Origin of the sequence: Croceibacterium segetis, from assembly GCF_011320115.1 — a bacterium.
GTDB lineage: Bacteria > Pseudomonadota > Alphaproteobacteria > Sphingomonadales > Sphingomonadaceae > Croceibacterium_B > Croceibacterium_B segetis.
Genome location: NZ_JAANOZ010000004.1, coordinates 1 through 52,612 on the forward strand (window position 1 = coordinate 1; position 52,612 = coordinate 52,612).

At 64.9% G+C, this 52,612-nt stretch carries 64 protein-coding genes, 2 tRNA genes and 2 pseudogenes (1 of these 68 cut by a window edge); 40 read left to right on the forward strand and 28 right to left on the reverse strand.

Features of this window, described 5'->3' with window-relative positions:
- The first annotated feature begins 340 nt into the window (after positions 1-340).
- The 15 genes from G7B69_RS05460 to grxD all read left to right on the forward strand — a co-directional run bounded on the left by G7B69_RS05460 (position 341) and on the right by grxD (position 13,010).
- Entirely contained in the window at positions 341-1,897 is a 1,557-nt protein-coding gene (locus G7B69_RS05460; protein ID WP_166176940.1) for a TadE/TadG family type IV pilus assembly protein, read from the forward strand.
- The gene (locus tag G7B69_RS05465; protein ID WP_166176942.1) at positions 1,894-2,514 is read left to right on the forward strand and encodes a TadE/TadG family type IV pilus assembly protein; all 621 of its coding nucleotides are present in this window, start codon (positions 1,894-1,896) and stop codon (positions 2,512-2,514) included. The genes G7B69_RS05460 and G7B69_RS05465 overlap by 4 nt, the downstream gene beginning before the upstream one ends.
- Entirely contained in the window at positions 2,502-3,149 is a 648-nt protein-coding gene (locus tag G7B69_RS05470) for a TadE/TadG family type IV pilus assembly protein (RefSeq protein WP_166176944.1), read from the forward strand. Before G7B69_RS05465 ends, G7B69_RS05470 begins: the two co-directional genes overlap by 13 nt.
- 22 nt (positions 3,150-3,171) lie before the next feature.
- Positions 3,172-3,537, forward strand: coding sequence for a hypothetical protein (locus G7B69_RS05475; RefSeq protein WP_166176946.1), 366 nt, complete (start codon positions 3,172-3,174; stop codon positions 3,535-3,537).
- Between the two features lie 143 nt (positions 3,538-3,680).
- Entirely contained in the window at positions 3,681-6,974 is a 3,294-nt protein-coding gene (locus G7B69_RS05480; RefSeq protein WP_166177543.1) for a glycosyltransferase, read from the forward strand.
- Between the two features lie 162 nt (positions 6,975-7,136).
- Positions 7,137-7,637, forward strand: a complete 501-nt coding sequence (locus G7B69_RS05485) for a cupin domain-containing protein (protein ID WP_166176948.1) — start codon at positions 7,137-7,139, stop codon at positions 7,635-7,637.
- Entirely contained in the window at positions 7,634-8,623 is a 990-nt protein-coding gene (locus tag G7B69_RS05490; RefSeq protein ID WP_166176950.1) for a hydroxyquinol 1,2-dioxygenase, read from the forward strand. The genes G7B69_RS05485 and G7B69_RS05490 overlap by 4 nt, the downstream gene beginning before the upstream one ends.
- 29 nt (positions 8,624-8,652) lie before the next feature.
- Positions 8,653-9,249, forward strand: a complete 597-nt coding sequence (locus tag G7B69_RS05495) for a hypothetical protein (protein WP_166176952.1) — start codon at positions 8,653-8,655, stop codon at positions 9,247-9,249.
- A gap of 42 nt (positions 9,250-9,291) precedes the next feature.
- Positions 9,292-10,719: an aldehyde dehydrogenase family protein gene (locus tag G7B69_RS05500; protein ID WP_166176954.1), complete on the forward strand. Its 1,428-nt coding sequence runs from the start codon at positions 9,292-9,294 to the stop codon at positions 10,717-10,719.
- 16 nt (positions 10,720-10,735) lie between these two features.
- On the forward strand, positions 10,736-11,260 hold the full coding sequence (locus G7B69_RS05505; protein WP_166176956.1) for a DNA-deoxyinosine glycosylase: 525 nt from the start codon (positions 10,736-10,738) through the stop codon (positions 11,258-11,260).
- Positions 11,261-11,267: 7 nt separating this feature from the next.
- A complete protein-coding gene (locus G7B69_RS05510) occupies positions 11,268-11,429 on the forward strand; it encodes an LPXTG cell wall anchor domain-containing protein (RefSeq protein WP_166176958.1) in 162 nt (53 codons plus the stop codon).
- Positions 11,430-11,442: 13 nt separating this feature from the next.
- Entirely contained in the window at positions 11,443-12,045 is a 603-nt protein-coding gene (gene leuD / locus G7B69_RS05515; RefSeq protein ID WP_166176960.1) for a 3-isopropylmalate dehydratase small subunit, read from the forward strand.
- A 46-nt stretch (positions 12,046-12,091) separates the two neighbouring features.
- Entirely contained in the window at positions 12,092-12,415 is a 324-nt protein-coding gene (locus tag G7B69_RS05520) for a DUF1476 domain-containing protein (RefSeq protein WP_166176962.1), read from the forward strand.
- Positions 12,415-12,648 (forward strand): BolA family protein, encoded by a 234-nt coding sequence (locus tag G7B69_RS05525; protein WP_166176964.1) that lies wholly within the window; start codon positions 12,415-12,417, stop codon positions 12,646-12,648. Before G7B69_RS05520 ends, G7B69_RS05525 begins: the two co-directional genes overlap by 1 nt.
- Positions 12,649-12,683: 35 nt before the next feature.
- Positions 12,684-13,010: a Grx4 family monothiol glutaredoxin gene (gene grxD / locus G7B69_RS05530; RefSeq protein WP_166176966.1), complete on the forward strand. Its 327-nt coding sequence runs from the start codon at positions 12,684-12,686 to the stop codon at positions 13,008-13,010.
- 496 nt (positions 13,011-13,506) lie between these two features.
- Here the strand turns inward: grxD and G7B69_RS05535 are convergent.
- Positions 13,507-13,583 (reverse strand) — tRNA-Arg (locus G7B69_RS05535).
- A gap of 59 nt (positions 13,584-13,642) precedes the next feature.
- Here G7B69_RS05535 and G7B69_RS05540 point away from each other — a divergent pair.
- The gene (locus G7B69_RS05540) at positions 13,643-14,389 is read left to right on the forward strand and encodes a queuosine precursor transporter (protein WP_166176968.1); all 747 of its coding nucleotides are present in this window, start codon (positions 13,643-13,645) and stop codon (positions 14,387-14,389) included.
- A gap of 5 nt (positions 14,390-14,394) precedes the next feature.
- Here G7B69_RS05540 and G7B69_RS05545 read toward each other — a convergent pair whose 3' ends face one another.
- Both G7B69_RS05545 and G7B69_RS16920 read right to left on the reverse strand, forming a co-directional pair.
- The gene (locus G7B69_RS05545) at positions 14,395-14,607 is read right to left on the reverse strand and encodes a PspC domain-containing protein (RefSeq protein ID WP_166176970.1); all 213 of its coding nucleotides are present in this window, start codon (positions 14,605-14,607) and stop codon (positions 14,395-14,397) included.
- Positions 14,604-14,732, reverse strand: a complete 129-nt coding sequence (locus G7B69_RS16920; protein ID WP_279323142.1) for a hypothetical protein — start codon at positions 14,730-14,732, stop codon at positions 14,604-14,606. The genes G7B69_RS05545 and G7B69_RS16920 overlap by 4 nt, the downstream gene beginning before the upstream one ends.
- 224 nt (positions 14,733-14,956) lie before the next feature.
- Here G7B69_RS16920 and recF point away from each other — a divergent pair, with 224 nt between their 5' ends.
- Entirely contained in the window at positions 14,957-16,045 is a 1,089-nt protein-coding gene (recF, locus tag G7B69_RS05550) for a DNA replication/repair protein RecF (RefSeq protein WP_166176972.1), read from the forward strand.
- A gap of 1 nt (position 16,046) precedes the next feature.
- On the opposite strand, the gene G7B69_RS05555 is transcribed toward recF, so the two are convergent.
- The 3 genes from G7B69_RS05555 to G7B69_RS05565 all read right to left on the reverse strand — a co-directional run bounded on the left by G7B69_RS05555 (position 16,047) and on the right by G7B69_RS05565 (position 20,078).
- Complete coding sequence (locus G7B69_RS05555) at positions 16,047-18,770, reverse strand: TonB-dependent receptor (RefSeq protein WP_166176974.1); 2,724 nt, start codon at positions 18,768-18,770, stop codon at positions 16,047-16,049.
- Between the two features lie 346 nt (positions 18,771-19,116).
- Entirely contained in the window at positions 19,117-19,776 is a 660-nt protein-coding gene (locus G7B69_RS05560) for an SdpI family protein (protein WP_166176976.1), read from the reverse strand.
- Complete coding sequence (locus tag G7B69_RS05565) at positions 19,773-20,078, reverse strand: metalloregulator ArsR/SmtB family transcription factor (protein ID WP_423717835.1); 306 nt, start codon at positions 20,076-20,078, stop codon at positions 19,773-19,775. The genes G7B69_RS05560 and G7B69_RS05565 overlap by 4 nt, the downstream gene beginning before the upstream one ends.
- Positions 20,079-20,188: 110 nt before the next feature.
- Here G7B69_RS05565 and G7B69_RS05570 point away from each other — a divergent pair, with 110 nt between their 5' ends.
- The gene (locus tag G7B69_RS05570; protein WP_166176978.1) at positions 20,189-21,349 is read left to right on the forward strand and encodes a glycosyltransferase family 4 protein; all 1,161 of its coding nucleotides are present in this window, start codon (positions 20,189-20,191) and stop codon (positions 21,347-21,349) included.
- Here G7B69_RS05570 and G7B69_RS05575 read toward each other — a convergent pair.
- The 3 genes from G7B69_RS05575 to G7B69_RS05585 form a co-directional block, all read right to left on the reverse strand.
- On the reverse strand, positions 21,341-21,784 hold the full coding sequence (locus G7B69_RS05575; protein WP_166176980.1) for a hypothetical protein: 444 nt from the start codon (positions 21,782-21,784) through the stop codon (positions 21,341-21,343). The genes G7B69_RS05570 and G7B69_RS05575 overlap by 9 nt on opposite strands.
- Before the next feature lie 79 nt (positions 21,785-21,863).
- Positions 21,864-22,478: a PadR family transcriptional regulator gene (locus G7B69_RS05580; RefSeq protein WP_166176982.1), complete on the reverse strand. Its 615-nt coding sequence runs from the start codon at positions 22,476-22,478 to the stop codon at positions 21,864-21,866.
- Positions 22,479-22,609: 131 nt separating this feature from the next.
- Positions 22,610-24,472: a glycoside hydrolase family 2 protein gene (locus G7B69_RS05585; protein ID WP_243415040.1), complete on the reverse strand. Its 1,863-nt coding sequence runs from the start codon at positions 24,470-24,472 to the stop codon at positions 22,610-22,612.
- Between the two features lie 457 nt (positions 24,473-24,929).
- Here G7B69_RS05585 and G7B69_RS05590 point away from each other — a divergent pair, with 457 nt between their 5' ends.
- From G7B69_RS05590 to G7B69_RS05605, 4 genes and pseudogenes are all read left to right on the forward strand, one after another.
- A complete protein-coding gene (locus G7B69_RS05590) occupies positions 24,930-26,249 on the forward strand; it encodes a replication-associated recombination protein A (protein WP_166176984.1) in 1,320 nt (439 codons plus the stop codon).
- Positions 26,242-26,598 (forward strand): hypothetical protein, encoded by a 357-nt coding sequence (locus tag G7B69_RS05595; protein ID WP_166176986.1) that lies wholly within the window; start codon positions 26,242-26,244, stop codon positions 26,596-26,598. The genes G7B69_RS05590 and G7B69_RS05595 overlap by 8 nt, the downstream gene beginning before the upstream one ends.
- Positions 26,595-27,221, forward strand: a pseudogene (locus G7B69_RS05600) (hypothetical protein); the annotation flags it as partial. The gene G7B69_RS05595 and the pseudogene G7B69_RS05600, both read left to right, overlap by 4 nt.
- Before the next feature lie 66 nt (positions 27,222-27,287).
- The gene (locus tag G7B69_RS05605; protein ID WP_166176990.1) at positions 27,288-28,223 is read left to right on the forward strand and encodes an IS1595 family transposase; all 936 of its coding nucleotides are present in this window, start codon (positions 27,288-27,290) and stop codon (positions 28,221-28,223) included.
- A gap of 140 nt (positions 28,224-28,363) precedes the next feature.
- On the opposite strand, the gene G7B69_RS05610 is transcribed toward G7B69_RS05605, so the two are convergent.
- On the reverse strand, positions 28,364-29,170 hold the full coding sequence (locus G7B69_RS05610; RefSeq protein WP_166176992.1) for a DUF3800 domain-containing protein: 807 nt from the start codon (positions 29,168-29,170) through the stop codon (positions 28,364-28,366).
- Between G7B69_RS05610 and G7B69_RS16925 the strand changes: the two genes are divergently transcribed.
- From G7B69_RS16925 to G7B69_RS05635, 6 genes are all read left to right on the forward strand, one after another.
- Positions 29,169-29,303 (forward strand): hypothetical protein, encoded by a 135-nt coding sequence (locus G7B69_RS16925; RefSeq protein ID WP_279323143.1) that lies wholly within the window; start codon positions 29,169-29,171, stop codon positions 29,301-29,303. The genes G7B69_RS05610 and G7B69_RS16925 overlap by 2 nt on opposite strands.
- A complete protein-coding gene (locus G7B69_RS05615) occupies positions 29,300-29,449 on the forward strand; it encodes a hypothetical protein (RefSeq protein WP_166176994.1) in 150 nt (49 codons plus the stop codon). The genes G7B69_RS16925 and G7B69_RS05615 overlap by 4 nt, the downstream gene beginning before the upstream one ends.
- A 330-nt stretch (positions 29,450-29,779) precedes the next feature.
- Positions 29,780-29,989: a hypothetical protein gene (locus G7B69_RS05620; RefSeq protein ID WP_166176996.1), complete on the forward strand. Its 210-nt coding sequence runs from the start codon at positions 29,780-29,782 to the stop codon at positions 29,987-29,989.
- A gap of 34 nt (positions 29,990-30,023) precedes the next feature.
- Positions 30,024-31,721: a DUF885 domain-containing protein gene (locus tag G7B69_RS05625; protein WP_166176998.1), complete on the forward strand. Its 1,698-nt coding sequence runs from the start codon at positions 30,024-30,026 to the stop codon at positions 31,719-31,721.
- A 120-nt stretch (positions 31,722-31,841) separates the two neighbouring features.
- Positions 31,842-31,917 (forward strand) — tRNA-Thr (locus G7B69_RS05630).
- Between the two features lie 181 nt (positions 31,918-32,098).
- The gene (locus G7B69_RS05635; protein WP_166177000.1) at positions 32,099-32,611 is read left to right on the forward strand and encodes a hypothetical protein; all 513 of its coding nucleotides are present in this window, start codon (positions 32,099-32,101) and stop codon (positions 32,609-32,611) included.
- Here the strand turns inward: G7B69_RS05635 and G7B69_RS05640 are convergent.
- Positions 32,562-32,780 carry a hypothetical protein gene (locus tag G7B69_RS05640; RefSeq protein WP_166177002.1) on the reverse strand — a complete coding sequence of 73 codons (219 nt, stop codon included), beginning with the start codon at positions 32,778-32,780 and terminating at the stop codon, positions 32,562-32,564. The two genes, G7B69_RS05635 and G7B69_RS05640, sit on opposite strands and share 50 nt — an antisense overlap.
- A 928-nt stretch (positions 32,781-33,708) precedes the next feature.
- On the opposite strand from G7B69_RS05640, the gene G7B69_RS05645 reads away from it, so the two are divergent.
- On the forward strand, positions 33,709-33,936 hold the full coding sequence (locus G7B69_RS05645; RefSeq protein WP_166177004.1) for a hypothetical protein: 228 nt from the start codon (positions 33,709-33,711) through the stop codon (positions 33,934-33,936).
- 990 nt (positions 33,937-34,926) lie between these two features.
- Here the strand turns inward: G7B69_RS05645 and G7B69_RS05650 are convergent.
- The 5 genes from G7B69_RS05650 to G7B69_RS05670 all read right to left on the reverse strand — a co-directional run bounded on the left by G7B69_RS05650 (position 34,927) and on the right by G7B69_RS05670 (position 37,331).
- Positions 34,927-35,115: a hypothetical protein gene (locus tag G7B69_RS05650; protein ID WP_166177006.1), complete on the reverse strand. Its 189-nt coding sequence runs from the start codon at positions 35,113-35,115 to the stop codon at positions 34,927-34,929.
- Positions 35,115-35,408, reverse strand: a complete 294-nt coding sequence (locus G7B69_RS05655; protein ID WP_166177008.1) for a hypothetical protein — start codon at positions 35,406-35,408, stop codon at positions 35,115-35,117. The genes G7B69_RS05650 and G7B69_RS05655 overlap by 1 nt, the downstream gene beginning before the upstream one ends.
- Before the next feature lie 17 nt (positions 35,409-35,425).
- Positions 35,426-36,445: a phage major capsid protein gene (locus G7B69_RS05660; protein WP_166177010.1), complete on the reverse strand. Its 1,020-nt coding sequence runs from the start codon at positions 36,443-36,445 to the stop codon at positions 35,426-35,428.
- Between the two features lie 108 nt (positions 36,446-36,553).
- Complete coding sequence (locus tag G7B69_RS05665) at positions 36,554-36,811, reverse strand: hypothetical protein (RefSeq protein WP_166177012.1); 258 nt, start codon at positions 36,809-36,811, stop codon at positions 36,554-36,556.
- Between the two features lie 214 nt (positions 36,812-37,025).
- Positions 37,026-37,331: an HNH endonuclease gene (locus G7B69_RS05670; RefSeq protein ID WP_166177014.1), complete on the reverse strand. Its 306-nt coding sequence runs from the start codon at positions 37,329-37,331 to the stop codon at positions 37,026-37,028.
- Positions 37,332-37,534: 203 nt separating this feature from the next.
- Between G7B69_RS05670 and G7B69_RS05675 the strand changes: the two genes are divergently transcribed.
- Positions 37,535-37,825, forward strand: coding sequence for a hypothetical protein (locus G7B69_RS05675; protein ID WP_166177016.1), 291 nt, complete (start codon positions 37,535-37,537; stop codon positions 37,823-37,825).
- 110 nt (positions 37,826-37,935) lie between these two features.
- Positions 37,936-38,091: a hypothetical protein gene (locus G7B69_RS05680; RefSeq protein WP_166177018.1), complete on the forward strand. Its 156-nt coding sequence runs from the start codon at positions 37,936-37,938 to the stop codon at positions 38,089-38,091.
- A 164-nt stretch (positions 38,092-38,255) separates the two neighbouring features.
- On the opposite strand, the gene G7B69_RS05685 is transcribed toward G7B69_RS05680, so the two are convergent.
- The 12 genes and pseudogenes from G7B69_RS05685 to G7B69_RS05735 all read right to left on the reverse strand — a co-directional run bounded on the left by G7B69_RS05685 (position 38,256) and on the right by G7B69_RS05735 (position 45,304).
- The gene (locus G7B69_RS05685; protein WP_166177020.1) at positions 38,256-38,396 is read right to left on the reverse strand and encodes a hypothetical protein; all 141 of its coding nucleotides are present in this window, start codon (positions 38,394-38,396) and stop codon (positions 38,256-38,258) included.
- Complete coding sequence (locus tag G7B69_RS05690; RefSeq protein ID WP_166177022.1) at positions 38,393-39,088, reverse strand: hypothetical protein; 696 nt, start codon at positions 39,086-39,088, stop codon at positions 38,393-38,395. The genes G7B69_RS05685 and G7B69_RS05690 overlap by 4 nt, the downstream gene beginning before the upstream one ends.
- A gap of 111 nt (positions 39,089-39,199) precedes the next feature.
- Positions 39,200-39,604 (reverse strand): hypothetical protein, encoded by a 405-nt coding sequence (locus G7B69_RS05695; RefSeq protein WP_166177024.1) that lies wholly within the window; start codon positions 39,602-39,604, stop codon positions 39,200-39,202.
- A 188-nt stretch (positions 39,605-39,792) separates the two neighbouring features.
- The gene (locus tag G7B69_RS17025; protein WP_166177026.1) at positions 39,793-39,996 is read right to left on the reverse strand and encodes a helix-turn-helix transcriptional regulator; all 204 of its coding nucleotides are present in this window, start codon (positions 39,994-39,996) and stop codon (positions 39,793-39,795) included.
- Between the two features lie 64 nt (positions 39,997-40,060).
- Positions 40,061-40,549, reverse strand: a complete 489-nt coding sequence (locus G7B69_RS05705; RefSeq protein ID WP_166177028.1) for a hypothetical protein — start codon at positions 40,547-40,549, stop codon at positions 40,061-40,063.
- The gene (locus tag G7B69_RS16990; protein ID WP_341479168.1) at positions 40,542-41,147 is read right to left on the reverse strand and encodes a tyrosine-type recombinase/integrase; all 606 of its coding nucleotides are present in this window, start codon (positions 41,145-41,147) and stop codon (positions 40,542-40,544) included. Before G7B69_RS16990 ends, G7B69_RS05705 begins: the two co-directional genes overlap by 8 nt.
- Positions 41,148-41,489: 342 nt before the next feature.
- Positions 41,490-41,702 (reverse strand): annotated as a pseudogene (locus tag G7B69_RS16995) (integrase arm-type DNA-binding domain-containing protein); the annotation flags it as partial.
- Positions 41,703-41,970: 268 nt separating this feature from the next.
- A complete protein-coding gene (locus G7B69_RS05715) occupies positions 41,971-42,345 on the reverse strand; it encodes a hypothetical protein (protein WP_166177032.1) in 375 nt (124 codons plus the stop codon).
- Positions 42,342-42,731 (reverse strand): hypothetical protein, encoded by a 390-nt coding sequence (locus G7B69_RS05720; RefSeq protein ID WP_166177034.1) that lies wholly within the window; start codon positions 42,729-42,731, stop codon positions 42,342-42,344. The genes G7B69_RS05715 and G7B69_RS05720 overlap by 4 nt, the downstream gene beginning before the upstream one ends.
- Before the next feature lie 368 nt (positions 42,732-43,099).
- The gene (locus tag G7B69_RS05725; protein WP_166177036.1) at positions 43,100-44,401 is read right to left on the reverse strand and encodes a UDP-glucose dehydrogenase family protein; all 1,302 of its coding nucleotides are present in this window, start codon (positions 44,399-44,401) and stop codon (positions 43,100-43,102) included.
- Between the two features lie 33 nt (positions 44,402-44,434).
- Complete coding sequence (queF, locus tag G7B69_RS05730; protein ID WP_166177038.1) at positions 44,435-44,893, reverse strand: preQ(1) synthase; 459 nt, start codon at positions 44,891-44,893, stop codon at positions 44,435-44,437.
- Between the two features lie 69 nt (positions 44,894-44,962).
- A complete protein-coding gene (locus G7B69_RS05735) occupies positions 44,963-45,304 on the reverse strand; it encodes a hypothetical protein (RefSeq protein ID WP_166177040.1) in 342 nt (113 codons plus the stop codon).
- Here G7B69_RS05735 and G7B69_RS05740 point away from each other — a divergent pair.
- The 9 genes from G7B69_RS05740 to G7B69_RS05780 form a co-directional block, all read left to right on the forward strand.
- Positions 45,285-46,103, forward strand: a complete 819-nt coding sequence (locus G7B69_RS05740; RefSeq protein WP_166177042.1) for a hypothetical protein — start codon at positions 45,285-45,287, stop codon at positions 46,101-46,103. The genes G7B69_RS05735 and G7B69_RS05740 overlap by 20 nt on opposite strands.
- 18 nt (positions 46,104-46,121) lie before the next feature.
- Positions 46,122-46,967, forward strand: coding sequence for a 3-mercaptopyruvate sulfurtransferase (gene sseA / locus G7B69_RS05745; RefSeq protein ID WP_166177044.1), 846 nt, complete (start codon positions 46,122-46,124; stop codon positions 46,965-46,967).
- Positions 46,919-48,172 carry a cystathionine beta-lyase gene (gene metC, locus G7B69_RS05750; protein WP_166177046.1) on the forward strand — a complete coding sequence of 418 codons (1,254 nt, stop codon included), beginning with the start codon at positions 46,919-46,921 and terminating at the stop codon, positions 48,170-48,172. The genes sseA and metC overlap by 49 nt, the downstream gene beginning before the upstream one ends.
- 23 nt (positions 48,173-48,195) lie before the next feature.
- A complete protein-coding gene (locus G7B69_RS05755; protein WP_243415042.1) occupies positions 48,196-49,095 on the forward strand; it encodes a mechanosensitive ion channel family protein in 900 nt (299 codons plus the stop codon).
- Between the two features lie 69 nt (positions 49,096-49,164).
- A complete protein-coding gene (gene cobA, locus G7B69_RS05760) occupies positions 49,165-49,923 on the forward strand; it encodes a uroporphyrinogen-III C-methyltransferase (RefSeq protein ID WP_166177050.1) in 759 nt (252 codons plus the stop codon).
- A complete protein-coding gene (locus G7B69_RS05765) occupies positions 49,920-50,216 on the forward strand; it encodes a DUF2849 domain-containing protein (protein WP_166177052.1) in 297 nt (98 codons plus the stop codon). The genes cobA and G7B69_RS05765 overlap by 4 nt, the downstream gene beginning before the upstream one ends.
- Entirely contained in the window at positions 50,216-51,850 is a 1,635-nt protein-coding gene (locus G7B69_RS05770; RefSeq protein WP_166177054.1) for a nitrite/sulfite reductase, read from the forward strand. Before G7B69_RS05765 ends, G7B69_RS05770 begins: the two co-directional genes overlap by 1 nt.
- Positions 51,843-52,322, forward strand: coding sequence for a DUF934 domain-containing protein (locus G7B69_RS05775; RefSeq protein ID WP_166177056.1), 480 nt, complete (start codon positions 51,843-51,845; stop codon positions 52,320-52,322). Before G7B69_RS05770 ends, G7B69_RS05775 begins: the two co-directional genes overlap by 8 nt.
- Positions 52,315-52,612 carry the beginning of a phosphoadenylyl-sulfate reductase gene (locus tag G7B69_RS05780; protein WP_166177058.1) on the forward strand. Its footprint extends 482 nt past the window's final position, so the window shows 298 of its 780 coding nt (coding positions 1-298); its start codon is at positions 52,315-52,317; the stop codon falls past the right edge of the window. Before G7B69_RS05775 ends, G7B69_RS05780 begins: the two co-directional genes overlap by 8 nt.

Below are 52,612 nucleotides of genomic sequence, written 5' to 3' on the forward strand. Positions count from 1 at the left end.
GCCGCCCCGGCGGCGGACGTGATCGTGGCCCGCGCGGCGGCGGCGCTGGCGGCGGACGTGACCGCGACCGCGGCCCACGCCGCGACCGCGACGATCGCCCCGCACGCGAAGAGGGCGGCCGCGAGCCGGACCACATGCCGGCGTTCCTCAAGGACGACTGAGGCTTCGGCCTGGCGTTAAAGAAAAGGCCGCGGGGAGAGATCTCCGCGGCCTTTTTCGCGGCGTCCCACAACCGGTCATAAGCACCGCATTAACCTTGAACGATTTGGAAACTGGGGATTTTAACTCCCGCTTTACGACGATCTTCTAACCTAACTTTGGTTAGCTAGGGGACGCGACCGTGTTCAAATTGTTCGCATTTCTGCGAGCGCTGCGTCATGACGTTCGAGGTAACACGCTGGCGATCTGCGCAGCCGCAATCATTCCGCTGACAGCAGTCATCGGCTCCGCGCTCGACCTGAGCGATGCCTACATGACCCGCCAGCGCCTGCAGAACGCCTGCGACGCGGGCGTTCTGGCGGCACGCCAATACATGCAGGGCACCGACTTCAACTCCGACGTCGAGGGCGAGGCGGACAAGTTCTTCGACTTCAACTTCCCCGCCGGCACCTCGAACGTCTCAAATCTCGATTTCACGATCGAACAGGATAGCCAGAAGAACACCCAGCTCAACGGTGCCGCCAGCGCGCGCGTGCCCACCTCGTTGATGCGGATCTTCAGCTTCCAGAACATCCCGATCAAGGTCAGCTGCGACGCGACGCGCGACATGGGACACAACGATATCATGCTGGTGCTCGATGTGACCGGCTCAATGGCCGATGCACCAAGCACCGGCGGCGCGAGCAAGATCTCGCGCCTGCGCGAGGGCGCGATGGGGCTCTACAAGGCGCTCGAGAGCGACGACGGCTCGATCACCCGCTACGGTATCGTGCCCTATTCGCACACGGTGAACATCGCCCGCTCGCTGATGAACAAGGACATCCTCGACGAACAGCCTTTCGTCGATTGGACCAAGTCGTGCAGTGGCCGGAGCTGCGCCTACACCACCAAGCTGAAGACCATCAAAGCCTACCAGTCGAGCTGGAACATCGGCAGCGGAGGTGGCGCCAGCGGGGGCAACCGCGAGAAGTTCCGCACTAGCGGCGACGGCTGCATCGAGGAGCGGCCGTCGGTCGGAGAGGCGTTCTCTTTGACCGCGCCGTTCAAGATCGCCGACACCGTGACCCAAGCCGATGTCGATACCCGCGCGGGCAACGCCGGTAACCAGCCGGAGCTGCAATTCGGCCGCTACGATCCGCCCAAGCACACGAACGAGGGCTCGGCCACGAGTGGCGGCGTCAAGTTCTACAACGTCGCCGGCAACTGGGTGCAGAGCGGCTGCCCGTCCGAAGCGACCACGCTGCAGGAATACGCCGACGAGGACGCATTCCAGACGGCGATCGACAAGGCCACCGCCAGGGTGACCGGCGGTACATATCACGACATCGGCATGTTGTGGGGGCTTCGGTTCGTCTCGCGGACCGGCTTCTTCGCCGACGACAATCCAACCGAGCGCGACGGCATTCCGGTCAACCAGCACATCGTCTTCATGACCGACGGGAAACTCGACACCGGCGATACGCTCTACTCGGCCTACGGCATCCAGCGTTACGAAGGCCGCGTCCAGGGCTCGGGTTCGCTCGACAACAAGCATATCGCCCGCTTCCAGGCCGCCTGCAGTCTCGCAAAATCGATGGGCATCACGGTGTGGGTCATCGCCCTCGACGTGACCGACATCGACGACATCAAGGACTGCGCGACGAGCGCCGATCACTTCTACACCAGCGACGGGTCGGACCTCGAAGAGGTGTTTGAGAAGATCGGCCAGGGTATCGGCAACCTTAGGCTGACGAAATGAGCGCCGCCACCTTCATTCGCAGCCTGGCAGGCGACCGGCGCGGGGTCACCGCGGTCGAGTTCGCGATCGTCGCGCTGCCGTTGTCGATGCTGCTGATGGGCGGATTCGACCTCGGCCACCAGGCTTATATCCGCAGCGTGATGCAGGGCGCCCTGACGGACGCGGCGCGGCGTGCGTCGGTGCAAGACCCGGAACTCGCCGCTAGTGGCTCGACCACCGAGGAGCAGGTTACCAACTCGATCAAGGACCAACTCGCTGCGATCACGCCGGGTGCCACGATCACCGTCACGGAAAGCAATTTCTATGACTTCAGCGGGATCGGCAATCCCGAGAAGCTGATGACCGACGTCAACGCCAACGGCGAATACGACGCGGCCGACAATGATTGTTTTTCCGACCTCAACGAGAACGGCAAGTACGACAGCGACACCGGACGCGATGGCATCGGCGGCGCCAACGACGTCGCCTTCTACAAGGCCGATATCGACATGCCGCGCCTGCTCCCCGTGGCGCGGCTAATGGGTTTCTCGCCCAACTACAGGATGAGCGTTGCCACCGCCGTGCGAAATCAGCCCCACGGCACGCAGAAGACGCCGCCCGTGGTATGCGGAAGCTGAGCCCGGTGTCGCGCTCGCTCCTCTCTTCCATCCGCGACGACAAGCGCGGGGTCGCGTTCGTCGAATTCGCGCTGGCCGCACCTCTCCTGCTGTTCCTGATTCTCGGCGGGCTCGAGGTGGTGAACTACGCCCTGGCGCAGCTCAAGGTGAACCAGATCGCGATGACCGTGGCCGACAATGCCGGGCGCGTGACTACCGGCATCGACGAGGCCAACATCTACGAGGTTTTCGCCGGCGCCGGAGTTATCGGGCAATCGATGGATTTCGAGAAGCACGGCCGGATCGTGCTCTCTTCGCTCCAGGACAACGAGCAGAAGGGCAACAAGCACGGCCAGATGATCAACTGGCAGCGCTGCTGGGGCGATCTGGCGACAGCGTCCTCCTACGGCACCGAAGGAACAGGCCGCAACGACAACGCGCTCGAAAACGGGATGGGCGCCGCCGGCAACCGGATTACCTCTATTCCCGGCACGGCGGTGATGTTCGTCGAAGTGAGCTACGAATATCAGCCGCTCATTTCGAACACGATCGTACCGGTTTCGCGGACCATACGCCGCGAAAGCGCCTTCAACGTGCGCGGACGCCAGAACAACGACATCAGCAACACCCAGGGTCTCGGGCTGCTCGCCTGCTAGCCCGTTTGCGACGGAGACGACCATGAGCAGTCTTTCGCAGTACCGGACGTCGCTCGCGATCTTCTCGCTCGGCCTGCTGTGGATGGTTTCCGAGGTCGTCGGCGATGGCGAAAAGCCGGCACCGCTCGACACAGCGACAAGGTCGATTGTCCACCGATTGAAATCGGCGGACGAAAAGAGCGGCGGGCAGTCCGACGGGGACTATGAACTTGCAGTCGCCACGAGCGGTGCCGGCAGCGGCGGGGCAACCGAATTCGCCGGCGCGCCCGGCGGCTCATTGGTGTCCCATCCCGCTTCGGCTGTCGGGACGACCCAGCCTGCGTCGCCCCAACCGGATGCGGTGGAAGAGCAGCCGCCTGGCCCCGACGTCGGCCTCATACACAAATAACCGCAAGCCATGAGAGATGGGGGCCGTCGGGAGCGGTCCCCGCAGCGCCCTTCGTTCAAACTCCACCAACCCATTGTTCATCGCCCGTTCGGCGCGCCGGGAGCACGGCTCGCCGACGGAGGCCCTAGGTGAGTGAGCGCAGCGTGAATTCGCCGGTGTTCTTCGACGCGTCTGGCAGGCGGCGACGCATTGTCGGACGCATATCAGTGACCGTTCTTGCCGCCGTGCTGCTCGCGGCGATCGCCTTCGCTGCGACGATCGTCGACGTCCCGCGCGCGACCCCGCTGACGTTCGAGCGCGAACGCCTGCAGCCGGTGCCGTTGCGCGCGCAGATCTCCGCCTTCCGCCACAAGCTTCCGCCCGTACACGCCGGAGGTCGCGGCCCCACCCAGACAATCGCTTTTTATGTGCCGTGGGATGCCGAGAGCGCCGACTCCTTGCGCCGGCATTTCGACATGATCGACGTGCTCGTGGCGGCCGACGGGCGCATCGATCCGCGCAAGGGTTCTCTGATCTTCGATCGCGATCGCCAGTTGCGCGCGATCCTCGCCTCGCGCCCCCACCGGCCCAAGGTCTGGCTGATGGTGCAGAACATCTCGGCCGAGAAATGGCAGGTTGCGCCGACTATCGCACTGTTCCGCAATCGCCCGGCGAGCGAACGTTTGATCGACCAGACGATCGCGCAAGCGCAGGCGAGCGGCTGGCAGGGGATAGTGTTCGATATAGAGAACCTGCCCGACAAGGCGCTGCCGGCGTATGTCCACTTCCTCGCGCTCGCGCACCTTCGCTTCGCCAGGGCAAGGTTAAAGCTTGCCGCGACCGTGCCCGCCGGCGACCCCGGCTGGCCTCTGCGTGCAATCGGGACGGTCACCGATCGCACGGTCCTTATGGCTTACGACGAGCATTGGCAGGGCGGCCAGCCCGGCCCAATCGCTTCGCAGGACTGGTTCGCCCGGCAGGTCGCCGCGGCAAGACAGGCGGTGCCGGCGAAGAAGCTCGTCGTAGCTCTCGGCAACTATGCCTACGATTACCACGACGGCACGGCCGACGCGCTGACGATTCCTGAGGCCTGGCTCTCGGCACACGACAGCGGAACGCTTCCGACCTGGGATTCGGCGAGCGGCACCAGCGGCTTCGCGTTCGATGACAACGGTCACGGTCACGCCGTGTGGATGCTCGACGCGGCGACAAGCTGGAACGAGCTGCGCCAATTGGGCGGCGTTGCCGGTGTCGCCGTGTGGCGCCTCGGCAGCGAGGATCCCGGGCTCTGGCGCGTGCTCGGCGCGCGCGGCGCGCGCGGTGCAGCCGCCCGCCCCGATCTCGCCCGCATCCCTGGCTCGCGCGGCACCGACGTCGAAGGCAGCGGCGAGATCCTGAGCATCGCCGGCACGCCGCAGCCCGGAAAACGTACGATTGCCTTTGACCGGGGCGGTTCAATCGTCGGCGAGCGATATCAGAGCGTGCCGACGCCGTTCGTCGTCACTCGCACAGGGGCCCGGGACAAGGAAATCGCACTGACCTTCGACGACGGGCCTGACGAAACCTGGACGCCGCAAATCCTCGCCGAGCTCGAGCGGCTGCACGCTCCGGCGACATTCTTCGTCATCGGCGAGGACTCCGTCGCGCACCCCGACGTGCTGCGGCGGATCGTCGCCGACGGAGACGAGATCGGCAACCACAGCTACACCCACCCGAACATGGCCGAGGAGCCGCCGCTCGGTGTCAAGCTCGAGATAAACGCCACCCAGCGCTTGATCGAGGCCTACACCGGGCGCTCGACCCGGCTGTTCCGCGCACCCTACTTCGGCGACGCCGAGCCGACCACAGCCGACGAGCTAGGCCCCGCCCTGATCGCTCAGCAGCGCGGCTACACGATCGTCGGCCTGCACGTGGACGCCGAGGACTGGCGGCGGCCGGGCGCGCCGGCAATCATCGCCAACGTAATGCGCGCTGTGTCCCACGCGACTCCCGACCGATCCGCCAACATCGTCCTGCTACACGACGGCGGCGGCAACCGGGCGCAAACAGTGGCTGCGCTGCCGCAGATCATCATCGGGCTGCGTCAAGCGGGCTATCGCATCGTTTCGTTGTCGCAGCTGATCGGCGTACCCCGCGACACCCTGATGCCGCTCGTCTCCGGCCCAGACCTGCTGTCCGTCCGGCTTGACGTCAGCGTGTTCCTGCTCCTTGCCTCGTTCGACTACGTGATCCGGTTGCTCTTTTTCGTCGCCATCGCGCTGGGCATCGCTCGCGCCGTGCTGCTCACCGCCCTGGCCGTCGCCAACCGCCACAAGGCTCCGCCCGAGCAGCCCGCGACTCCTTCGGTCACGGTGATCGTGCCCGCCTTCAACGAGGAGCGGGTGATCGTCGACTCGGTCTCGCGGGTGCTCGCCAGCGATTATGCGAACTTCCAGGTGATCGTCGCCGACGACGGCTCGAAAGATGCGACAAGCGCGCTGGTGGCCGAGCATTTCGGCAACGACCCGCGCGTCCTCCTGCTCACGCTCCAGAACGGCGGCAAGGCAGCGGCGATCAATCGCGCACTGGCCCACGCCACCGGCGAAGTGATCATCGCTCTCGACGCCGACACCCAGTTCCTGCCCGATGCCATCGCCAAGCTGGTCCGTTGGTTCGCCGACCCGCAGCTTGGCGCGGTTGCCGGCAACGCGCGGGTCGGCAACCGGATCAACCTCGTCACCAGATGGCAGGCGATCGAGTACGTCACCGCGCAGAACGTCGAGCGCCGCGCGCTCGACCGGCTCGGCGCGATCACCGTGGTGCCGGGCGCGATCGGCGCCTGGCGCCGCACAGCACTCGACGATGTCGGAGGCTATCCGGAAGACACTCTCGCGGAAGACCAGGATCTGACCATCGCCATCCAGCGGCGCGGGTGGAAGGTGACTTACGACATCGAGGCGATCGCGCTTACCGAAGCGCCCGAGACATTCGGCGCGCTGGCCCGCCAGCGCTTCCGCTGGTCGTTCGGCACGCTCCAATGCCTGTGGAAGCACCGGGCTGCACTGCGCGAAGGGCGGCCGGTGGGCCTCGCCCGCATCGGCATGCCGCAGGCCTGGCTGTTCCAGATCCTGTTCAGCGCGCTCTCGCCCCTGATCGACCTCGCGCTGGTGATCAGCTTCATCGGCACGATTATCCGGGTCCAGGAGCACGGCTGGGCGCAGACACAGAGCGACGTCCTGCGCATGCTCACCTACTGGCTAGTGTTCGTGGCCGTCGACGTGACCGCCGGCTGGATCGCCTACCGGATGGACCCGGCGCGCCAGCGCTTCCCCGCCCTGCGCCTCATCTCCCAGCGGTTCGTCTACCGCCAGCTGATGTACGGCATCGTCATCCGGGCCATGTCCGCCGCGCTGCGCGGAAGGCTGGTCGGCTGGGGCAAGCTCGAGCGCAGCGGCAGCGTCAGCTCGGCGACGGCGTGAAGCGGACCTGACGCAGCCGCGGAACAGTCAGATGCAGGTCGCGAGGCGGCGATCCCCCGCAACCCTTTTTGTCTGCGTCAATCCGCCGGTTGCCGTGGAAGCCGGCAATGCTATCATCGTTCGTGACGAGGCCGGGAGAGCTGGCCCGCGGGAGAGACATCGATGGCTTACAAGACCCACGTCGGCTCGCTGGAGTCCTACAACAAGGGGCTGATCGAACTCGACGACGACTTGCGCAAATACGCCTTCTCGAACGTGTTCGATGTCGCCGGCAAGGCCGCGCCGTTCGAGCGGGTAGCCGTGGTGCAGAACCTCGAATACGTCGCCGAGGTCATGCGCGTCGAAGGCGACTCGCCATGGTACGCGGCGCCGCACGACGAATTCGCCATCGTCATGGACGGCGAGGTGACCTTCAATTTCGTCAAGCTGGCGGACGACCAGGTTCCTTCGCACGGAGGCGGGGCCGCGCAACTCGGCGCCGAGCCCAACGGCCCGCGCATGGGCCGCGTCGTCGCGCGCCGCGGACACCAGGTGCTGCTGCCGAAGGGCTCGGCCTATCAGTTGTGCGCGAGCAGGCCCGCGGTCGCGCTCGTTCAGACTGCCGATGGGCCCGTTACCGTTAAACGCTGGAACGAAATTTGCACTCTGGGAGAAGCCCAATGACCGTCCTCGACGCCAAGATCGAAATGACCGGCACCGATCCCGAGACGGGCTACTCAAGCTTCAGGCTCGGCAGCTTCGAGTTCCGCCGCGACGAGTATTTCGCCCACGTCACCTGGCCCAAGGGCAGCCACATCATGGAGATCGACCGCTTCCTGCGGGCGATGGTGCGGGACATCGGCTGGGGCTTCTTCTACGGCTGGATTTTCTTCGACGACGTGTTCGGCACCACCAACCACTACGGCACCGTCGACATCTTCGCCGGCAGCTATGACCGCGGATGCAAGGAAGCGGGCATCGACCTCCTCGAAACCTTCAGCGCGGAGGCGGTGTCCGAGGCTTTTACGACGATCAGCCAGGACTGGATCAGCGAGGGCTACGATCCGCTCAACGCCCCGCTCGAAACCGGCACCCCGATCGGGCCGAAGGGCAAGGAGCGCACCGATCCGCTGCTTCGCGCCTTCATCGCCGCCGACCGCATGCTCGGCCTCGAAGGCGACAAGCCGGTTCGGCGCGAGGAAGACGGCTTCCCGATCAACCGTGCCTTCGCCGATCTCGACTACGACAAGCCCGAGATCGAATGCGAGCCGGGCTTCGAGGGCCAGCTCCACGCGATCAACCTGTTCGACCACATCGCCCGCTCCAACGTCACTTGGAACCCGTCGATCAGCGCGGTCACCGGCGGCAACATCTGCTGCGTCACCAGCGAGGAGCACATGCTCCCGGTGATCCACGGCAACGACCGCAACGAGTGGTTCATCCAGCTGACCGACGAGATCCACTGGAACATCGCCGACAAGAACACCGGCGCCCCGCGCGGCCGCGTGGTCATGCGCGCCGGCGACGTCTGCGCGATGCCCGCCGACATCCGCCACCAGGGCTTCGCCCCCAAGCGGGCGATGCTGATGGTGATGGAGAACGGCACCCCGGGGCTGGAGAAGCGATACGCCAGCGGGGAATTGCCGCCGTATCCGGTGGATTTTGGGTGAGGGCGCGCCGGTAGGGTTCATGGTCTGACATGCCCTACTTCATCCGCGTTCTGAGTCCTGAGGCACGCCCTGTGCCGGCCCGCGAACTTGCGTCTGCCGTGGAGCATCTGAATTGCCATCTGACGGGCGACGTGAGCTCGCCAGAGTGGGCTGAACTCGAAGTGACCGATAAATCAGGTCGAACTCTTTTCGCGATCGAGCGAAGCGAGGTCCGTGAAGGAAGCCTCGCGCGCGATGAATTGCTGGAGTTTGAGGAAGAGGTTTCCGAGAGCGAGCCGGTCTCCGCAGCGAATTGGCTTTGCAGTTACTTGCCGACGGTGCGGACAATCTACGCGTTTCAAATCCTGGATGCGATCTACTCCGGCAACGGCTGGGAAGTGCTGGGAGCGGTCAGGAACACGATCTGGGCAGAGGCTGGCGGTGTTATCCAAGCGGACGGCGAAGGCTTTTCCAACGAAGACGGCTATCACATCCTTTGGCAGTTCTCCGACGATGTCACCGGCGACTGGTGGATGGCTGTACTTGACGATGGTGATTGGGTCGCCTTCCAAATGGATCTGGGCAATCCAGCCCACCGGTCGGCTTTCAAGGCTGGACGTATTCCCGATGGGGTGCAACTCGCCTGAGGCCTTTCCACCAACCTCAATCGCAATTCAAAAGGCTTGCTGATGCCCCTTATCGAGGACACCCGCTTCTGCATCGACGGCTCATGGGTGGACCGCCCGGACGCTCCGCGCATCGCCGTTACCAACCCGGCCACCGAAGAAGTGATCGGCCACATCGCCGCCGGCTCGGCTACCGATGTCGATCTCGCCGTTTCGGCGGCGCGGCGGGCGTTTGAGTCCTATTCGAAGTGGCCGGTGGCCGAGCGGCTGTCGCTGCTGGAGCGGGTCAGGGGCCTGCTCGAAGAACGCACCGAGCAGTTCGCGCAAGCGATCACCGCCGAGATGGGCGCGCCGATCGGGTTTGCGCGGGCGGGGCAGGTCTATTTCGGGGTCGAGCACGTCCGCGTGGCGATCGAGGTGCTGAGCGAGTTCGCGTTCGAGGAAGAGGTCGACGGCATCCACGTGCGGCGCGAGGCCGTCGGCGTCGTCGGCGCGATCACGCCGTGGAACTGGCCGCTGTACCAGATCACCGCCAAGGTCGCCCCGGCGCTCGCCGCCGGTTGCACGGTGGTGCTGAAGCCGAGCGAGCTGTCGCCGTTCTCGGCACTGCTGTTCGCGCAAGTGATGCACGATGCCGGCGCGCCTCCCGGCGTGTTCAACCTCGTCAACGGCACCGGCGATGTCGTCGGTAACGCGCTGTCGGGCCATCCCGGCGTCGACATGGTCAGTTTCACCGGCTCGACCCGCGCGGGTGTTCTGGTGGCGCAGAACGCCGCGAAAACGGTCAAGCGCGTGGTGCAGGAACTCGGCGGCAAGTCGCCCAACGTGTTCCTGCCCGACGCCGATTTCGCCACCGCGGTGCCCAAAGGCGTGCTTGGCATGATGCGCAACTGCGGCCAGTCGTGCGCCTCGCCGACGCGGATGGTGGTGCCGGCTGCGCGCTTGGCCGAGGTGGAGGCGCTGGCCACCGAGGCGGCCGAGGGGATCGTCGTCGGCGATCCGCTCGACGAAGGTTCTTTCCTCGGCCCTCTCGCCAACGGCGCGCAGTTCGCCAAGGTGCAGGAGCTGATCCAGGTGGGCATCGACGAAGGCGCCAAGCTGCTCACCGGCGGCCCGGGGCGTCCGAACGGCCTCAACCGCGGCTATTTCGCCCGGCCGACCGTGTTCTCCGAAGTCACGCCCGAAATGCGCATCGCGCAGGAGGAGATCTTCGGCCCGGTCCTCGTCATCCAGCCCTATCAGGACGAAGCAGACGCGGTACGCATCGCCAACGCTACCGTTTACGGCCTCTCCAGCCACGTCCAATCCGCCGACCAGGAGGCCGCCCGACGCGTGGCCCGGCAAATCCGCGCGGGGCAGGTGCACATCAATTATCCTGCGTGGTCCGGCTACGCGCCGTTCGGCGGCTACAAGATGAGCGGCAACGGGCGCGAATACGGCAGGTTCGCGCTCGAGGAGTACCTCGAGGTGAAGGCGATCCTGGGATATTGAGGCCGCCGCATCGGCCATGAGCCGCAAGTCGTCCTTCGCCCCCGTCGTTGCACCCGGCACGCGCCTGCTCATTCTCGGCAGCCTGCCGGGCGAGCGCTCGCTGGCCGAGCGCCGCTACTACGCGCATCCGCGGAACCAATTCTGGCGGCTGGTCGGCTCGGCGATTGGGCGCGATCTCGAGGCGCTCGAGTACGAAGCGCGGCTTGAGGCACTGCTCGCGGCGGGGATCGGGCTGTGGGACACCGTCGCCTCGGCCACGCGCACAGGCAGCCTCGATGCGGCGATCCGCGAGGCGGAGCACAATCCGCTCGCCGAGTTGGTCGCCACCCTGCCCGAGTTGCGCGCGTTGGCGTTCAACGGGGCGACTTCGGCGAAGATCGGCATGACCGCGCTCGCCGGGAGCCATCTCGCTCTGCTGCCGCTGCCTTCGTCGAGCCCGGCTTACGCTTCCATGCCGTTCGCCGAGAAACGCCGGCTGTGGGCGGCGATAGGCGAATTCCTCAGGCCCCCTCTTGCCTCGCGCGCGGGCCAGCCCCAATGAAAGCGCCATGACCAAACGCACCTCCACCACCGGCAAAGCGGTGATCGCCGGCGCCATCGGTTCGGCCGCGGTGGCCGCCGCGCTGCTCTACGCCAGTCGGCGCAAGAAGAAGCACAAGCCGACCCAGCCCGGCCCGATCCCGTCCGGCGAGCCCCCAGAAACCGATTGAGGCAGACCGATTGATGGAACCCGTCCGCCATGTCGAAGGCCGCGCTTATCCGTTCGGCCGCCAGAACGTCGACACCGACGTGATCATCCCCGCGAGCTGGCTCAAGACGGTCACTCGCGAGGGGCTCGGGCGTGGAGCGTTCGAGACGGTCCGCAAGGAACCCGGCAACGTATTCGACGACCCGCGCTGGGCCGGCGCACCGATCATTATTGCCGGCGACAACTTCGGCTGCGGCTCGAGCCGCGAGCACGCCGCCTGGGCGCTGCTCGACATGGGCGTCAAGGCGGTGATCGCGCCGAGCTTCTCCGACATCTTCGCCGGCAACGCGTTCAAGAACGGCATCCTCACAGTGGCGCTGCCGCAGCCGGCGATCGACCGGCTGATGGAAGTGGCCGAAACCGATCCGATCAGCATCGACGTCGAGCATCAGGTCGTGACGACCCCGTTCCAGGATCGTTTCACCTTCGATATCGATCCCTTCCGCAAGCACTGCCTGGTCGAAGGGCTCGACGAGGTTGCGCTGACCCTGACCCGTGGGGCGCAGATCGAAGCCTACGAGGCGCGCCAGCGCGCCGAGCAGCCGTGGGTTGTGCGCGGAACCGGACTTGCCGCGTGACGGCGCTTGGCGCTAACGGCGCAACACACCACTCAAGGGGCCCAAGATGACCGATTTCAACGATCGTGAACGCGGAGAAGAAGCCAAGTTCGCCCACGATGAGGACATGGCCTTCCGCGTCGCCGCGCGGCGCAACCGGCTGCTCGGCCAATGGGCGGCGGAAAAGATGGGTCTGACGCCCGAAGAGACCGCGGCCTACGCCAGCGAAGTCGTCCAGGCGGAGTTCGAGGAAGCCGGCGACGAGGACGTGATCCGCAAGGTGCTTGGCGACCTGACAAGCGCCGGCTGCGAGATCGACGAAGCGGGGGTGCGCGCCGCGCTCGAGGACAAGAGCGTCGAGGCGCGCCGGCAGCTGATGGGCGGCGTCTGATGGCGATGCCGGCGGCCGAGATCGAGGCTTTGATCAAGGCCGCGTTGCCCGATGCCGAAGTCGAGATCGTCTCGCTGGTCGATGACGGCGACCATTACCGGGCGCACGTCGTCAGCGGCGCGTTCGCCGGGAAGAGCCGGGTGCAGCAACACAAGCTGGTCTATGACGCGCTCGGCGGGCGCATGGGGGGCGAGCTGCACGCCTTGCAACTGACCACCGCCCTCCCCAACTGACTTTTCACATCCTGTTCCAGTTCAAGGTCCTGATAATGTCCGACGCCAACCAGCGCATTTCGCAGATCGTCAACGAGCACGACATCGTGCTGTTCATGAAGGGCACGCCGCTCTTCCCGCAATGCGGCTTCTCGAGCAAGGCGGTGGCGATCCTCGAGCACTGCGGTGCCGACTTCGAGAGCGTCGACGTGCTCCAGGACATGGAAGTACGCCAAGGCATCAAGGCCTATTCCGATTGGCCGACAATCCCGCAGCTCTACGTAAAGGGCGAATTCGTCGGCGGCAGCGACATCATGATGGAGATGTACGAAGCCGGCGAACTGCAGCAGCTTCTTCAGGAGAAGGTCGGCAGCGCTTCGTGATCCGGAAGGGTCTTCGGGGAGGCGGGGCCACTGGAGACTAGGGGACCGGGGACTAGCCCCGCCTCTGTTCGAAGACAGCTCTACAAATGCACGAGCCGTGCCAGTTTCGTCCGGTCCAGCTTTTCCGCCCCACACGATGGTTGGCGAGTCATTAACGCCATCCGTTCATGTAAAGGATCCCGACAGTGGCGGCCCCGCTGGCGCGGGACGCGCTTCGACGGCGGACTGGTCGGGCGCAATATCGGGGTGAATGAGCTTGAGACAAAGGCCAAGCCGAGGAATTCGCTGAGGAACCTTTCAGCGATCCGCCGAATGGTCCACTTTAGAGCCGACTAACTTTCGACATATTGTTTCAACTCAAACACTTGCCGAAAAGGCGCCGGCAATCGGCGAGGCAAGCGTGCGGCTCAGATTTGAAACCGTTTTTCTGACGCTCGTGTGGATTGCGGTTCTCCTGCTGGTGGTGCTCTACCCTCATTTCATCGGCGAATAAGATTGGCGCGCCCGGCAGGACTCGAACCTGCAACTCCAAGCTTAGAAGGCTCGTGCTCTATCCAGTTGAACTACGGGCGCGTGGGCAGGCGCAATAGCGTGCTTTGCGCGCGCGGCAAATCGGGTTAGTCGTGCCTTGCATGACGGGGGACATCGCCAGGATCGACGGATCAACGGGCGGGGGGCGCACGTTCCGCTATTTTGACTTCATGATGGCGGCGTTCGTCACCATCCTGCTGCTGTCGAACGTGATTGGCGCCGGCAAGGTGGCGGTGGTCAACCTGCCGGGGATCGGCCCGTGGCCGTTCGGCGCCGGGGTGCTGTTCTTCCCAGTCAGCTACGTGCTCGGCGACGTGCTGACCGAAGTCTACGGTTATGCTCACGCCCGCAGGTGCATCTGGGCCGGTTTCGCGGCGATGCTGTTCTTGGCCTTCATGTCGTGGGTCGTGGTGGCGCTGCCGCCGGCGGCAGACTGGGGCAACCAGGCGGCCTATGAGGCAGTGTTCGGGCAAGTGCCGCGGATCGTGTTCGCCTCGATCGCCGCATTCTGGGCCGGCGAGTTCGTCAACAGCTTCGTGCTGGCGAAGATGAAGATCTGGACGCAGGGGCGGATGCTGTGGACCCGCACGATCGGCTCGACGGTGTTTGGTGAGGGCGTCGATTCCGCGCTGTTCTATCCGCTGGCGTTCCTCGGAGCGACCGGTTGGACCACCGAGCTGGTGATCACGGTGGCGCTGACTCAATGGGGCATCAAGACGCTGTGGGAAGCGGTACTGACCCCGGTAACTTATGGAATCGTCGGCTTTCTCAAGCGGCGCGAGGGGGTCGATGTGTTCGACACCGATACCGACTTCTCGCCGTTTCGCATCGGCGCGAAGGGCCGCTGACGGACTCAGTCCGCCAGCAGGCCGATCGCAAGGTAAACAACAACGAGGCTGCCAAAGCCGAACACCGTGCCGAGCACGAAGAGCAGGCGCCAGACCAGCGGATCGCCGCCGAAGCGGTTGGCCAGGCCGGCGCACACGCCCATCACCTTGCCATTAACCGTGTCGAGGTGGAACGCCGCGGGCGAAGTGCCTGGGTTCCGGTCTTGCAGCGCGCTCATGCGTACATCGCCTGGACGGCGTGGGCGGACGGCGGTGAGAAGCTCGCGACGACCATGAAGGTGCTCATGCTCAGCGCGGCGACGACCGCGAAAAGGCGCTGCGAAAAAGTCGAAGTGGCAGTCATTTCAATTCCCCTATGCTTCGTTCCAGCGGCCCTTCCGCCGGATGAACATAAGATTGCATGAGCCGTGCCAGTTTCGAGAAATGGCGGATTTCTGCCGTTTTGGCCCTTGATCTGGAAATGGTTGGAGTTCTTCATCGCGCCAATTTGGGATTTTTCACCACTAATCGGCAAACTCGCTTTTCCCGTGGCGCGTCGGGGCGCCCTGCCCTAACTCCGCATCATCCATGGCGCTCGACCGCATCACTCTCGGCCACTTCCGCAACCACGCCGCGAGCCGCCTCGACGGCGCGAGCCACCTCAACTTGCTGATCGGCGAGAACGGCGCGGGCAAGACCAACGTGCTCGAAGCGCTTTCGCTGCTCGCCCCGGGACGGGGGCTACGGCGCGCTCCCTTGAACGAAATGGCGAGTAGCCGCGGGCCGGGCACCTTCGCGGTCAGCGCGACACTCGACTGCGAAGACGGCCGTGACCCGGTCACTCTCGGTACCGGCACGCAGGCCGACCGCCCTCGCCGGCGCATCGTCCAGGTCAACGGCGCCGAGACCAGCGCCGTGGCTCTCGGCGAATGGTTGGCGGTGACCTGGCTGACCCCGGCGATGGACGGGCTATTCGGCGACAGCGCGGGCGCGCGGCGCCGTTACCTGGACCGGCTGGCGCTGGCGCTCGACTCCGCGCACGCGCGTCATGCCTCGCGCTACGAGGGCGCCCTGCGCGAGCGCAATCGGTTGCTGGCGGAGGATGCCGAGCCCGACCCGCTGTGGCTCGATTCGATCGAGGCGCAACTGGCCGAGGCGGGCGCAGCATTGGCGGCGGGACGCGCCATGCTGGTCGAGCGGCTATCGGCCGAGCTCGCCTCGCTACCCGAAGCGCCGTTCGCGCGTCCGGCGTTGGCGCTGGCGGCTTCGGGTCCGCGAGGCGCTGCGGAACTGGCCGACGATCTCTTGCGACACCGCCGACGCGACCGCACCGCCCAGCGCACCCTCACCGGCCCGCATCGCGATGATTTGGAGGTAACGATGGCCGGCACGGGCATGCCAGCGGCGAGCTGCTCGACCGGCGAGCAGAAAGCGCTGCTGATCGCGATCACCCTCGCCCACGCCGGCCTCGCTGCCGCCGATCGCCCCGGCGTGCTGCTGCTCGACGAAGTCGCCGCGCACCTCGATCCCGTCCGCCGCGAAGCGTTGTTCGAGCGCCTCAGCGCCGGCAAGGCGCAAGCCTGGCTCACCGGAACCGAGCGCGCGCCGTTCGCGGGCCTGCTCGGTGAGGCCGCCACCTGGCGCGTCAGTGGCGGCCAGGTGGAACGGCTCTCTTAGCTCACCACTTGAAACGCGCGGTCACGCCGTATGTCCGCGGATCGTTGGGGTAGCCCGAAACGGCCTTGGGCTGCGCCACCGAGTCGAAAATCGTCTCGATGTTGCGGTCGTCGAGCAGGTTGCGGGCCCAGACTTCGACCGAGAAGCCGTTGTCCATCTCGTAACCGAGCGAGGCCGTGACGTCGTTGAGCTCGCGCCGGAACGGTGCCGCCGCAGCGAGCGCTGGGGCCGAATCGGCGATGGAGCCATCGGGGTTGCGCACGGCAAAGGCCGAGAGGCCTTCGACCAGCTGGGTATCCGACTGGTAGAGATAGGAAACCCGTGGAACGATCGCGCCGTTGCCGACCCGCTGTTCGTATTCGGCGCCGAGCAAAATTGTCCATCTGGGAATGCCCGCCGGCCGGCGGCCGCTGAGGTCGCCGACCGACGAGGCGACAAAGCTGTCGTACTTGGGATCGAGATAGGTCACCCCGAAGTTGAGCGAGAGGCCTTGCACCGGCTTTACCAGGCTCTCGAACTCGACGCCGCGCGTACTTTCCTTACCGGCGTTGAGCAGCGCGAAGCCCACTCCATTGAAGATGTTCGACTGGAAGCCTTTGATCTCCTCATCGAACACCGCCAGGTTGGCCGACAGCCAGCCGAGGTTGGCCTTGATGCCGCCTTCGATCACCCGCGCGTTTTCGGGTCCGGCGAAGCGGCTGCCGTAAGTGAGGTTATTGACCGCGAGTCCCTGCGCGATCAGCGCCGCCCGGTCTGCGAATGTCGGCCGGCTGTCGCGCGAGAGGTTGATCGAGCTCGCCTTGAAGCCGGTGGCGTAGCTGACGTAGATGTTGAACTGGTCGTTCAAATCGTAAGCCAGCCGCGCCGTGTAGGTAAACTTGCTGTCGTGGGTCTTGCCCGGCTCGACCGCGTTGGGCACGTTCTGGAACGGCGGCAGGAATTGCAGCGCGCGCAAGGCGTTCAGAGGATTCGCTGCCGGATTGTTGGCGTTGGCGTTGGCATAGGCCAGTGACCCCGCCTGAATTTGGCCGAACGCCACCGGATTGGCTCCCGCGAACGCGCCGATTTCGGCCGCCGTCGCCGAACGGCCGAGACCCAGCGCAGTGCCGACGGTCTGTGCCAACGCGCCCTGGAACAGCAATGCCTGCCGGAACGGCGCGTATTGCGGCGCGTCGAAGTTGATGTTCGAGAACACGTCGGTCGAAACGACGTCGGTGCGGAAGCGCTTGTGATCGTCGGTCCAGTTGCCGCCGAGTGTCAGCGTCAGGCGATCGGTCAGGTCGATGTCGAATTGGCCGAACAGCGAGCCCGCTTCGCTGCGCAGGCGGTAGTTCTCGTGGAAACCTTGCCCCTGGGCGAAGAACCGGCCGATGTACTTTGCCGGGTTGCCTTCGAGCGCGCCGAAGGTCGCTTCGAGCGTCGGCACGCTGAGCGCCCCGCCCGTCGCACCCTGGACCAGCAGATTGGCGTATGGCCGGAACTGCGTGCCGTAAGTCAGCACGCCGGCCTGACTGATTTTCTCGTTGATGTAGAATCCGCCGAGCAGGACATCGACCCGGTCGGCGACCCGCGCGGTCAGCCGCAATTCCTGGGTGAAGGTGTTTATGTGGGTGTTCTGGTAGAACGGATAGACCAGGTCCGCGCTGGTGAAGTCCGGATCCTGATTGGTGATCGAGCGAGTCTTGCGATAGGCGGTGATCGAGGTCAGCTTGGCGTTCCCGAGATCCCAATCGACTTGGCCCGATCCACCGTAATTCTTGACCTCGTTCGTCGAATCGAAATTGTTGTAGACGACGTTCTTGAACTTGTCGGCGGGGGCATTGACCATGCCCCCGAGCGCCAACAGCGCCGCGGTCGCCGAGCTGCTCTGCAGGTTGACCACCGCGCAGCAGTTCTCGTCGATGCTGCTGTAGTCGCCGATCAACCGCACGGTGACATCGCTGCCAGGGTCGAACAGCACTTGGCCGCGCATGAACCAGCGATCGCGGTCGTTGGTGCGGTGACCGGTGGCGGCGTCCTTGAAGAACCCGTCGCGGATGTTGACTCCCGCCGCCAGGCTGACGGCGGTGCTCTTGCTCACCGGTCCGGTTACGTAAGCCTTGCTGACCATCGCGTCGTAATTGCCGAACGTAATCTCGCCTGAGCCGCCGAACTCGAACGACGGGCTCTTGGTGGTGATGGAGATCACGCCGGCTGAAGCGTTCTTGCCGAACAGGGTCGACTGCGGCCCGCGCAGCACCTCGATGCGCTGCACGTCGGGCAGGTCCATGATCTGCGACGCGGTGCGCGAGCGGTAGACGTTGTCGACGAACACGCCGACCGACGGTTCGATGCCCGGGTTGTTGGCGCCATTGCCGAAGCCGCGGATGAAGAAGTTCGTCTGCGCACTGCTTTGCCGCTGGCCGACGCTGAGCGAGGGGACCACCGTCTGCAGGTCCCTGAGATCGCGGATCTGCCCGCGTTCGATGGTATCGGCGGTGGTCACGGTGACCGCGACCGGCACGTCCTGCAGGGTCTTCTCGCGCTTGGTTGCGGTGACGAGAATCTCGTTACCGCTGGTGCTGTCCTGGCTGGTCGCGGCGGCATTCGCTTGCGCATCCGTTCCGGCGGGCGGCGGATTCTCCTGCGCCCATGCCGTCGACGGAAGGGCGAGCGCGGTTCCAGCAGCACCGCACAACAGCAGCCCGCGCGCAAATGCTGCGCGGCCAAAGTTACCGTAGATCATCGCTCTCTCCCTCATCCCCAGCGTAGCCGTTTTTGGCGGCCGCCCAGACCGTTACCGACGTGCTTCTGACAAGTGCTGGTAATCCTCGTGCGTGACCGACTCAATCGCCCTTTCGATAGGATCAACCCCGACGGCCGCGGCTGTGGCATAGGAGTCACAGGGGCTTAAGGGCAATTCGCGCACATACGGACTGCCGCAAAGGCTACCTTCAAGCCCATTTTCGTCCACGGAAATGTAGCAATCGGCGCAATTTGCCTGAACTGTCGCGGTCGCACGCCAGCGCGACCATCCGCAACGACGTCGGCCGCCCCATGCTCGTCCCGCATTGGCGGCACGATCGCCGGATTCAGGCGTGGGTCTTCTTTCGGCGCCAAAACCACCAGCTGTAGACCAGCGGCGGGACCACCATGGCCGCAATCGTGACGAAAAACACGGCGACCCGGATTTGCCCGGCAAGCGGTATAAGGGCGCTCAGCGCGATCACCAGACCGCCGAGTACCATCAGCTTGCCGCCGAGGCGGTGGGTGGCGATCCAGTTGTCGGTATCGGTGATCGTCCACGGTGTGCGGATGCCGACGAAGAACCCGGGTCGACTCTTCGGCAGCGCGTTGCCGATGACCATCAGCAAGAGCCCGACGCTGATCAGCCGCACCGAATTGGGCATCGGCCAGCCGAAAGCCGGGGCCGCGTTGAACACTTCGATCACGGGAAGCAGCGCCAGCATGCCGATCCACACCGTTCTCAGCAAAGGCTGCGAGCCTTCGAGCTTGTCCTGCAGCGGATCGAGATAGGGAACGGCGGCAAAAAAGGCCGAAATCAGCAGCATGATTCCCGGCATCATCAGCAAGGCCGGCAGTGCATTCGCGAAACTGTCCGGGTTGCCGGCGGGACCCCAATGGGTCGGCAGCTGCGCGCCCGCGGGCAACAAGCTCGCGGCATAGAACGCGAATCCCGCCATCAGCGAAACGACGATCAGCGAGGCGATCAGCAGGCCCTTGTTCTTCATGCGGCTTCTCCCTCGACCGCACTGGCCGCATCGGCCGCGGTCACGCCCATTCGGCCCATGAATCCCATGACGGCTTCCTCAAGAGTGGACATGTTCAGGGTGTAGACGATGTGTCCGGCGCGGTTTTCGCCGCGGATCAGCCCGGCGGACTTCAGCTTGGCGAAATGGCCCGACATCGTCGGCTTCGACACCGGGAAATTCTCGGCCAGCTCACCCGCGGTCATCCCGCCGCGCTTGAGCAGCTCGAGCACTTCGCGCCGGATGGGGTGGGACAGGGCGTCGAAGACCGTGTTCATAGTCATTTAGCGAATAAGCTAAATAGGGCCGGGCGTCAACGCCTTCGCTATCGGCGACGTTGCCTCATTCAGCCCCCTCTCGCCAACCGCGGCGAAGCGCCCTATTGCCCCGGCGGATGAGGATCGACGGCCTGCGGATCGCGCTGTTTAGCGGCAACTACAACATGACGGTCGATGGCGCGAACAAGGCGCTCAATCGGCTGGTCGAGTACTTGCAACGGCAAGGCGCGGAAGTGCGCGTCTATTCGCCGACCGTGGCCCAGCCTGCGTTCGAGCCGAAAGGCACGCTCGTCTCGCTTCCGTCGATCGCCATACCTGGGCGCGGCGAGTATCACATGCCGATCGGCCTGTCGCGGACGGTGCGGCGCGACCTGGACGTCTTTGCGCCCGACGTTATGCATTTCTCATCGCCGGACTTCGCCGCCCGCGCCGCGATGCGCTGGGCGCGCCCCCGCGGCATCCCGATGCTCGCCTCGGTCCATACCCGGTTCGAGACCTATCCGCGATATTATCGCCTCGGCTTTCTCGAGCGACCGCTGGAAGCCTGGATTCGAACCTTTTACCGCCGGTGCGATGCGCTAGTCACCCCGTCGGCAAGCATGGTCGAAGTGCTGCGCGCGCAGAGGATGAACGACGACATCTCGCTGTGGGAGCGTGGAGTCGACCGCGAGCTGTTCAACCCCGGGCGCCGCGATCCGGCATGGCGCCGAGCGCACGGGATTGCCGACGACGAGGTCGCGGTCGGTTTCCTCGGCCGCCTGGTGATGGAAAAGGGCCTCGACGCGTTCACCGCGACGATCGCCGAGCTGCGCCGGCGGGACGTGGCACACAAGCTGCTGGTGATCGGCGGCGGTCCCGCGCGCGGCTGGTTCGAGGAGCGGCTGCCCGGCGCGGTGTTCGCCGGCTTCCAGCAGGGGGCCGACCTGGGGCGCGCCGTCGCGGCAATGGACGTGCTCTTCAATCCCTCCGATACCGAGACCTTCGGCAACGTCACCCTCGAGGCGATGGCTTGCGGCGTGCCTGTGGTCGCCGCGCGTGCCACCGGCAGCACGAGCCTGATTGTCGACGGCGAGAACGGCACGCTGGCGAGGCCTGGCGACATCGCCGGTTTCGCCGATGCCATTGCCCGCTACGTCGCCGATCCGGCCTTGCGCGCCGCGCACGGCCGCGCCGGCGAAGAGCGCAGCCGGGCCTATGCCTGGGATGCGATCAACCAGGTGGTCGCGGAAACCTACCTGCGACTGATCGGGGCGCGCCGCAAACGGGCTTCAGCGTAACACTCCCGCTCCTGTCATCCGCCGCGCATAGAGCCATTGCAGCACGATCGCGATCACGATCACTGCGGGCATGATCCAGTACATCGCCCCGCCCATCGTCGCCGGTAGCGCGGTCGTCGCCTGGTAAGCATAGCTGATCACGGCGCCGAGCAGCGACACGAGGAACGCGCTTGCGGCATGGCGCGATCGGATCAGCAGCAGGATCGCACCGAGCACCGAAACCCATACACCGATGGCCCAGGCCGCTACCGCCCATGCCGGGAAGCTGTCGACGATGGCCATCGCCGCCGGCGGGACGTTCGCCAGCCAGTTCGCGTTGTGCGTGACGGTCATCAGATAGTCGTAAGCACCGAAGCCATTCCAGCACAGCGAGACGATACCGACGGCCCACAAGTGCCAGGGGGCCTGCGCCCTTCCACCAACAGTGGCGTTCATGACAATCTCCCTCCCAAGGCGACCGGAGGGAGAATACCATGCAACCGGGGCGAGGGAAATCGCCCCGGTTGCGAGGGATTTACAGGCGCTCGATCTTCTGCGCCGCCTCGTCGAGGATCTCGGCAATGCGATGCGCGAGGTCGTCCTCGCCCTCGTCGCCTGCGCGCATGCGTTGGGCGAGCGCGGTGAACAGGTTGACCGACGCGCGCTCGATCGAGGGTTCGCGGCCGCGCTCGGCATGCTCGCCAAGCTCGGTCAACCGCTCGTAGGCCTCCGCTACCGCATCGGCTTCCTCGCTCAGCACCGCTTCGCCCGTCGGAGTGATGGCGAACTGGCGCCGCTGGTCCTCGCTCTCGCGCTCGGCGATCACGCCTTCGTCCGAAAGCATCGCCAGCGCCGGGTAAACCACGCCGGGGCTTGGAGAGTAATGCCCGCCGGAGAGCTCCTCCATCGCCCTGATCAGGTCATAACCGTGGCGTGGCTGCTCGGCGATCAGCTTGAGCAGCACCAGCCGCAGCTCGGCGCGGTCGAACATCCGCCGCCGTCCGTGACGCGGCCCGCGCGGGCCGCCGCGGCCGCCGAACGGCCCGCCGGGACCGAACGGACCGCCCGGGCCGAAAGGCCCGTTGGGACCGAACGGGCCGAACGGCCCGCCGAACCCGCCGCCCCACTGCCGGCCGGCCTTCGCGGCCATTTTCATCGCCCACCGCATGTCGTGGTCATTACATCCGTGTCGCATACCTCAATCCTTTCCAAGATGGCTTAAGATATATCTTGGATATTCTGAAATCAAGAGGTCTCGTTCAGGCTAGCGGTTTCGGCCTGTCATTGGGCTTTGGCGCGAGCCGCGTACCACTCCGCGAGGACGTCGAACGCCAGCTTGCGCTGCCCGGTCTCGGACACCAGTCCCTTGCGGTTCCAGCCGTCCTGAATCTCGGGCCGCTGACGCCGCGGCGAGCGGAAATCCTTGAGGATCCACGGGCTGAGTCCGTCGAAGTTGGGAATGCGCGAGAGCATCGCCAGCGTCTGGCGGTAGTATTCCGCCTGGTATTCCTCGGAGAACTTCGCCGGATTGGCGGGCTGGTGCAGCCCGGCGAGAGCTCCTGCGCCGACTTCCGAGAACAGCAGCGGCTTGTCCTGCGGCACGCGCCATTCGATCTTCGCGAGGTTCTCGAGCCGGTCGCCGCCGTACCAACCGTTGTAGGTGTTGATCGCCATGACATCGAGCGAGGCGGCCAGCGGGTCGTTCATCGTGAGGACCGGCACCGCCCCGTTGTCGTCGCGATTGGTGAGCAGCGCCGCGGTGACCAAGCGCGTGGGATCGAGCGCGCGCACGTCGGCCGCGAGCCGGCCGAGGAAGGCGTTGCGCGCGTCGCTCACCGGGGTCTCGTTGGCCACGCTCCACAAGCCTATCGAAGCACGGTTGCGGTCGCGCAGGATGTTCTCGGCCAGCATTCGCCGCGCCGTTTCCAGCGCCGCCGGATCGTCGAAGGCGATGCGCCAGTAGACCGGGATCTCGCTCCAGACGATCAGACCCAGTTCGTCGGCTGCGCGCAGCATCGTCTCGTTATGCGGATAGTGCGCGAGGCGGACGTAATTGGCGTGCAGCCCGTCCTTGGCGAGCGAGAGAAGCGCCCGAGCCGCCTCGGGCGTCAGGTTGCGCGTCGGGTTCGGGCCGAGCTCCTCTTCGTGGATGGCCACGCCGCGCAGGAACACCGGCTTGCCGTTGAGCAGGATGCGCGGGCCATCGACCGCGATCGTTTTGAAGCCGATCCGGTCGCGCCAGTGGTCGGCTCCGGCATTGATCTCGACATCGTAGAGCGCCGGCTTGTCCGGCGACCACAGCGCCAGCTTCGGCGGCCTGGCGAAAGCGAGATGGGCGCGGCCCCGCGCGTCGGTGCGGACGGTGCGCGCCAGCTTCAGCGCGTCGACCCGCAAGGTAACCTCGCGCCCGGCGGAGTCCGCACCGTTCAGCGCGATATCGGCGGCGATCGTGCCATCGCGCTCTAGCCGCACCCATGCATCGTCGACGAAGGTGGCCGGCAACGAGATCAGCCGGACCGAACGGGTCAAGCCGCCGTAGTTCTCCCAGTCCGTCACCGGCGGCGGAATGGATGTCGCGCTCGGCTCCGAATCCACCCCGACGACCAGCCGATTGCCGGTGGGCCGCAACACGCCGGTGGCTTCGAACGCGAACGGCGTGAACCCGCCCTCGTGCCGCCCGAGCCGCTTGCCGTTGAGCCACACCTCGGCGGAATAGTTCGCCGCGCCGAAGCGCACGAACTGCCGCTCGCCGGCGCGCGGCGCGGCGTCGAAGCGCTTCTGGTACCAGACGAGGCCCTGGTAGTGCCGCATCTCGGGCGCATGGGTCAGCCACGACGAGGGCAGCACCGCCTTGGGCGAACGATCCATGTCGTATTCGTAAAGCGCCAGCGGATCGGCCGCGCTCTTCGCCGCGACGTCGACATCGTCGTAGCGGCGGTGGCCGGTTCCGGCCGGTTCGCCATGGAACCCCGCGGCGCCCTCGCGATAGGGATCTATCGAGTAGGTCCACTCACCGTCGAGCGATTGACCCTCGCGCAAGTCGGCCGCCGCCAGGACGGGACCAGCGGGCAAGACTTGCGCGCCGAGCGGCGCCGCAACCAGCAGCATCAGCGCAGCGAGCAGGCGCAGCAGCGCGCCGGTCATCGCCCCGCTTCCGAGGGTGACAAAAGGGTGACACAGGGTGACACCGTGTAACCCAAAGTGTAATCCTGTTTTTGGCTTATTTTCAATATTTTAACTCGGCGAAGTTGACAGGTTGACAGGGTAACACGCGATAGGCCGAAACGCCAACCGCGAGCCCCTTACCTGCATCGCCCCTTCCCCAGCCCAGCGGGAGAAAAAAAGGCCCGTCGCGCAGCGATGTGAGGGCGCGTGGATCGGCCCCGCCATCTCTCGAACATAAGCAGAACGGGTGCGTGTAGGAAAGCGTTTTCGGCACGCCCTGATGATTAAGCGTCCGCTTCCGACCATTGCGGACATTTAGCACGTAGCTGCAGCGGCAAGCACAGATCCTCTCCGTTCGCGGCGTGCACCAGGAGACGCGCTGCGGCCGCTCGGCCCGCTCTGTGCAATCGGCTCGCCCGCGCCTATCTGTGCGGCGATGGCCGATCTCTTCGCCGACGACCTGCCCCCTCCGCGTTCCGACGCGCCGCGCGAGGACGCGCCGCTGGCCGACCGGCTGCGGCCGCGCGCCCTCGATGAGATCATCGGGCAGGAGCATCTGACCGGCCCCGAAGGCGCGATCGGGCGGATGGTCGCCGCGGGCAAGCTCTCCAGCATGGTGCTGTGGGGCCCGCCGGGCACCGGCAAGACCAGCATCGCCCGGTTGCTCGCCGACGCGGTCGGCATGCGTTTCGTCGCGATCAGCGCGGTGTTCAGCGGGGTCGCCGACCTCAAGAAGGCGTTCGCGGAGGCCGAGAAAGCGCGCGAGGCCGGGCAGCGCACGCTGCTGTTCGTGGACGAGATCCACCGCTTCAACCGCGCGCAGCAGGACGGCTTCCTGCCGTTCGTCGAGCGCGGCACGGTCACGCTGGTCGGCGCGACCACCGAGAACCCCAGCTTCGAGCTAAACGCCGCGCTCCTCAGCCGCGCCCAGGTCCTAATCCTCCACCGCCTCGACGCCGCCGCGCTGGAAAAGCTGCTCCAACGGGCCGAGGGGCTGGAAGGCCCGCTGCCGGTCACCGCCGAAGCGCGCGAGGCGCTGATCGCCAGCGCCGACGGCGACGGCCGCTTCCTGCTCAACCAGGCCGAGACACTGTACTCCGCCGCAATCGCCGAGCCGCTCGGCCCTGCCGAGCTCGGCCAGTTCCTCCAGCGCCGCGTGGCGGTCTACGACAAGGACCGCGAGGGGCATTACAACCTCATCTCCGCGCTGCACAAATCGATCCGCGGCTCGGACCCGCAGGCGGCGCTGTATTACCTGGCGCGGATGCTGGTCGCCGGCGAGGAGCCGCTTTACCTGCTGCGCCGCCTGACCCGCGCGGCGGTGGAAGACATCGGCATGGCCGACCCGCAGGCCCTCGTGCAGTGCCTCGCGGCCAAGGATGCCTACTACTTCCTCGGCAGCCCCGAGGGCGAACTCGCTATCGTCCAGGCGTGCCTCTACCTTGCCACCGCGCCCAAATCGAACGCCGCCTACATGGCGCAGAAAGCCGCCTGGCGCAGCGCCAAGGAGACCGGCAGCCTGATGCCGCCGGCGAACATCCTCAACGCCCCGACCAAACTGATGAAGCAGATCGGCTACGGCAAGGACTATGCCTACGACCACGCCACCGACGAAGGCTTCTCCGGCGCGAACTACTGGCCCGAGGAGATGGAACCGCAGACGTATTACGAACCGGTCGAGCGGGGGTTCGAGCGACAGGTGAATGAGCGCATCGCCTACTGGAACAAGCTCCGCGCCGAGCGCGGCGATGGCTGACCCGCTCGACAGCTACGACAAGGCCCTCGCGTTCGCCCTGACGCTGCCCGGCACCGCGCAGCTGACGAAGTTCAACTGGGCCGTCGCCGGGATTGCCGCGAACGGGCAGTCCTTTCTCTTTCCCGGGCATGAGAAGGATACCTCGTTCGTCGTCTCGATCGATCTCGGCACCGTCGAGATGCTCATGGAAACCGAGCCGGAGACGTACTGGCAATCGCCGCATTACCGGGGCCATCCTATGGTGCTGGTGCGCTATGACAGCCCCGATCCGGAGCGCGTCCGGCGGGTCATCGCGCAGGCGCGCGAGCAGGCCGCGGCGAAGAAGCCCGTTCGCCCGCGCAAGAAGTGAGCGGCCGTTTTCAGCACTTCGCGGCGATCGACTGGTCCGGCGCCGCCGGCGAGCGGCACAAAGGCCTGGCGCTCGCGATCTGCGATGCCGAGGGCGGCGCGTCGCAGTTCGTGCGGCCGGGGCACGTCTGGTCGCGCCCGGAAATCCTCGACTGGTTGCTTGGCCAAATGCCCGATTGCACGCTGGTCGGCCTCGATCTCGGCGCGTCGCTGCCATTCGCCGATTGCGGCGCGTTCTTTCCCGGCTGGGAGGCGAGCCCGCCCGATGCGAAAGCGCTCTGGCGGATGGTCGACGAGCTGTGCCGCGATGACCCCCACCTCGCCGCCTCCAGCTTCGTCGACCACCTCGAGGCAAGCCGCTATTTCCGCCGCCACGGAGGACGCGAGGGAACGCATTTCCACGCGCCCGATGCGGACCACCGCCGCGGCCGCTTTCGCGTCACGGAGGCGGCGCAGGCGGCGATGGGCTGCAAGCCCTACTCGAACTTCAACCTCGTCGGCGCGGCACAAGTCGGCAAATCGAGCCTCACCGGCATGCGGGTGCTCCACCGGCTCGACGGAAGATTGTCGGTCTGGCCGTTCGACCCGCACCCTCCGAGCGGCTCCGTGGTGGTCGAAATCTATGGCAAATATATACATTGCAAACACGCTCTCGCTGTGCCATAAGGCTGGCATTGTTGGAGTTGAGCAATGTCTGTCCTGTCAAAGCCTTATTTTCACGACGAAGAATCGGCCTTCCGCTACCTTGAAGGCATCGTGTGGAGTGGGGAGCCGGTGTGCCCGCACTGTGGCAGTGTGGACCGGATTACGAAGGTAAAGGCGAATCCGGCCAAGCGCATTCGCTTCGGCCTGTATCGTTGTGGCAACTGCAAGGGCCAGTTCACGGTCAAGATCGGCACCGTCTTCGAGCACATGCGCATTCCGCTGCATAAGGCCCTTCAGGCGGTTTATCTGGTGACCAGCAGCAAGAAGGGCATCAGCGCGCACCAGCTGCATCGCACGCTAGAGGTCACTTACAAGTCGGCCTGGTTCCTGTTGCACCGTATTCGCGAAGCGATGCGCGATGGGGACTTGTCGCCGTTCGGCGGCAACGGTGGCGTTGTCGAGGTGGACGAGACTTTCATCGGCAAGAAGAAGGGCGTGCCGACGAAGCGCGCCTATCACCACAAGATGAAGGTTCTGGCGCTGGTTGACCGGACGAGCGGCAAGGCCCGCACGATGGTAATCGACAATGTCAAAACCGAAACGCTGATGCCGTTGGTGCTGAAGCATGTGGACCGCGAAACGCGCGTTATGACGGACGAGCATGCCGCCTATCGCGATGTTGGCCGCTGGTTTGCCGGTCACGGTTTCACGAGCCACACGAAGGGCGAGTATGTGAACCTCCAAGACCGGACCGTGCATAGCAACACGGTCGAAGGTTATTTCAGCATCTTCAAACGCGGCATGAAGGGCGTTTATCAGCACTGCGGGGAGCATCACCTGCCCCGCTATCTGGCTGAGTTCGAATTCCGGTATAACAACCGGGAAGCACTTGGCTGCAACGACCAAGACCGTGCGGGGAATGCCCTTCGCGGTATCGTCGGCAAGCGCCTCACCTATGGGGGGTCTGCGGCGACGAATTGAGTTGAAAACGAGTCGGGCCGAATGGGTCCAACTTGAGTTCGACTTTGGCGAGTTGTAGCCTTGCGAGGCTGTTCACAAAGCGGGCCTTGAGCCCGTGGCGTAACTGACGGAGCGGCCCGTCCCACAAGGGCGGGCCGTCTCTATTTCAGCCTCACTATGCCGTCTTTTGGCGAGCCGCTCACCTTGGTGTTGATGTGAGCAACGGGGATCGCATCGTAGAGCGTGTGCAGCTTCAGATCGTTCTGCCACTGCTCCAGTTTGTTCATTTCGCCCTTGAGCTTCATGAAGGCGGCATAGGCGATGACGTCTGCGGCTTGCGTGAAATAGCAGTGTTTGGAGTTCTTATCGTTCGCGTCCTTCGTGAACATGTCGAGGGGCATGTTCTTCGTCGCGCCAGTGAGCCAACCGCCAAATGCGCTGCCAGTCGGAAGGTGCACTTGCGCTCTCCGGTAGAGTTTGCGGTATTCTGGATGCCCCTGATCGAAGAAGGTAAGCGCGTTCCGATTTGCCTTGGAGCATTGCGTTCGCATCCGTTGGAACAGAGCATACATCGCCGCTTCAATGCGTTCATAGCCGTAGAGGTATTTGCCGCGACTTGCGGACGCGGACATAATGCCCTCGCTTGGAATGAACGGCAGAGAGCTTAGGATTGAGCGATAGGCCTTGGCGGCCTGCGGCTTGTGGAAGTTGTGTTTACCCTTCAGGAAATTGCCCCGTCCGCCGGCGAGTTTGACGCCGTGCAGTTCTTTCGCGGTTGGGATGTAGAGCGTTTCCTTGATTGCCTTCCGCCAGGCCTTGGCTTGCGCCAGATGGTTGGGCCAGACTATCTGCCAAACCCCTTCGATCTGGCGAAGGAACGGGATGCGGATCGCGGTCGCGACGAAGACCTGTCTGTCGTGCGACTCATCGATGTAGTAAACGTCGATACCACCGGAGCGGAGATGCATGGCTGATACTCCCAAAACTCAGGCTGAAAAATTCAAAGAGGCCGCTCGCGAACACGAGGCGGACGAGGACGAGGCGCACTGGGACGAGCGACTGAAGAGAATCGCCAAGGGCAAGGTGGAAAAAACCAAATGACGACTGTCGTCCTTCCTCCAAACGTCATGGACCACATCGCGCGCACCCGTGCGGGCAGTGTAGATTTTCGCTGGAAGGACGGCGTTCTCACGTTTGCCGACCTTCTGGATTACGATGCGGTGGGCGATGAAGCGGAGTCTATTTGAAGTCGTCGTGTTGCTCGACATGCTTCGCGAACTTCACGAGGGAAAAACGCGGATGGTCGCCGCAATGATTGCACGGCGGAAATCTCTTACCGAAAACACACGTCACCTCATGCTCTGCCGTATGGTTCGAGTCGTGCGTCACTTTGTATATTCCTGAGCGGGGCACTTTATCGCCCGGCTTAAACTGTTCCGCTGCCACGGGCCTTCTCCCCGACTCATCTAGGTGAGCCAGAACATGCGCTTACGGATGCCGTTTGCAAAGTATATATTCGCCAAATCTATACCGCGATCGCGGCGATGGCGGGCGGCCGGACACCCGGGCGGAGCAAAATGAAGACCGTCGAAGAGCTCAATCGGGCGCTCATCGAAATCGGCTCCTCAACCGTTTCCGGCGCGGGTCCTATCGATGATCACAGTGCCGATGCGCTGCTGACGGCCGCCTGGCTGCGCATTGCGGCTGGGAGGAGTGAGCTGTGGCACCCGCGCGCGTTGACACGGGAGGTGGCGATGACCGAAGGCTGGACCTTCGGCGCGCCGTGACGCAGTCTACGTCAGATTACCGGGAGGGAACCGAATGAACCGCAAGCTGCTCGCAGGAATCGCCTGCCTCGTCCTCAGTTCGTGCAACGCCGTCACGACGGCGCAGCCGGAGACGAAGTGGAAGGATTTCGCCCAGCACACGGTCGACCAGTATTTCGCGCTCAATCCCGACTTCGCGATTTACCAGGGAGCGCATCACTTCGACGGGCAGTTGCCCGATTGGAGCGAGGCGGGCCTCAAGGCGCAGAAGGATTTCCTGCACAAGGTCGTCGCCGACGCGCAAGGCTACGCCGGCCTCAGCAAGACCGATGCGTTCGAACGCGATTACCTCGTGCAGGTGGCGAAGGGCCAGCTGTTCTTCCTCGAGGATGCCGATCAGCCACACACCAATCCGGCGTTCTACACCGGCGCCCTCGACCCCAACGTCTACATCAGCCGCGACTATGCCGACAAACCGACGCGGATGAAGGCGCTGACCGCCTATTTCAACCAGATCCCGGGCCGCGCGCAGGAAATCCAGGCCAATCTCAAGACGCCGCTCCCGGCGAGCTTCATCAAGTATGGCATCGTCGCCTTTGACGGCTACGCCGACTATTACGCCAAGGATGCGCTCGAGGCCTTCGCGGACGTCAACGCGCCCGAGGTACAGGCGCATCTCAAGGCCTCGGCTCTCAAGGCTTCGAAAGCGATGCGCGGGGTGGCCGACTGGCTCCGCTCGCGACAGGGCAGCGCAACGCAGGACTTCGCGCTCGGGCCCGACCGCTTCAGCAAGATGCTGCAAGCGACCGAGGCGGTTAACATCCCGCTCGACCAGTTGATGACGGTCGCCCGCAACGACCTGGCGCGCAACCAGGCGGCGGCGAAGGTGGAATGCGCCAAGTTCGCTCCCGGACTTGCCCTCAAAGCGTGCTTCGAGAAAATGTTGGCCGACAAGCCGGCGGAGGATGTCGTCGTCGCCGCGACCAAGCAGGTTCCTGACCTGACCGCCTTCGTCCAGTCGCACGATCTCGCGACCATTCCCGCCGGCGAGCATGCACTGGTCCGGGAAGCACCGCCCTATAACAGCCAGAACACCGCCTACATCGACCCGCCCGGGCCGCTCGAGCACGGCATCCCCTCGATCTATTACATCGCTCGTCCCGATCCCTCGTGGCCGGCGAAAAAGCAGCACGACTATCTGCCCGGCAAGGACAGCCTGCTGTTCATCACCACCCACGAGGTGATGCCGGGTCACTTCCTGCAATTCCTCCATTCGAACCGCTCACCCTCGCTGATCGGGCGGCTCTTCGTCGGCTACGGCTTTGCCGAGGGCTGGGCGCACTATTCCGAGCAACTGATGTGGGACGCCGGGCTGGGCAACGGCGATCCCGAGGTGCACATCGGCCAGCTCGCCGAGGCGCTCGAGCGCGATTGCCGGTTCATTTCGGCCATCGCGCTGCACACGCAGGGCATGACACAGGCGCAATCGAAGGACCTGTTCGTCAACGAATGCTACAAGGACGAAGGCAACGCCGAGCAGCAGGCCGCGCGCGGGACTTACGACCCGCAATATCTCAACTACACGCTCAACAAGCTGCTGATCCTGAAGCTGCGCGACGACTGGACCGCGAGCCGCGGTGGGCGCCAGGCGTGGAAGGCCTTCCACGATGCGTTCCTCTCGTATGGCGGCCCGCCCGTACCGCTGGTGCGCCAGGCCATGATGGGCGAGGACACGCCGCGCACGGTGTTCTGATCCCACTGGACCTTCGCCGTCGCATGACGCAAAATATGCCTTGGGCGGCCGGCTTGTCAGCCAGCCGAAGGGGCGGCGCTCTTGCGTTGCCCTATCGCTTCGCTACTTGAGGGCGCCGAGGCCGGCTTAGCTCAGTTGGTAGAGCACCTGATTTGTAATCAGGGGGTCGCGGGTTCGATTCCTGCAGCCGGCACCATTTTTCAATGACTTAGACGCCCACTGTTGCCGTCGCGCCACGCTGTCTAACATTCTGTCTAACTAGCTAGGGGGTGTCCGATGCAGCTTCGAAAATTACCTCGGGAGGAGCCCGCGGCGCTGCTCGAGTTCTGGAATCGGATGCTCGACCGCTTCATTGGCGAGCGGGATGATTAGCGGCGATGTCTGACGAATTTCTGCACCAGCGCCACGTCGACGAAAACAAGAGCATTCGCAATGCCTTCCTTGCCGGCGCACCTGCAGCCATCGCCTTCGCCTTTCACGAGACAGCCGAACGGACTTTGGCATGGTCGCTACTGCCTGTTCCGCTTGCGATCCTCGCTTGGGGGGCATCCTTCGCAAGCGGGATTTGGGCTAGCCGCCAGTTGCAACTTGCGATCAAGGGAAACGTCGGAATGAACCTCGCGGAACGCGAGGAAAACGAGGAATTTTATAACCGAGCGAAGGCGACGTTTGAGGGGGCTAGGGATAGGACCTGGGCGTTCCAGGAAGCCCAGATGTGGTTGCTATTCGTCGGTGCGGCCTTTTACTTGGTTGGGCACGTCTGGTACATTACGGAATCAGCTTCGTCGCCGGCCGACGATAGCCGGGTCAACGTCACTTCGCCAGCGCGCGCCTCGCCCGTTAAATCGGCCCCCAATACTTCGCCCGCCCGCCGCACTCGAAACACCTGAGCCGCGGAATTAGCAGCGCCATTTGCCGCGAGCTGTTCTTGCGCCGGCCGAGCGCCACCATCAGGTCGCCAGGCTCGATCACGCGCACCCGGCCGCACTGGCACTCGACGCGCAGCCTGAAGCCGTAGCGGCGAAAGTCGGCAATCGAATCGAGGTGCTTTCGGCTCACGCTCCATTTGGAACGGAGAGGGAACGGGGATCAAGCCGGTTTCTAGCGCTTCACTACAATCGCGCCGACAATCGCCGCTATTACGAGAAATATCGGCGACAAGGCTGGCTCATGTCCCTGCGACCACGACGCAACCGCCATCAAGAGATTAAGACCCACGCCCCATGCAAGGCCAATGAGTGCGCCTCTGCGCCAACCGCGTGTCATGGCGAGCGGTGTATGTCTTCGCGGTCGTGGATTCAACAAGACCTAAGCCGCCTCAGCCGCCACGCCATCTGCGGCACAAACGCGCGCCCTACTCGAAACTTGATAACTTAGCTCGATAGCGCCTATTCAGGCCCGGGGCCGCCAGCAAAGCACATCCCTCCACCCCCCCGCGAGCTGGCGGCTCTCCCATGAACAATGGGTACGCGGGCCCCCAGAATGGTGCTGGCGCTGTTGGGAGGTAGGAGCGCCGGGCGCGGGATACGCTAGGGAGTTTGCCCAGCGCCCCCGAGCCACACTCTCACCTACAAATGTTAAGAAACTGCCGCTGAAGAGCGCCGGGGTAAGTGGGCTCAACCCCGGCGCTCTCAATGCGGATCCGAAGATCTCCGGTCGGAGCGCTTCTCCCCATTGGCACGCCGAGTCGTGGTCGCGTTCGCGGGCGTGCGGCAACGTTTTAACCATGATTGAAGAAGCCGGCTAGCCGATTTCAGAATCACCACATTGGCACGCCGGCGACGGTCGAGAACGCCGGCGTTACGACCCTTTTGCGCGCTCGGAACAAGGGCCTGTGCGGTGGGTTGTTTGCATGCGCCGTAGTGAACGTACCGTTCAGCATTCTGGAACAGCCCATCGTCAGCATCAATCGGAGGGCAACAGCAACTTTTGCCCCGCATTCGCCGCGTCGGCGCCCAGCGCCTGACCGGAAAGGACGTGGCATAGCGTGGACGACACACTGAAGGCCCAGGCCCTGGTTCTGACGCTCACCCATGCCGAACTGGTAGCGCTCGAGAGTATTGCGGCGGGGGAGTCCCTGCGCGACCTGGCGCTGCGCCTGGAAACGGACATCCTGAGCGCGCAGAACATCAGGAAATCCATGAAAAGGAAGCTGGGCGCAGAGCTTGACGCAGATGCCGTTCGCGTCGCGATATATGCGGGGATAGGTGACTGACGGCGCCGCCTCTGGGAGAACGGGCCAATGCGCCGCCCCGACAAGGCCGAGCTAGGGTTCTTCCTGCTGATGGTGCTGGCGCTGCTAGGCCTCTGACTGGCCGCTCTCAGCCAACATTCTGGCAATGTCGGCTTCGCCCTCTTGGGCCATTTGCAGCAGAACCCGAGCTGTCCGCTTGTCGGTAGTGCTCTTGGCGAGCCTACGGCATTGCTCCACGCGCGACGCCATCTTCGCAATCGTCTCTTTGTCTACCATCCGAAGCCCTGCCTCTGGTTAGTTCGAGTCGGCGCGGCTCGAGTGTTGCTTATGCGCTCAATTCAGGGGGTCGAAGAGGCCGCATTTGTATAACCCATTTACGCCGCAGTGGGCGCCGTTCGCGAACTTTGCGATCAGGATGGGGCTGGCGCTGTTGGGAGGGTAGGAGCGCCGGGCATGAGACGGTCTGGACTGTGCGCCCGGCGCTCCTGAAGCTGATCTAGACGCAAATCCTTAATGTCAGGTGCGGCGCTGCCAAAGGGTTCGCGAGCCCGCCCGCCGCACCCGACGCGGCACAAACGCGTGCGCTACGCGAAACTTGATAACTTGGCTCGATAGCGGCTATCCAGGCCCGGGGCCGCCAGCAAAGCACGACCCTCCACCCCCCCGCGAGCTGGCGGCTCTCAGGACGGGCAATTCTCCTGTTGCGTCTATCCCCAACCGTGGGCAGGCGATCGCTTGAAACTTCAGCAATCTTGGTTAACAGCGCCGCCCTCGGGTCGCGGGACCCCCGCGATTTCCTTGGACTGAACTTCACGGGGTCGCATCATTGGTGCGGCCCCCTTTTTCTAGCTTCTCGGATAAGCGGCGGCGGGCACGGTAAACCCGCTGTCGCTCCCGCAGCGCGCCACGCCCTTAGCGTCACCCATCCTTCCTTAACTCCTGAAGAGTTCGCGAGCCCGGCCGCCCGCGACAAGATACCGGGCTCGCGAGGGCGCGGGGGTTGCGCCCTAGTCAATCTTCTCGCGGGAAGAACACCTTCCCGTCCACCAGATAGGCACCGGCCGCGATCATCATTGAGGTGCCCCGCGTGATGGCATTCGCCTCTTCCACGGGCGAAAGCGGCGGGCCTTCGTCCTTCGCCAGGGCAATCGCTACCCAGCCCGCGCACGCCTGCCAGAGCGCTCGATCAGGACCGTTCATCACGCCGCGCCTTTTGCGCACAGCTGCCAAAACGCGGGCGTTTCGCCAGGGATCGTGCTTTCCGGGACGGTCATCAGCGCTGTCCACAGCGAACCCTTGTAGGTGACCTGGTCACCCCGCTTGTAGGTCGCGGCGCGCTGATAGATGCCCCGGAACCGGGCGCCCGATTTCTCGATCTCTTCCATGCGCTGGTCAACGTCGGCAAATTTCTCGAGCAGCTGGTCGACCAGCAGGTAAATCTCCTGCCGGGTCGCCGCGCCTTTCAGCACGTCCTCGCCGAGCTCGCGGCGCATGTTTTCGGAGTAGGTCATCAGGTCGCACTCGGGAACAAGCCGGTGATGCTGACAGCCGCGGCGGGCCCCGCCGCTTCCCACGCCACGCGCCCGATTGCGCGGATCGAGCGTAGGTTGTTCTCCCACAATGAGACCAGGGCGGCCCCGGTCGGCTGGTCCTGCGTGAAGCCGCTGGTGACCATTTCGACGGTGCCGGCCTCGCTCGTCGCGAGCATGACTTCCTCGTCCCACGCGGCCAGGATGGTTGCCGGGTCGACCAGCGTTAGCTGCCCGTCCGGGGCGGCCGACGACGTGAGGGTGGGGACGCCGGCAATCTCGCCGCCGCGAGCTCCAACGTCCCCGTTGAAATCCCGCGCGAGCCCGGCGCCAATTTGAGGCGTTGTCACGAAAACAGCCGTTGCAAGGTCGCCGGTGAAGGCCGCGAACACCTCGGCCAGGTCATCGTCAATGTCGCTGGTCGCCGCTACCTCGGTCGCGCCGTTGGTCAAGGCGGCCGGCGCGATGGCGCTTCCGTCATTCGCCGGGTCGAACATGGCAAGGTCGAGCGCGTCGGCAAAGGCGCGCGTAAGGTCATCAAACACAAGCTGTTCGATCATCGGCGAAGCTTCCAGCGCCTCCTTCGTCCACACGGACATTGCCGCGAGCTTCGCCGGCACCAGGCCGACATTGGAAATCGCCGGCTTCAGGACCGGGATCGGCTTGGCCTCGGCAACCCAGGTCGCCGTCGAGTTGGAAATCGTGGTCGAGCGGACGCGAAAGCCGGTCCGGCGAATCCCGCGCATCCGGAACAGCAAGGCGCGCTCGCGGACGGCCCGGAACAGTTCGCGGTCGAGCAAGCCCGTTGAGGTCGAGCTGTCGATGTCGGACACGGTGACGGCATCGGCCGCCTTTGTGATCTCGCGCGGGGCGCCAGCTTCGCCCCAGCGCTCGACCGCCCAGGCGCGGGCGTGGAGGTCGCCAGTGCCGCACACCGCGAACGTGATCGCGGCCTTCGTCGCGTCGAGGCGGGTTTCGCGCAGTGCAACTTGTCGGGTCATGGTCAGCTCCTTGCTGACACCCGATCATCCCCACGAAACGCGCCTGCGCGATGACTGAAACGCGCCTGGGCAGTCCGTAAATTCCAACTGAAACGCGCCTGTCGGCCTTCAAACGCGCCTGAGGCCGTCGATTGCGTCCGCGGTGGCCAACCAGCGCCCGCCTACGCGGCGCACTCCCGCATCGCCAGCGTCGAGCCCACGATCGCACAACCGCCGCACATAGGCTTCGCCGATGCCGAGCCGATAGGCGATGACGCTTGGCTCAAGCCATTCCTCGGGCTCGGGCTCGGCTGGCGCGTCGAGCAGCCGCCGCAGCTCGGCCAGGTCCGCTTCGATACGGGCTATAAGGGCGAGCGCGGCGGTCACTAAGGCTCGGCGCGTGCGCGCGTGAAAAGCTGTATTGGCGCTAAAGCGAGGGGAACGGGTCGGTGCAGCCTCAGAAGCTTAATGTGGTTTTGCGGAATAGTTGGGTCCGTGTCGGTGAAGGAACCGGCGGGGGGCCAGAATTGACCTCCCCCGGCGTGGCCAAGCACCGACCGCCGCCCGACTTTTGCGCATTTGCAGATTGATGTTCGGCGGGTCATTCTTCGGGCCAGCCGTCGAGGCCAATGCGGCGCTTGTAGCGTTTGCCGGCATCGGCGAGCGTCTTTCTATCCGAGCATCCCCTGCACAGCGCCTGATAATTCGATCGCTCGGTTTTGCCGCCGCGAGACAGTGGCACGATGTGGTCGGCGATCGTCGCCACGGTGACGCGGCCCTTGCGTTGACACTCTTCGCAAAGCGGCTGCTCTTTCAAGAGCTGCGCTCGAATGCGGCGGTGTTCAGCGTCGTAGCCTCGAGCCGACGGTGACTGTCGCTTGTGCTGCCAGGGTTTGCGGGCGGTCATAGGGAGGTCTCCCGATGTCACGCGCGCACGCGCGAGATGTTGCGAATTAGCGTCGGAAAGGGCGGCGGTCGGTAAAGGCGGCGAAGGGGTGCAACATTCACATTCCCCCGCCCGGTGAAGGACGCACCTGATCGCGCCTCCCGCTGGACAGCGAAGCGCGTCTGAGCGATTATGGTTAAGGGTCGATCGTTGCGGGGGCGCGAATGAGCGACGATGAGGTAACTGAATTCGTCATCGGTCGAGTTGCAGAGCTGGCGGTCGCGCTGCTCAATGAGCATGTCGGAGGCAATGCCGAGGCGGCCAAAGTCAGGATCGAGGCTAGGTTTATCCTGACGGCACTCGGTAACTGGGCCGCCACGAACGGACGCGCGGACCTGATGCCGTTGCTTCATGGTCTCGCGGCCAGGATCAACGACCCCGGTAATGCGCTGGAGCCCGAACCGCCGTTCTTCGAACCGGTTCGGGCCACCGCGAAGGTCAGGTTTCGCTGGTGAAACGCCGAACATTGCTCGGCTCCCGCCACATACGCAATTTACCCAAAGGCTGGCCGAAGGAATCCTCAAGCCACCGGAATTTAGACCGGGGTGTGCGTACGCTTTCTCTCTTGGTTGCCATAATCGCGGCGACGGCGCTCGGGTGGGCCGCTGGTGCGCTGTCTGACCAGCTTGCGCTGGTTGTCGCGCTACTGACGGCAGCGGTCGTGCTCTACGCCGATCCGCAGTGGACCTGGACGCTGCCGGAGCATTTGGACTGCTATTGAGCCGCCAGGGCTGCGGGCCGGCTCGGCAACCCGATCTTAACCATGGGCCAGTAGATTTTGAGTCGGTCGATCTCCGGATGAGACCAAATAACTGCTCCGGTCTACCGGCGCGCCTTTTCCAGTGATTTCTCCTAGCGAGGCGCGCCGGTTTTTTCTCCCGCAGGTCAGACATGCTCGCCTCCCTCGGCAGGCGCGTCCTCGCTGTTGTGATCGTCGGCCTTGCGAGTGCGGATCGAGAGCGTGCCTCGCAGTCGGCGGCGCCGCGGTTCGGCCGTCCAATCGTGAAGTAGTTCGTTGTCGGTCATGCCGCAGCGCTCCACTGAAGCTCGGCCGCCAAGGTTTCCCGATGTTGAGCGGGTAGGTTGCGGCCGTGGATGAACTTGGAGAGTGTTCCGGCTGGAATGCCGAGGCGAACGGCGAGCCGCGATTGCTCGCCCGGTTCGCTCGCTTGCAAGTGGTCGATCAAGAGAGCGCGAAGCGGCGCCGAAATCGGCCCCGATGTAGGAGTGGCTTGTTTCCGTCCCGGTGTTTCCGTCCCGGCTTCGCCCTCTCCCTGGTATACTATTAGTGTTGCAGATTTTGCGGAACGACGATCAACGGAAACGAGCGACGTTTCCAAGTCACCGCTCGCAGGTTTTGCATCCGGTGGGCTGTCGTTTCCATCAAGGTCCGCAATATTTGCAACCGCTCGGTCGCAGATTTTGCACCCGTGAATTTCCACACAGCGCCAGGTTTCAAAGTCTCGAGTTGGTGCCGAAGGCTTGCCTCCCGGCCATGCGGCCCAAGTGTACCGCCACAGCGTCGAGTGCAGCACCTTGCGAGAGAAGGCGCCTTTGGATGTTGCTCGAATGAAGCCTTTGTCCTGCAACTCGCGGAAGCAGCTCCAGCATGTTCTTTCACACGTGCCGGTGATGACCGCGGCCTCTCTGCAGCTGAACCCGATGCTGCCATTGCGCTCGCCGTTGTCACGGGCGATCAGCGCCAGCAACAGCTTCACGGAGTTGCCGCTCAGGTGCCTCCAAGCCTCGCATCCGGTGATGCTGGCGTACAGCCGGACATGCTTCGGTTCCTTGCGACGTTGATGCTTCGTTTGCCCCACGTCAGCGCCTCAATATCCGTCCGCATCTTGCTCGCGGTCGTGGCCGTCCTCTGCGTCGGCGCTGTCCCCCGGCAGGCCGTCGGTATCGCACCACCGGCCTCCTGCGCCGCCCTGGTCGTCGGCGGCAGCGCAGGTGTCGGCGTCGTCGTCCTCGTCGTCCTCCAGACCCGCGAGCAATTCAGGTCCGCCGCGCCGGCGAAGGTTGCCTGGCTTGGTCGCCCATTCGACATAAGCAACGTCGTTGCTGTCGCCCTCGGCGCTCACGGGTTCGTCGTCGCCGCCCTCTTCCAGGTCCGCGTCGCCGTCGATGTCATCGAGCTTGTCGTTCAGGATCGCGAAGGCGCAAGCCGATGCTGTTTGCAAGGCGGCCAGGGTCTCGACGATCTTTTCAAGGTCGCCGCGTTCGATCAGCACGGCGGAATTTGAGAATTGCAGGGGCTCAGCCATGCTGGGCCTCCTGTCGGTAGGGCCACAGCAGGACCTCAAGACGGAGCTTCGCCGCTTGGGATGCTTTGAGAATGCGTCGGTTTGTGCTAGAGCCGCAGGCGTTCCGACCAAACGATACCGCAGCCCCTGCACCCTGCCCGGTGCGGGGGTTTTGCTTAGGCATTAGCCGACTCCCGCGTCGCGGCGCGAGACCTGATCCAAGCGTCGACTTCACTTTCGAGATGGCCGACCGCACGGCCCTTGCCGTTCGGATTGAGAGAGAAGCGCTTCGGGAAGAGGCCTTGCGCCTCAAGCTCGCGAAGCTGACGATCGCAAAAGCCCGTTCGGGCTTCGGTGTCGGCAGGTCTGAGAATTCGCATCGGTTGCTCCAGTTACTTCCGGAGCACACCTATTAGCGCCAGCTCGCAGGGATGCAGCAAGTAGCTAGTCCGGGGACATCGCGATGTCGGCGGAGTAAATATCTGCCCAGATCGCTAACAGCTCATCCTGTGACACGGATGCGGGGTAAGTCAGCCTTCGGCGGACCTCGCGGTGTGCATTGGTGACGGCGGTTTTTCCGACGTTGAACCGGGTGCAGGCTTCCAACAGAATGCCCGCATAGGCACCCCTGGGTGCCCCCCGAACCTCGCGCTCAACCCAGACGCCGATCGTCATCTGCCGGAGGGACTCTTCGCTGCGTTTGCCCCAGCCGCCGGGTCGCTTGGACCTGCCGATGGCTTCTAGCCGATATGGCATATAGTCTTCGCCGCCGCCGATCATGTCGGCTAACTCCCGCGCAAGGGCCGGCTCGATCTCGTAATAGCCCGCTCGGAAATAGGCCGCGAGTGGCATAAGGTCGCCCTCTACTAGACCAGCGGCAACCTTGCCCAACGCCTTCCGCTGATCTTCGGGCCAGTCTTCGAACTTAGCCATGGAGCGCGACCACGTTATCTGCCTCACCTTGGAGTATGCGCTCAATGAGCCCGGCGAGCGCGGCGAGTGCCTTGCCTTTCTCTTCGGTGTAGCCGTGGCGGTCGTAAGTGCCTTCCACGCCCTGAATGACGTGGCCTAGCGTCCGCTCGGCGATGTCGGGCCGCACACCCGCCCGCGCCATCAGCGAACGCGCCGTGCGCCGCAGGTCGTGCACTACCCAAGGCGAGATTCCGGCCCGCTTGTCGAGATCGGCCTTACAGGCTGAAAAGCTGTTGAACGCCTTGGCGCCGCGGCCGGCGAAGACGTAGGGATTGCCCTCGATCTCGGGTTGCGCGTCGATAATCTCGACCGCCATCTTCGGGAGCGGGAGTGTGCCAGCGTTCACTTTCTCGCGAGGCTCCGCGGCGATTGCCCACGTGCCGTCCTGAATGTCCGCCCACTTCATCCTTGCCAGCTTGGCGCGGCGCTGGCCGGTCAGCAGGGCGACTTTCACCAGCGCGCCGAACGTGCCTTTGCAGGCGGTCCAGACTGTCCGGATTTCCTCGTCAGTCAGGGTCCGTTTTCTGGAGCGGTCGGCATAGCTGCCTGAACGGCGCATTTCGGGAATGACGGGGGAGACGTAATCCTCGTCATACTGCCGATACCAGCCGAACAGCTTGGATAGGGTCGCCAGCACGCGGTCGGCTTGAACCGGACCGTTATTGTCGGCCAAGTCGTCCAGCAGCTCGGTCACCGTCCCGCGCCGGATTGAGAGAAACGGCTTCGCCTCCCAGCGCGGGTAGAGGTAAGCGGTGAATTGGCGTTTGATTTCGCCAGCCGAGCGCAAGGGCTCGCCGTCCTGTTTCTTGCCGCCACGATCAACCCAGCGAAGCAGGAACCGCTCGGCGACCTCCTTGAACGTCTCTGGCGCCTTCACAGGCTCGGCGGGCTCGATGGGCGCGCTGCCGGCCTTAACGCGCTCCACGGCGCTCACAGCCGCCGCACGGGCCGCTGCGACGCTCATCCCGCCCGGTTCGCCGATGCGTTTCCAAACCTGCTTGCCGGAAGGATCGCGGGCGACAATCGAAAAGGACTTCTTTCCCTTCGGCGTAACGATCAGCGCGAGCCCGGTTGTCGCCTCGTCGAATATCACCCGGCGCTTCGCCCCTGGTTTGGCCGTAGCAACCTCTTTCTAGAAGCCCTTCAAGAGCGATGCGGGCCTTGCCATGCGCGTCTCCTGTCTAACATCTGTCTAACTGGCGGGCTTCCAGCTACGTTAGCTAGGTTCCGCTCAATTCCAGATAATTGACGGGTTTCTGCGGGGTTGGCAACCCTCGCCTCCTGATACTTCCACTGCCTTCCGGCTATCGACTGTGATTTGTAATCAGGGGGTCGTGGGTTCGATTCCTGCAGCCGGCGCCGCGAATAGCTCCAACGCCCGTTCAGTCCGTCAGGGCGCGGTCGATTGACTTCGCCGCGCGATCGGACGCGCGCCTCTCGAACCGCCGGTCGGTGCGCTGGAAGCGCTCCACCCATACTTTGAGAGTGGCATCCTGCAACTCGGCAGTCCAGAGGCCCGAAATGGGATCGCGGGTAAACGAGGGCTCGGGAGTGACCGAAAGCCCGGTTCGCGTTTCATCTTCGCCCTCGCCATCCCAGCTGAGCGCGTTCTTTATCAGCACGACCGACGCATCGTAGAGACCGGAAGCCTGGTAGACATTGCGCCGAGCCATCTTTGGCGTGTGTCCGGTGGCGGTGCCGGAAAACCCGTGCATCGTGCCGACCAGGATCCGGCCGACCGGAACAGCTTCGGTCATGGTTGGACATCCTTGCGGCCACCATCGAACCCGGCCGAAGCGACCAGGCGCGCTCGGACCGTGAGCTTGGCGCGGCCACCGGTGAAGCCAGGTGCATCACCGATCGCCAAGGGGATGCCGGTTTCGATCGTAAAAGGCGGCTCGCCCGGTTCCGGGCAATGAACGGGAATGCTGATCGCCGCCGGATTGTTCTCGTCCGCGAGCCAAGTCACGCCGTCGGCTTCGACGCTGAGCACAACTTCGGTCGGAGCGTCTCCGGAGCGAACCGGAAGCTGTACCTTGCGCGTGCCCGCCAGCGGACGGGTCGTGCCCGGCTTGAGCTGGTGCTCGTCGACGGCGATCGACCCGGAGGCAACTAGCCCGGAGCTGTGCACTTGCGCCTGCACGGCATATTTCCACCGGTCCGAGACGTGCCCCGCAAGGCTTTCGCCTGCAACCCAGGGAGGACATCCCTCTGAATTTTTGTATCCATTTTCTAGGTGCGCATTGCTAATGAATGCCCATTTGGAAACGAGGAGGCTTAAGTCATTAATTCAAAACGATTTTACTCCAACCACCACTACTATAGCTGAAGCATTCGTGGAGATTGGCCAACTCTCGTTAGGTCGACGGCGGAACAGCCGCGAAGGCATTTCAGCTCGGGTGACATGCTGTTTCGCGGAGAATTCACATTACTATTGCGCCATATGTAAGAATCATTTTACACGATTCCTCTATCTGTCAAGCACCAACAGCGGCGGCCGCGATGGATCTCTCAGCGTCCCACCGCGACGTACCTGAAACCGTGCCGCTCCACCTCGTCGCGGTCGTAGATGTTGCGCAAGTCGACCAGCAGCTTGTCGGCGAGCAAGTCCGCCATGCGGGCAAAGTCGAGGGCGCGGAACGCGTCCCATTCGGTCACGATCACCGCCGCATGGGCACCCTCGAGCGCTTCGTAGGCGTCCTTGCAATAGGTCACCCCTTCGAGAAGCTTGGCGGCGAGCTCCATCCCTTCGGGATCGTAGGCCCGCACTTTCATGCCCGCGTCTTGCAGCGCCTGGACTATGGCCAGCGACGGCGACTCACGCATGTCGTCGGTGTTGGCCTTGAAAGTCAGGCCGAGCACGCCGACCGTCTTGCCATGGGTATCGCCACCGAGCGCTTGCACCACCTTGCGGCCCATCGCGCGCTTACGGTTGTCGTTGGCCAGCACGACCGCCTCGACGATCCTGAGCGGCGCTTGGTAATCGTGGCCGGTCTTGAGCAGGGCCAGGGTATCCTTGGGGAAGCACGAGCCGCCGTATCCCGGGCCGGCCATGAGGAACCGCGGGCCGATGCGATTGTCCATGCCGATGCCCCTGGCGACATCCTGCACATCGGCGCCGACCTTCTCGCACAAGTCGGCGATCTCGTTGATGAAAGTGATCTTGGTCGCGAGGAAGGCGTTGGCCGCGTACTTGGTCATCTCCGCAGCACGCCGCGCCATCACCAATAGCGGGCTCTCGTTGCGGATAAGCGGGCGATAGACCTCCTGCAGCACCGCCCGGGCGTGCTCGTCATTCACGCCGATGACGATCCGGTCGGGGCGCTTGAAGTCCTCGATTGCCGCGCCTTCGCGGAGGAACTCGGGGTTCGAGGCGACCGAGAACTCAAGATCGGGCCGCGCCTCGCGAATGATCCGCTCGACCTCGTCGCCGGTGCCGACCGGCACCGTCGACTTGGTGACCACGACCGTACCGGGGCGCAAGTGGCTGGCCATCTCCTTGGCGGCAGCGTGGACGTAGGACAGATCGGCATGGCCATCGCCGCGGCGTGAGGGCGTGCCGACGGCAATGAACACAGCGTCCGCGCCCGGCACCGCTTCGGCAATGTCGAGGGTAAAGCGCAGCCTGCCGGCGGCAACGTTGTTCGCCACCAGCTCGTCGAGCCCCGGCTCGAAGATGGGGATCTTGCCCGAAAGCAGCGCCTCGACCTTTGCCGGGTCCTTGTCGACGCAAGTCACCTCGTGGCCAAAATCGGCGAAGCACGCGCCGGACACCAGTCCGACGTAGCCCGTGCCGGTCATGACGATGTGCATTGCGGTCCCCTAAAGCTTGCGAACGCGCGGCGCCTAGCCGCGCCCGCGGTATGGTGCAACGCCTTGCTCGGGCAGCCACAAGTCTTCCGGCGGCGCGCCGGTCTGCCAGAAGACGTCGATCGGAATGCCGCCGCGCGGGTACCAGTAGCCGCCGATACGGAGCCAGCGAGGCTGCATCTCCTTAGCCAGGCGCTGGCCGATGCCGACGGTCACATCCTCATGAAAGCCGCAGTGGTTGCGGAACGAGGACAGGAACAGCTTGAGGCTCTTGCTCTCGACGATCGTCTCGCCGGGCGCATAATCGATCACCAGGTGGGCGAAGTCGGGCTGACCGGTAACCGGGCACAGCGAGGTGAATTCGGGCGCGGCGAAGCGCACGGCGTAGAGCGCCCCTTTTCGGGGGTTCGGCACATAGTCGAGAACCGCCTCCTGCGGCGAGGCCGGCAGCGTGCTCGGTTGCCCAAGATGGAGCGGACTTTGCGGGTCTGTCATGGTGAGGTGATGGCGTGAGCGGCTGCCCGGCACAAGAGGCGTCGTTGACGCGCTCGTTTCAGGGGCTATTCACCCCGCGCCCGCCAAGCGCGGGAACCCGGATCTGATGAAACGACGTCCCTTCCTCCTCGCCGGCACTGCGGCATTGCTTGCGGCCCCCGCGACTGCGCAGGTGTCGGACTTTCGCTTGCAGCCCGGTCCGACGCCGACGCCCACCATAATTGGGCCGCCGCCCGAGACCCCTGCGCCGCGACCTTCGCCAACAGCAACGCCGACACCAACGATCGCCGCGCCCGCGCCGACACCCACGCCGCGGGTCACGTTGCCGCCGGTGGTGACGTCCACGCCGACACCGCGAGCCACGGCGCGGCCGACGGCAACGGCAACGGCGATGGCGACGCCCACGGCCATTCCGACGACGACTCCGTCGCTCACGCCTGGTTTGAACGCCACGCCGACGGCCGCGGCACCCCTGCCGAGCCTGCCAAGTTCGACGATTGCCGCTCCTGAGGAGCGCGCCGCCCCCTGGTGGCCGTGGATCGTCGCGGCGTTTTTCCTCGGCGGCGCGACTTTCGCCGGGCTCTGGTGGCTGCGCCGGAGGATCGGCCCGGTCGGCACGCTGGTGGTGCCGGAAATCGAGCGCCCGCGGGTTCCCCCGGCGCCCTCTCCGGCCCCGGAGCCGCGTCCCGAGCCCGTCGCCAACACGTCCGGGACCGCGCCAGCGCCATCCGCCGAGGCACACCCGCTGCACATCGCCATCGAGTTGCGCAAGCTGACCCTCACGCTGATGAACGCGACGCTCGGCTACCGCCTGACACTGACCAACGCCGGGCCCGAACCGCTGGAGGACATCGCGATCGCCGCGGACCTCATCGGGGCGCACGGCTCGCTGCCGCGTGAAGTCTTGATCGCCGGGCCTGCGACCGAGTTGCCGATCGGCCACCGCCTCGCCGGACTCGCGCCCGGAGAAAGCGCCGAGGTGGCGGGTGAAGTGCGCGTGCCGCTTGCCCAGCTGCGGCCGATTTCCCAAGGCCGAGCGCAACTGTTTGTGCCGCTTGCACGTTTCCGCATAGACGCAAAGGAACAGGAGCCGCGCTGCTTCACGCTGGTCGCGGGCCAGCCTTCGCCGAGCGGCAACGGTGCAATCCAACCTGTGCGGCTGGACCACGGCCCGAGAGTCTACGACGGGCTTGCCGGGCGCGCCTTTTAGGCCGTAATCCGCGAGGCAATGAAAAGTCTCGTCTCAACTGACTGGTTGGCGCAGCATCTCGGCGAGCCGGGCCTGGTCGTGCTCGACGCCTCGGCCCACTTACCCGACGCCCAGCGCGACCCGCGTGCCGAGTTCGAGTTGGCGCACATTCCGGGCGCACGGTTTCTCGACCTGCCGACCCTCATCGACCCTGCCAGCCCTGTGCCCAGCGCGATCCCGACGGAAGAGCAGTTCGCCGAGCGGATGCGGGCGGTCGGGATCAACAATGGCGACCGGCTGGTGATTTACGACGACAGCGCGGTGAAGACCTCGGCCCGCGCCTGGTTCATCGCCCGGATGCGCGGCGTCACGGATGTCGCGATCCTTGACGGCGGCCTGGGCAAGTGGCGCGCCGACGGACGGCCGCTCGAAGGCGGAGCAGCGGGGTTGCAACGCGGGCACTTCACCGCCGCCAACGGACCCGGCACCGTCCGATTCAAGTCCGACATTCTCGCCGACCTCGGCGCGCGCCGCGAGCAACTCCTCGACGCGCGCGGCCGCCCCCGCTTCACCGGCGAGGAGCCCGACTTCCGCCCGAACATTGCGAGCGGCCACATCCCCGGCTCGCGCAACTTGCCGTACAACCTGCTCTTCGCGCACGACGGCACTTTCTGTTCGACGAAGGACCTGCGCCGCGCGTTCGACGAGGCGGGGATCGATCTCGACAAGCCCATCGTGACCACCTGCGGAGGAGGCGTGACTGCGGCAGTGCTGCTGTTCGCACTGCACTTACTGGGCAAGGACGACGTCGCGCTGTACGACGGCAGTTGGAGCGAATGGGGCGCCGATCCGGTGACGCCGAAGGAACTGGGAGCGGCCGCTTGAGCGGCAAGGACAAACCGCTTCGCCCAGCCACCCGCGTCGTCGAGGGCGGACGGCGCAAGGAATGGACCGGGGCGGTGGTCAATCCGCCCGTGTGGCGGGCGAGCACGCACCTTTACGCCGACAGCGCCGATCTCGCCACAGGGCGACCGAACGAGGATGGCCACTTCTATTACGGCCGCCGCGGCGCGCCGACGCAGTGGTCGCTGGCCGAGGCGCTGACCGAACTCGAGCCGGGCGCGGCGGGCACCGTATTGTATCCGAGCGGCGTCGCGGCGATCGCCGGCTCGCTGCTGGCGGTGCTCAAGCAGGGCGACGTCCTGCTGATGACCGACAACGCCTACGAGCCGAGCCGGGTCATGGCGCGCACGCTGCTCGCCCCGCTGGGAATCGAGACGCGCTTCTTCGATCCGCTCGACGTCGCCGGCTTTGCCGGGCGGTTCGACGAGCGCACCGCGGCGGTGCTGCTCGAAAGCCCGGGCAGCCTGACGATGGAAGTCTGCGACGTCCCCGCCCTCGCCGCGATCGCTCGCGAAAAGGGTGCGGTCACCTTGCTCGACAACACCTGGGCGAGCCCGCTCGGTTTCCCCGCGCTCGAACGTGGCTGCGACATTTCGATCATGAGCCTGACCAAGCACGTCGGCGGCCATTCGGACCTGATGATGGGCTCCGCAGCGGCCGGCGATCCGCTTTACGGCAAGCTGCGCGCCAAGGCTCAGGCGATGGGCCATGTCGTTTCGCCGGACGACGCGGCACTGGCTTTACGGGGGCTGCGGACGCTCGCCGTGCGCCTTAACCAAGAAACCTCGAGTTGCCTTGAGGTTGTCAAATTTCTCTCGCAACACTCTGAAATTGCGTACATTCTTTGCCCCTTGTTGCCCGGCTCACCGAGCTACGACCTGTGGTCGCGCGATTTCATCGGCGGCTGCGGCCTGTTCAGTTTCGTGCTCAAGGGAGGCGACGAAGCGGCGCGCGCGCGGTTCATCGACGCGCTCGAAATGTTCGGTATCGGTTACAGCTGGGGCGGCTACGAGAGCCTGGTGATTCCGTTCGATCCCGCCCGCGCCCGCACAGCCACGAGCTGGCCGCCATCCGGCTGGGATCCCGCCGACCGCCTTGGCATCCGCCTGTCGATCGGCCTCGAAGACCCGGCCGACCTCATCGCCGATCTCGAGGGGGGATTTGCCGCCATGAGGTCCGCGCGATGATGGGGCACGGCAGGGATGGCGTGATGAGAGTTCTCGACGCCTGGGGCTTCACCGTGTCGGGTTACCGCATCTCGCTATGGACCGGGCTGATGGCGATCGTGGTCGTCATCGGCGTCTACATCGTCGCCAAGGTGATCACTCGTCTGGTCCGGCTGGCGGTCGGAAAATCGAAGCATCTCGACGCGACCCAGAAGCTTCTCACCGAGAAGCTGGTATCGCTCGCGGTCTGGGCGATCGCGATCCTGATCGGCATCGATATCCTCGGTGTCAACTTGACCGCGTTGACGGTGTTCTCGGGCGCCTTCGGCCTCGCCATCGGCTTCGGCCTGCAGAAGACCTTCGGCAACCTGATCGCCGGAATCATCCTGCTGATGGACCGCTCGATCAAGCCGGGCGACGTGATCGCCGTATCCGACCAGGCCGGCAACTCGACGTTTGGCCAGATCCGCAAGATCGGCATCCGCGCGGTCTCGGTCGTGACCCGCGACGAGCGCGAATACCTGATCCCGAACGAGCAGTTGATGATCAATCAGGTGGAGAACTGGTCGTATTCGAGCCGGACCGTGCGCATCCAGGTTCCGATAGGCGTCGCCTACGAGTCCGATCTGGAACTCGCCGAAAAGCTGATGCTGGAAGCCGCGAAGGCCAGCCCGCGCGTGCTCAATTCGCCACCTCCTTCTGTCTGGCTGGATGCCATCGGGGAAAGCTCGGTCAACTACGTGATCCAATGCTGGATCAGCGACCCGGAAGAAGGCATCGGCAACGTGCGGTCCGACGTCCTCCGGCGCCTGTGGAAGCTGTTCCAGGAGAATCGGATCGAGATTCCCTTCGCCCAGCGTGACCTGCGTCTCCGCGATAGCGCACAATTCCAGCTGCTCGTGAAGGCGATCGCGCAGCGAGTGGCCAAAGAAGAGCGACCCTAAAGCTCTCCTAGCCAGCGCGAAAACCATTCTCGCTGGCGATGCTGCGGCGCAGCGCTCATTTGCAGCGCCATGGACAAGATCGGCACCGTTTACCTTGTCGGCGCGGGCCCGGGCGATCCGGACCTGCTGACCCTGCGCGCCGCGCGGCTGCTCGCGCGCGCCGAGCTGGTCGTGCACGACGGGCTGGTTGATCCCGCGGTGCTGGCGCTGGCCGGACCCAAGGCGCGTTTCGTTTCCGTCGCCAAGAGCCGCGCGCGGCACACACTGCCGCAGGTCGCGATCAACGCGCTGCTGGTGCGCGAGGCGCTCGGCGGTCGCGATGTCGTGCGGCTGAAAGGCGGCGACCCGTTCGTCTTCGGCCGCGGCGGCGAGGAGGCCGAGGCCTGCCGGGCGGCAGGCGTTCCGGTCGAAGTCGTCCCGGGCGTGACGTCGGCGCTCGGCGCGGCGGCGGCCGCACAGATCGCGCTGACCCACCGCGAGGCCGCCAGCGTCGTCAGCTTCGTCGCGGGCCAGTGCAAGGGCCTCGCCGAGCAGAACTGGGCCGGCCTGGCCGGTCAGGGTCGTACGCTGGTGATCTACATGGGTGTCAAGACCGCGCCGCAGATCGCCGAGAAGCTGATGGCCGACGGCCTCGCTCCGGATATGCCCATCGCCGTGATCGAGAACGCCTGCCGGCCAGAAATGCGCGTCCTGCGCGCGCCCCTCGCCGGTCTTCCCGATCTCGTCGAGGGCGAGCGGGTGAAGAGCCCCGCCCTGATCATCATCGGCGAAGTGACCGCGCGCGACGACGCGGCGGTCGGCCAACTCGTTTCGGAGTTCGCGCAGTGAAAATCATCACCGGCAACGACCTCAAGACCGGCGCGGTCATCTGGTGGACGGGACAGGACTGGTCGATCCACGTGGAGGACGCCGCCGATGTCGGCGACCACGGCGAGCAGATCCTCGCGGTCGAAGACGCAGCCCTCCGGGTCAACGGCGGCTACGTGATCGACGCCGAGCGGACCGCCGAGGGCGTGCGCCCGGCGCACATCAAGGACCGCATCCGCGCGCTCGGGCCGACCGTGCGCCCCGACCTGACTCTCAAGCCCGCCGATCCCAACGCCGGCAACTGGGTGATCTGATGTACCGCTATGACAAATACGACCAGGCGATGGTCGACGCCCGGGTCGAGGATTTCCGCGACCAGACCCGCCGCCGCATCGCCGGGCAGATGACCGACGACCAGTTCAAGCCGCTGCGGCTCAAGAACGGCCTCTACCTGCAGCTCCACGCCTACATGCTGCGCGTGGCTATTCCGTACGGCACGCTCAACAGCACGCAGATGCGCAAGCTGGCGCACATCGCCCGCACTTACGATCGCGGCTACGGCCACTTCACCACCCGACAGAACATCCAGTACAACTGGATCAAGCTCGAGCAGGCGCCCGACATCCTCGCCGAGCTGGCGACGGTCGAGATGCACGCGATCCAGACCAGCGGCGAGAGCATCCGCAACGTCTCCGCCGACCACTATGCCGGCGCCACCGCCGACGAGGTGATCGACCCCCGGCCGTGGGCCGAGATGCTGCGGCAGATGACCACGTTCATGCCCGAATTCAGCTACCTGCCGCGCAAGTTCAAGATTGCGGTGATCGCCGCGGAGGAAGACCGCGCGGCGATGCGCTGGCACGACTTCGGGCTGCGCATCGTCAAGAACGACGCGGGCGAGATCGGCTTCGAGGTCTACCCCGGCGGCGGGATGGGCCGCACGCCGTTCATCGCCTACAAGGCGCGCGACTTTCTGCCGCAGCACCAGATTTTCAGCTACCTGCAGGCCGTACTGCGGGTGTGGAACCGCCACGCCCGGCGCGACAACATCCACAAGCAGCGGATGAAAATCCTGGTTCACGAGCTCGGCGAGGAGGAATTCACCCGCCAGGTCGAGGAAGCCTTCCAGCACATCCTCAAGCTTGGCAGCGACTTCCCGCAGGCCGAATACGACCGCATCGCCGCGTACTTCGCCCCGCCGCCGTTCGAAACGAGGCTCTCGGACGAAATTGACCGCTCCGACCCCGATTTCGCCGTCTGGGTCGACCAGAACGTCGCCGCGCACAAGGCGCCCGGCTACGCGATCGCCAACATCAGCTTGAAACCCATCAAGGGCATCGGCGGCGACATCACCGCCGAGCAGATGGAAGTCGTGGCCGATCTCGCCGAGCGCTACAGCTTCGACGAGCTGCGCGCCGCGCACACCCAGAACCTCGTCCTGCCGCATGTCCGCAAGCAGGACCTCTATGCGGTGTGGCAGGCTCTGGTCGAAGCCGGGCTGGCCGACGCCAACCTCGACCTCGTTACCGACATCATCGCCTGCCCCGGGCTCGATTACTGCAGCCTCGCCAACGCCCGCTCGATCCCGGTTGCGCAGAAGATCGCCGAGCGCTTCGCCGACGAGGCGCGGCAGAAAGACATCGGCGAGCTGAAGATCAAGATCTCTGGCTGCATCAACGCCTGCGGCCACCACCATGCGGGACACATCGGCATTCTCGGCGTGGACCGCAAAGGCACCGAGAACTACCAACTCCTGCTCGGCGGCTCGGGCGACGAGAACACGACTCAAGCCAAGATCACCGGCCCCGGTTTCGACGAGGACGGCATCGTCGACGCGGTCGAGCGCGCGGTCGAGCATTACCGCGGCATCCGCGAGCCGGGGGAGCGCTTCCTCGACACTTACCGCCGTGTCGGCATGGATGGCTTCAAGGAGGCGATCTATGGCTGAGTCAGGCAATCCGATCCCGCAGGCGGCGAGCGAGGCCAATTACCTGCGCTTCCGCGAGGACTCCCCGGCCGACGAGCCGGCGGTGAGCCTGGATTCGTTCTTCGAGCAGCCCAATGCCGTGTCGGTGCGCATCGAGGCCGGCGACGACCCCCAGCGGCTGATCCCGCACCTCTCCCGCGTGAAGCTGGTCGAGGTCGACTTTCCCAAGTTCCGCGACGGCCGCGGCTTCTCGACCGCGCGTATCCTGCGCGAGGCGGGCTACACCGGCGAGATCAAGGCCACCGGCGATGTGCTGGTCGACCTCGTCTACTTCATGCGCCGCTGCGGCTTCGACAGCTTCGCACCCGACGTGGCGATCGATCCGGCGGTGCTGGAAGCGTGCCTGAACCGCTATCCTCACGTCTACCAGCACGCCGCCGACGACGCGGTGCCGATCTGGCAGCTGCGCCACCCGGAGCTCGCCAATGGCTAGCCGCGCCATCGATGTGATCGACACCGCGCCGCGCTTCACGCAGGCCGACGCCGACGCGCTCAACTCCCGCTTCGCCGGCGTGGACGCGGCGACGATGCTGCGCACGCTGTTGGCCGAAGGCACGCTCGGTCGGGTCGCGGTGGTCAGCTCGTTCGGTACCGAAAGCGCCGTGCTTCTGCACCTCGTCGCCCAGGCCGATCCGGCGACGCCGGTGATCTTCGTCGACACACTCAAGATGTTCGACGAGACGCTGGCCTATCGCGAGACGCTGATCGAGCGCTTGGGCCTGA

What these genes read in the sequence shown, in the direction of transcription:
- G7B69_RS05465 (WP_166176942.1), top strand. Translation starts at nt 1,894, where the DNA reads ATGAGCGCCGCCACCTTCATTCGCAGCCTGGCAGGCGACCGGCGCGGG.
- G7B69_RS05470 (WP_166176944.1), top strand. Translation starts at nt 2,502, where the DNA reads ATGCGGAAGCTGAGCCCGGTGTCGCGCTCGCTCCTCTCTTCCATCCGC.
- G7B69_RS05475 (WP_166176946.1), top strand. Translation starts at nt 3,172, where the DNA reads ATGAGCAGTCTTTCGCAGTACCGGACGTCGCTCGCGATCTTCTCGCTC.
- G7B69_RS05485 (WP_166176948.1), top strand. Translation starts at nt 7,137, where the DNA reads ATGGCTTACAAGACCCACGTCGGCTCGCTGGAGTCCTACAACAAGGGG.
- G7B69_RS05490 (WP_166176950.1), top strand. Translation starts at nt 7,634, where the DNA reads ATGACCGTCCTCGACGCCAAGATCGAAATGACCGGCACCGATCCCGAG.
- G7B69_RS05495 (WP_166176952.1), top strand. Translation starts at nt 8,653, where the DNA reads ATGCCCTACTTCATCCGCGTTCTGAGTCCTGAGGCACGCCCTGTGCCG.
- G7B69_RS05500 (WP_166176954.1), top strand. Translation starts at nt 9,292, where the DNA reads ATGCCCCTTATCGAGGACACCCGCTTCTGCATCGACGGCTCATGGGTG.
- G7B69_RS05505 (WP_166176956.1), top strand. Translation starts at nt 10,736, where the DNA reads ATGAGCCGCAAGTCGTCCTTCGCCCCCGTCGTTGCACCCGGCACGCGC.
- G7B69_RS05510 (WP_166176958.1), top strand. Translation starts at nt 11,268, where the DNA reads ATGACCAAACGCACCTCCACCACCGGCAAAGCGGTGATCGCCGGCGCC.
- leuD (WP_166176960.1), top strand. Translation starts at nt 11,443, where the DNA reads ATGGAACCCGTCCGCCATGTCGAAGGCCGCGCTTATCCGTTCGGCCGC.
- G7B69_RS05520 (WP_166176962.1), top strand. Translation starts at nt 12,092, where the DNA reads ATGACCGATTTCAACGATCGTGAACGCGGAGAAGAAGCCAAGTTCGCC.
- G7B69_RS05525 (WP_166176964.1), top strand. Translation starts at nt 12,415, where the DNA reads ATGGCGATGCCGGCGGCCGAGATCGAGGCTTTGATCAAGGCCGCGTTG.
- grxD (WP_166176966.1), top strand. Translation starts at nt 12,684, where the DNA reads ATGTCCGACGCCAACCAGCGCATTTCGCAGATCGTCAACGAGCACGAC.
- G7B69_RS05540 (WP_166176968.1), top strand. Translation starts at nt 13,643, where the DNA reads ATGACGGGGGACATCGCCAGGATCGACGGATCAACGGGCGGGGGGCGC.
- G7B69_RS05545 (WP_166176970.1), bottom strand. Translation starts at nt 14,607, where the DNA reads ATGAGCGCGCTGCAAGACCGGAACCCAGGCACTTCGCCCGCGGCGTTC.
- G7B69_RS16920 (WP_279323142.1), bottom strand. Translation starts at nt 14,732, where the DNA reads ATGACTGCCACTTCGACTTTTTCGCAGCGCCTTTTCGCGGTCGTCGCC.
- recF (WP_166176972.1), top strand. Translation starts at nt 14,957, where the DNA reads ATGGCGCTCGACCGCATCACTCTCGGCCACTTCCGCAACCACGCCGCG.
- G7B69_RS05555 (WP_166176974.1), bottom strand. Translation starts at nt 18,770, where the DNA reads ATGATCTACGGTAACTTTGGCCGCGCAGCATTTGCGCGCGGGCTGCTG.
- G7B69_RS05560 (WP_166176976.1), bottom strand. Translation starts at nt 19,776, where the DNA reads ATGAAGAACAAGGGCCTGCTGATCGCCTCGCTGATCGTCGTTTCGCTG.
- G7B69_RS05565 (WP_423717835.1), bottom strand. Translation starts at nt 20,078, where the DNA reads ATGACTATGAACACGGTCTTCGACGCCCTGTCCCACCCCATCCGGCGC.
- G7B69_RS05570 (WP_166176978.1), top strand. Translation starts at nt 20,189, where the DNA reads ATGAGGATCGACGGCCTGCGGATCGCGCTGTTTAGCGGCAACTACAAC.
- G7B69_RS05575 (WP_166176980.1), bottom strand. Translation starts at nt 21,784, where the DNA reads ATGAACGCCACTGTTGGTGGAAGGGCGCAGGCCCCCTGGCACTTGTGG.
- G7B69_RS05580 (WP_166176982.1), bottom strand. Translation starts at nt 22,478, where the DNA reads ATGGCCGCGAAGGCCGGCCGGCAGTGGGGCGGCGGGTTCGGCGGGCCG.
- G7B69_RS05585 (WP_243415040.1), bottom strand. Translation starts at nt 24,472, where the DNA reads ATGACCGGCGCGCTGCTGCGCCTGCTCGCTGCGCTGATGCTGCTGGTT.
- G7B69_RS05590 (WP_166176984.1), top strand. Translation starts at nt 24,930, where the DNA reads ATGGCCGATCTCTTCGCCGACGACCTGCCCCCTCCGCGTTCCGACGCG.
- G7B69_RS05595 (WP_166176986.1), top strand. Translation starts at nt 26,242, where the DNA reads ATGGCTGACCCGCTCGACAGCTACGACAAGGCCCTCGCGTTCGCCCTG.
- G7B69_RS05605 (WP_166176990.1), top strand. Translation starts at nt 27,288, where the DNA reads ATGTCTGTCCTGTCAAAGCCTTATTTTCACGACGAAGAATCGGCCTTC.
- G7B69_RS16925 (WP_279323143.1), top strand. Translation starts at nt 29,169, where the DNA reads ATGGCTGATACTCCCAAAACTCAGGCTGAAAAATTCAAAGAGGCCGCT.
- G7B69_RS05610 (WP_166176992.1), bottom strand. Translation starts at nt 29,170, where the DNA reads ATGCATCTCCGCTCCGGTGGTATCGACGTTTACTACATCGATGAGTCG.
- G7B69_RS05615 (WP_166176994.1), top strand. Translation starts at nt 29,300, where the DNA reads ATGACGACTGTCGTCCTTCCTCCAAACGTCATGGACCACATCGCGCGC.
- G7B69_RS05620 (WP_166176996.1), top strand. Translation starts at nt 29,780, where the DNA reads ATGAAGACCGTCGAAGAGCTCAATCGGGCGCTCATCGAAATCGGCTCC.
- G7B69_RS05625 (WP_166176998.1), top strand. Translation starts at nt 30,024, where the DNA reads ATGAACCGCAAGCTGCTCGCAGGAATCGCCTGCCTCGTCCTCAGTTCG.
- G7B69_RS05635 (WP_166177000.1), top strand. Translation starts at nt 32,099, where the DNA reads ATGTCTGACGAATTTCTGCACCAGCGCCACGTCGACGAAAACAAGAGC.
- G7B69_RS05650 (WP_166177006.1), bottom strand. Translation starts at nt 35,115, where the DNA reads ATGAACGGTCCTGATCGAGCGCTCTGGCAGGCGTGCGCGGGCTGGGTA.
- G7B69_RS05655 (WP_166177008.1), bottom strand. Translation starts at nt 35,408, where the DNA reads ATGCGCCGCGAGCTCGGCGAGGACGTGCTGAAAGGCGCGGCGACCCGG.
- G7B69_RS05660 (WP_166177010.1), bottom strand. Translation starts at nt 36,445, where the DNA reads ATGACCCGACAAGTTGCACTGCGCGAAACCCGCCTCGACGCGACGAAG.
- G7B69_RS05670 (WP_166177014.1), bottom strand. Translation starts at nt 37,331, where the DNA reads ATGACCGCCCGCAAACCCTGGCAGCACAAGCGACAGTCACCGTCGGCT.
- G7B69_RS05675 (WP_166177016.1), top strand. Translation starts at nt 37,535, where the DNA reads ATGAGCGACGATGAGGTAACTGAATTCGTCATCGGTCGAGTTGCAGAG.
- G7B69_RS05685 (WP_166177020.1), bottom strand. Translation starts at nt 38,396, where the DNA reads ATGACCGACAACGAACTACTTCACGATTGGACGGCCGAACCGCGGCGC.
- G7B69_RS17025 (WP_166177026.1), bottom strand. Translation starts at nt 39,996, where the DNA reads ATGCGAATTCTCAGACCTGCCGACACCGAAGCCCGAACGGGCTTTTGC.
- G7B69_RS05705 (WP_166177028.1), bottom strand. Translation starts at nt 40,549, where the DNA reads ATGGCTAAGTTCGAAGACTGGCCCGAAGATCAGCGGAAGGCGTTGGGC.
- G7B69_RS16990 (WP_341479168.1), bottom strand. Translation starts at nt 41,147, where the DNA reads ATGCGCCGTTCAGGCAGCTATGCCGACCGCTCCAGAAAACGGACCCTG.
- G7B69_RS05715 (WP_166177032.1), bottom strand. Translation starts at nt 42,345, where the DNA reads ATGACCGAAGCTGTTCCGGTCGGCCGGATCCTGGTCGGCACGATGCAC.
- G7B69_RS05725 (WP_166177036.1), bottom strand. Translation starts at nt 44,401, where the DNA reads ATGCACATCGTCATGACCGGCACGGGCTACGTCGGACTGGTGTCCGGC.
- queF (WP_166177038.1), bottom strand. Translation starts at nt 44,893, where the DNA reads ATGACAGACCCGCAAAGTCCGCTCCATCTTGGGCAACCGAGCACGCTG.
- G7B69_RS05740 (WP_166177042.1), top strand. Translation starts at nt 45,285, where the DNA reads ATGGCGACGCCCACGGCCATTCCGACGACGACTCCGTCGCTCACGCCT.
- G7B69_RS05735 (WP_166177040.1), bottom strand. Translation starts at nt 45,304, where the DNA reads ATGGCCGTGGGCGTCGCCATCGCCGTTGCCGTTGCCGTCGGCCGCGCC.
- sseA (WP_166177044.1), top strand. Translation starts at nt 46,122, where the DNA reads ATGAAAAGTCTCGTCTCAACTGACTGGTTGGCGCAGCATCTCGGCGAG.
- metC (WP_166177046.1), top strand. Translation starts at nt 46,919, where the DNA reads ATGGGGCGCCGATCCGGTGACGCCGAAGGAACTGGGAGCGGCCGCTTG.
- G7B69_RS05755 (WP_243415042.1), top strand. Translation starts at nt 48,196, where the DNA reads ATGAGAGTTCTCGACGCCTGGGGCTTCACCGTGTCGGGTTACCGCATC.
- cobA (WP_166177050.1), top strand. Translation starts at nt 49,165, where the DNA reads ATGGACAAGATCGGCACCGTTTACCTTGTCGGCGCGGGCCCGGGCGAT.
- G7B69_RS05770 (WP_166177054.1), top strand. Translation starts at nt 50,216, where the DNA reads ATGTACCGCTATGACAAATACGACCAGGCGATGGTCGACGCCCGGGTC.
- G7B69_RS05775 (WP_166177056.1), top strand. Translation starts at nt 51,843, where the DNA reads ATGGCTGAGTCAGGCAATCCGATCCCGCAGGCGGCGAGCGAGGCCAAT.